Below are 57,671 nucleotides of genomic sequence, written 5' to 3'. Positions count from 1 at the left end.
GGGCCTGAGGGATGGGGGATGGAGTGCGTCGCCAAGCCGCGGGGCGTCACATAGAGCGGCACCTGCCACCAGTGGTTGAGCATCGGGGCGTGCGCCATGCGGACCTTGCCGACGATCTGGGTCCACAGCTGCACGGTGTCCCGGGTCCCCTGCCAGTCCTCGACACGCAGTTGCGGCCAGGAACCTTTTCCCGTCTGGTCCTGAACAGTCATCTGGCCTGCTCTGGCCGTGAGCGCAATCCGGCAAGGGCGCCGCGTCGGCGCCATGATCGGCCTGTCCATGCCGATCGTCCCATTCTGCCTCCGCGGGGCGCGAAAGCGCGAGTGCTTCAACGAAGGCCCGTGAATCGACGGCCGAGCGGGCACTTAACGGGGGTGTTGCGCCGAAACATCCACGTTAAGTGCCGGTTCGCGCGGGGGTGGGGGGCGTGCGCGCAGGGGGTGGGGGCGTTGGCGCTGGCGTGCCTGGCTGCCCGCCAACGGGCCGGAGCCCGGGGCTATGCTCAAAAGGGAAAGAGGAGGAATCCATGCCCAACTTTGGGGCACCGTCACACATAGACCTGTCCGTCAACGATGCCGAGTCCAGCGCGCAGTGGTACTGCGAGGTGCTGGGGCTGCGCCGGGTGCGCCGTGCAGACCTGGAGAACCGCATCATGATCGTGCTGCTGCACCAGGCCACAGGGCTGGTCATCGGCCTCAACCAGCACGCCTCCGTGCCTGTCACCACCTTTGACGACCGCAATGTCGGTTTGGACCACATCGGTTTCAGCGTGGGCGAGCGGGCTGACCTCGACGCCTGGGAAGCACAGCTGACGTCCCTGAATGTGGTGCACTCCGCCCCCCAGGACACGGCCAATGGCGCTGCCTTGGTGTTCCGCGACCCGGACAACATCCAGCTGGAGTTTTGGTGGACCCGCCGGCCCTGACCCCGCCCAGCCCGCCGGGCCGCCGTCGTGCCTGAAACCGGATGCCGCAAGGCAAAAGGGAGGTGCCGGCGTGAACCGGCCCCTCCCTTTTAGTTTTGTGATGCCAGCCTGTCGTTACGGTGCCGGGGTGAGCCAGCCCGCCCGGGCGCTGCCCCAGCCGGTCTCGCTGTCCCAGCCGGTGCCGACCTTCAGCGTGGTGTTCGTGGTGTTGAAGGAGCGAACCGAGTAGACGTAGCCGTTGCTGGAGTCCAGCCCGTTGACGAAGTCGACGCGGATGTTGCCCGCATCAATCCCGGCACCCGTCACGTCGTGGAAACCCGACGGGTCGGCGTAGATCGCCGGGTTGAGCAGTCCCAGCCCGTGGCCGCTGGCCTGGATTTTCAGGGCCGTCATGCCGGCAAACAGTGGCGAGGCGAGGCTGGTTCCGCCGATCCGGTAGGTGTCGTAGGACGCGGAGCCCGGGAAGGTTTGCGTCTGCCCCACCAGCATGCCGGTGGTTGGGTCGGCGTCCATGGACACGTCCGGCAGCGCACGGCCGCCATTGGGGCTGTGGATGCCCGCCGCAACCTGGTAGGCCGGTTCGGGGATGTTGGAGGAGAACCCGCCGCCTCCGCCGTACTGGAACGGCACGGTGGGAGCCCATGCCCCGTTGGCGAGCGTGTACTTGGTGGTTTGCCAGCCGGTTTCCCCGGTCACGCCGGCCGGGGTGATGGCGGTGGAGGTGCCGCCGACGCCCGTTACAAACGGGTCGGAGGCCGGGTAGTCGGTCTGGGGCGAGCCAACGTTGGCGGCCTCGTCGCCGGAGTCGCCCGTGGAGAACGCGTAGCTGATGCCCTGGACAGCGCCCTGGAGGAAGGCGGTTTCGTAGGCCTGGAACAATGCCGGCTTGACGACGTCGCCCACCCCGCCCCACGAATTCGTCACGATGGTCGCGATGCCTTCGTCGTTGATGCGGGTGAAGGTGTCAAGGAGGTCGGAGTCCTGGCAGCTGGCGCCGGCGTAGTAGCGGATGTTGGCCGCGGGTGCCATGGCGTGCACTGCTTCAACGTCAAGCGTTTCCTCGCCGTACCAGCCCGATGCATCACACTGCCTTGGCGAGTTGTTGCTGTTCACCTGGGTGAAGGCCTTCGGCAGGCTCTGGCTGAACTGACCGGCGGCAAACGGCTGGTCACCAGTCTGGACGGCGTACTTGTTGGCGTCCGCCTCAATGGTGGCGGAGGCGTAGGCGTCGGTGATCGCCACCGTTACGCCGCGGCCGTCAAGCCCCGCTGCCGCCCCTGCCTCGTAGGCGTTGCGCAGTTGCGGCCCGGTGTATCCGCAGGGGGCATAGGGCAGTGAGGCGCCGTTCAACTGCGGAAGGACGGTGCCGTCCGGTGTGGGCAGCGTGGCCGGGGTTTGGTCCCCGTACCAGTGGGAGCAGACGGGCGCATTGCGGAAGCCGGCGCTGGGAGGCGAGGGCTTTTGCGTCCGGGGTTCGACGACGGACACCGTGGTGTCGAGCCCCTGTATGGCAATGACGGCCGAAGCGACGGAAGCCGGTGCGCTGGCGCTGCCTGTCGGCGCCTGCACGTTAAGCCCGTCATGGCTGAAGTTGGCGATGGTCACCCCGAATGCCTTGTCCGCCGCGCGCACATTGCCTGTGACGTCAACGTAGCGGTGGTTGGCGTCCACCTTGACCTTCAGGCCTGCGCCGCTCAGCCAGCTGCTGACGGCACTGACAGTTGCCCCGGTGGCGTCAAACTGTGCGTGGTACTGCGCGGGTGTGAGGAAGTGGTGGGAGCTTGAGGCTGCCTCGGCGGCGGACTGCAAGGCGGTGAGCCCGCCGTTCGGGGCAAGGTACACGCGTGCGCTGACCTGCCCGTTCGGGGAGGCGGCGCCGAGGTTCTTCCCGTGCGTCAGCCACCCCGGCGACGAGTTCGGAATTGGTTTGGGTGTGGGGGCGGCGTCGGCGACGCCCGCTCCGGTGACCGCGGCGATGACGGTCACAACGACCGCCATTGACACTCCAAGGAAGTGTTTGCGCATTCCAGGATCTCCAGACTTTTTAAGGGGCTGTGTGACGGCTGTCGGAAGCCCGCTGGGTCAAGGCTAAGACCAGCGGGCCGATGCGGCAATGGTTTTTGCCATGGAAAAGGTTGCCTAATGCAAGAATCGCCGCCAGGCGGATTGAGGGGCGCGGCTGCTGTTGCTTGGACCCGGCGGGTCCGCGAAAACCCCTTGCGCTGTGAGCGGCTCCTGGATATGATAAGCGCACTTACTATTTATCGAAGGAGACTCGCCATGTGGACAACACAACACCAGGGTACGACGGCGGCAGAATCGGGAGCGGTCTGGAACGCGCTTGCGGCACTGCATTCTGGGACCAGCCTGGGCCCGGACTCGGACCTGTTTGAGCTCCACGGCCCGTTCGCGGCCGGTACCCGGCTGACCGTTACCCCACAGGGCCAGGACCCGATGGAATCGGTCATCACGGAGCTGGAACCCGGTCAGGTTTACGCCGACCAGACAGTCTTTGGAGGCCTCACCCTGACGTTCCGCCACCGCCTGGAGGCGGTGGCCGCGGGTGGGACCACCGTCACGCATGAACTGGAAATCACGGGGGAGCAGGCCGATGAGCTGGGCCCGGAGCTTGGTCCCCAAATCAGCGGCGACTTCCCCGTGGCCATGGGGGAGCTGCTGGCAGCTGCCGAACGCGGCGTCCGTGCCTGACGGCTCCGTGCCTGACGCTTCACTTGGCAGCCGCTATTCATCCTCGGCGCAGAGCCCGGGCCTGGCCCTCTGGCACGTCACGAACCGATGGCAGGCCGTGATGCGGGCCGCGCTGGCACCACACGGGCTCACCCATGTGCAGTATGTGTTGTTGGCAAGCCTTGTCTGGCTCCACTCGGTTGAACCGGACCGGCAAATGACGCAGGCGGCGCTCGCCGAACACACGGCCACTGACGTGATGATGACATCCCAGGTGCTCCGCGCCCTCGAAGCCAAGGGCATGGTGGAACGGGCGCGGCACCCGGGAGACGGCCGCGCCCGCATCCTGCGCCCCACGCCCCGTGGAATCCTGGCGGCCAGGGCGGCCACCGGGGACGTGGAAGCCGCGGATGCATCGTTCTTCGGACGGCTGCCCGAGCTCGGCGCCTTCACTGACGCCCTTAATTTGCTCAGCTAGGCAGTCCCGCCCTCATGCCGCCAACAGGCAGCAGGTGGTTGGGGAGCCTGTTTCCCGGGGCCCGGCCGCGAATCTCGAGCAGTTCGCGGGCGTGGGCGTGCAGGCGCCTGTCCTCGTCCGAGACGGGCAGCCACGGCGGGACGGGGACGGAGTTTCCGGAATGGTCCCGGGCCACCATGACGGTCAGGCAGTAGGTGGTCAGGTTCATGTCGCGGCCCTTGGGGTCTCCCGAACGGACATGGACGGCGATGTGCATGCCCTTGGTCCCCGTGTAAACCAGCCGGGCCTCAACTTCCACCACGTGGCCAATCAGCAGCGGCCTGTAGAAGCGCACGCCGCCGGAGAACACGGCCACGGCGTCCGTCCCGCAATACCGGGTGGCGCACACGTACGCGGCTTCATCGATCCACTTCATGACGATCCCGCCGTGGACCTTCCCGCCCCAGTTGACGTCGGTGGGGGCGGCCATGAAGCGCAGCACCACGCGCTCGGCGGTACCTTCATCCGTGTACGCCTGGGCCTTCATGGCGGCCACGATCTCCTCGCGGACCTTGATTCGGGCCAGCGCGTCATCGCGCTGCCCAATTTCCTCCGGAGAGGCCGGGGCAAACTGCTGAACGGGAGTTGGCCTGCCATCGGCTCCGACGGCTACGAAGATCACCAGGCACTGGCTGCGCATGGTGGGGGTGCCGCCCTTGGGATCGCCCGAGGACACCACTGTGTGGATGTGCATGGAGGACCGCCCCGTGTAGACAATGGTAGCCTCCACCTCCACCATGTCCCCGCTGTTGACCGGGTCGGCAAAGTGGATGTTGCCCACATAGGCCGTCACACAATAGGACTTGGCCCACCCCACCGCCGCGGCGTAGGCGGCCTTGTCGACCCATTCGAGGACGGTGCCGGCGTCGACGGATCCGCTGTGGCCCACATCGGTGGGGGCCGCGAGGAACCGGAGGGTTACGGAATTGGCTGCAGTTTCAGTCATGGGAAAAGTTTATTGAAGACGCACCAATATGGGGCATGGGCGTCCTCATGGCCAATTCGGGGCGTCACAATGCACGTGTTGCTGCCGCAGAAATTTCCATCAATTCGTGCGTCACGAAACGGGGAATCCGCCTCACAGCTGCCGTGCGGGGGCTGGGGTAATATCCAAGGATATGTGCATTTTGATCAATCGCGACTATGGGGAGTAGTCGTGGGATCACTGGAAAACGGAAATGACAACGTCGACGCGCCCAGCGACGAGGACTTGATTCGACAAGTCCGCAACGGTTCCACGGAAGCCTACGGGCTGCTTTATGAACGGCACCGTGACAGCGCGGAGGCCACCGCCCGCAGGCATGCCGGCAATTTCAGCGACGTTTCCGATCTGGTGGCAGAGTCGTTTGCCAAGGTGCTCGCGGCCATCCAGGGCGGCAAAGGGCCCAAAGTCTTCTTCCGGGCCTACCTCCTGACCACCTTGCGGCGGCTGGCCAGCGCCCTGCGGGCCATCGACGGCAAGCGGATGGTCACCGACGACATGGAATCGGTCATGGAGGTTGACGAATGGCCCGATCCCTTGGTCTCCGCCTTTGAAGACGAGGTGGTGGCGCGCTCCTTCAGGGACCTCCCCGAGCGCTGGCAGGCCGTGCTGTGGTACCAGGAAGTTGACGGGATGGCACCTGCTGACATTGCTCCATTGCTGGGCCTGGCCCCCAACGCTGTGTCGGCCCTAGCAGTCCGCGCCAGGGAAGGCCTGCGCCTGGCATACCTGCAACACCATGTCGGTGCGGTGGAAGCCGGTTGCGAAGCGTATGCCAAGCATCTCGGGGCCTACGCCCGGGGATCCCTGGCGCCCCGGCGGGTGGACAGGCTGGAGCGGCACCTGGAAAGCTGCACGGAATGCGGCGCAATCCTGCTCCACGTCAAGGACGTAGGCACTGGCATGCGCGGCATCATTTTTCCGGCACTGGCGGGACTGGCCTACTCCGGTAGGGAAATGGCGAAGGGCGCGGCCCTGGATGTGGGCAGTCTGCTGGGCGCCGGCCAGCACGGTGCCGGCATGGGCATGCGCGCCCTGCTGACCTACTCGGCGGCCGGGCTTGCCACGGCCGGCGCCCTGACCGCGGGCCTGTCCGGTGGCGGGCTGTTTGTACCGGACCAGGGCCCGGCGATCGCCGACTCCCTGCCTGCAATCTCCCTTCCGGCCCCGCCACCGGCCGGGGACACGCCGCCGGACGGGCCCCCGGCGGTGCCGGGCCACCTGGCAGCGGACCGGCCCGGCAGCATCCTGGTGGTCAACCAGCAGCCCGCCTCCCCGGGCCCGGCAACGAAGCCGGCGGCCAAAGCCGCGAAGCCGGCCGCGCGGCCGGTCGCAGCCCGGGAGACGGAAAAGGGGGAGGCCCAGGACGGTGATGCGCAGGGGGAGGACTCCCACGGACCAAGAACGACGGCGGCGCCCACCGCCGTCGTGCCCGTCAAGCCGCCGCTGTTGCCAGGCAAGGGGCAGACAGTCCAGACTGCGCCGGTGCGCATTCTGGTGACCGGATGCATTGTGTCGCAGGGCCTGCTGGAGACGGCCCTTGAGCTCAATGTCTCCATGAGCGGTGCCCTCGGGCTGCAAGCGCCCACTGTTTCAGCCGAGGTGCCCTAGCTGGTGCCGCGGGGCACACGGGCGTGGCGCAATTCGGCCTCCAGCACACCAGCCGTGCCGCCGGGGCCGGGACTTCTTGCAATTAGTCCGTCATGAATGCCCGGCAGGGCACTCTCTTGTGGTGGACGGGGTTGGCGGAAACGTGAAGGGGAATGTGTGCTCAGGGTTGAGAACGGGGCTGGCAAGGGGACACCGGGCAGCGCCGGCTGCGCAGCTGCCGGACGGCACGATGACAGGGAATTGACAGTCATCCCCCGCGAGTGGACCGTCCCGTTGCGGGGTTGCCTGGACGATGTCCCGGCGGCCGGTGCGATTCGCATACTTTCAACCACTTTTACCGTCAGCACGGCCTGCGAAGGCGAGGCGCCTGAAGTGCTGCGGATGGACATCCCCGTGGCACTGACCCTGGACACCCAAGGTTTGGCGGCGGGAAACCTCTGGGACTCCGTGGAGATCGCCTCGACCAGCGAGGGCATCAGTTATGAACGGCTGCCGGCCAGCGAGGGGTATTTCACCCCGGACAACGTGGTGTGGGCCGTCCACAGGTTTCGCCTTGCCTGCCCGCTGCCCACGGGACGGCCGCTCACTGTTGAATGGATCCTGTCCGCGGCGGACCACGGCCTGGCGGGGCCAAGGCTTCATCCACACAGCTGACGGGCGGGCGGCCCTGGAACCGCGGCGCCCTGTAAGTGGTCGGCGCCCCGGCCATGCACGGCGAGTATTTCCTTGACGGAGCACCGCCTCCGCGCGCATCATTGCCACCACCAGCAAGGTCCAAACGAGTGGTTGGGAATACGACAATGCCAATGATCGACGTGTATGCAACAGCGGGCACCTTTGCGGACAAACACCAACTGGCCAAGGACCTTGCCGAGACGCTCAAAATTATCGAGGGCGTCCCGGACATACCGATGTTCCGGCAAAACACTGCCGGATTTGTGCACGAATTGCCCGAGGGTGATCTCTCAAACGTCGACGGGGACAGCAACTACATCCGAGTGCAGGTGCTGACGAACGCCGGCGCACTGGATCGGGACAAGCAACTCGCCGTCGTTTGGCAATTTACCGAGCTGGTGGCGAAGGCGGCCGGAGACCCAACACTGGCCGGACGCACCTGGGTGTTGCTGACCGAGGCCGTTCCGGGCGGTTGGGGACTTGGCGGACACGCCAACACCAATGACGAACTTGTTGCTGCCGCGCGCCGGCAGATTGGCCAGCTCCAGGCCAAGAAGGCGGAGTCCCAGGGGGACTGACCTCCCGGATGGCCGCCACGCGCAGCTGTCCATGATTCTGCCGTTTCATCACGGCCCAGCTTCGCCATGCCCACAGTCCGGCCGTGAGCCCGGTGGGGCGATAACGCATGCGCCCCGCCGCTACCCCTGCGCCGCGGAAGTCATGTTCACTAATGTCAAGGTTTGTTTATTTTAGGGCGGAGTGTTGCCAATCACAACGCCAACCCTTTACAGTGTGTACTGTATACAGAATTTTGACTCTCACAAGGAACCCTCATGCCCAAAGCAATGAAGCTTGCCGCGCCGCTGCTTGCCCTGGCCCTGCTCTCCGGCTGCGCCACCGGCGGTGTGCCGTCCGCCGCCGGGACCAAGCTCAGCAGCGACGCCGCCGTGTCCGGACAAATTACCGTGTGGAGCTGGGATGTGGCCGCCACGGCCCTCAAGCGGCTGTCCAAGGAGTACACGAAGGAACATCCCGGCACCACCATCAACGTCGTGGACATCGGCTATGACAACGCTTACGACAAAATGTCAGTGGGACTGCAGGCCAATAGCGGGCTGCCGGACGTCATTACGGTCGAAACGGACCACATGCCGGCGTACATCCACCAGTTTCCCAAGGCGTTCACGGACCTCAAGCCGCTCATCGGCGCGGATGAGGCCCAGTTCGACCCCTCCAAGATTTCGGCGTCGTCCAGTGCCGACGGCAAGCTCCTCTCCATGCCCTGGGATTCAGGCACGGTGGCGCTCTACGTGCGCACCGACTACTTCAAGGCCGCAGGTGTTGACCCCAGCAAGCTCGCCACCTGGGATGACTTGATCACCGCGGGGGAGGAGGTCAAGGCAGCCACCGGCCACGCCCTCATCTCCACCGACCTCTCGACCGGCAGCCTGTTTCAGATGCTGCTCCAGCAGCAGGGCCAGGGCATCTTCACCCCCGACGGCGCCATCAACCTGACCTCAGCTGCCGCCGTCAAGGCACTGGCGCTGATCAAGACCATGAACGACAAGGGCCTGTTAGACAACGTCAAGGGCTGGGACGGGCGCGTGACGGCCACCAAGAACGGCAAGTCCGCAGTCATGCCCGAGGCCGTGTGGTGGATCGGCACGCTCACAGGCGAAATGCCGGAGCTCGCCAACAAGATCACGGTGGTGCCGCTGCCTGCCTTCACGGCCGGAGGCACGCAGACCTCCAACGACGGCGGCTCCACCCTCGCCATCCCCACCCAGGCCAAGAACCCGCAGCTGGCCGGCTCCTTCGTGAAGTTCATGCTGGCCAACAAGGACAACCAGGTGTCCATGATGAAGGACGAGGGCCTGTTCCCGTCCTATCTTCCGGCCCTGGATGCGCCCCTGTTCCACGCACCCCAGGCGTACTTCGGCGGTGAAAAGGTCTATGAGCTCTTCGCGGCCCAAACACCCAAGATCCCGTCAATCACCTACACCAGTGACAATGCCAAGGCGGGGGACACGGTCTCCAGCGCCGTCGTGGCTGCCGTGCTCAACCATCAGGACCCGGCCGCGGCATTGAAGTCCGCGGCGGAGCAGATCGCCACCGCCACCGGGCGAAAGATCGCCCAGCAACCATGACCAGCACACTCCTGCGGCCCTCCCGCCGGCCGTCCGCAAACGCGGGCGGGCGGGCGGGGGCACGCTCCACCGCCGGCCGCAGCCGGCCCGGCTATTGGTTTGTCCTGCCGGCGGTCGCGCTCTTCGCCATCTTCTTCCTCTACCCCCTGCTGTCTTCCCTGTGGCAGAGCTTCTTCTCGACCACGGGCGGTGAGTCCACGTGGGTGGGCGGTGCACAGTACCTGCGCCTGTTCCACGATCCGCTGGTGGCCAAGAGCCTGTTCAACGTTGGCCTCATCCTGGTCATCCAGGTCCCTCTCATGGTCTGTACGGCGCTGGGACTGGCCTACCTGCTCAACCAGTCATGGCTGCGTTTCCGCACCGGATTCCGTGCCATGCACTTCCTGCCCGCGGTAACCACCCTGGTGGCGTATTCCCTGGTTTTCCGGGTCATGCTCGCCACGGACGGCGGCGCCGTCAACCAGTTGCTCGCCATGGTGGGAATGTCACCGGTGGACTGGCTCAACAGCGAAGCGTGGTCCCGCGTGGCCCTGATCGCCTCGATTACGTGGCGGTGGACCGGCTACAACATGGTCATCATCCTGGCCGGACTCCAGGGAATCCCCGCCGAGCTCTACGAGGCCGCCCGCATTGACGGCGCCGGCCGGTGGGCCATTTTCACCAAAATCGTCATCCCGCAGCTGCGCCCTGTCATCCTTTTCAGCTCCATCACCTCCACCATCGGCGCCCTCCAGCTGTTTGATGAAAACTTCATCCTGACCGGCGGCGGGCCCAACAACGCCACGCTGACCCCCGTGCTGTACCTCTACAAGGTGGGCTTTCAGCAGTTTGACTTTGGCTATGCCTCCGCCATCGCCTGGCTGCTGGTGGCCATCATCGCGGTGGTTTCCGTGGTGCAGTTCGCGATCATGAAGGAAAAGAAATGACACAGACGCTCAAACGGCTTCCGGTGTACCTGGTACTGCTGGTCGGGGCAGCGCTGAGCATCATCCCGTTCCTGTGGATGGTCATCGCTTCAACGCATACGACGGCGGCCCTGTTCGCCACGCCGCTGCCCCTTCTGCCGGGCGGGGAGCTGTGGAAAAACCTGGCCCGGCTCCAGCAAGAGACCAACTTTTCCCAGGTGATGGTCAACTCCCTGGTTGTCGCCGTCATCTATACCGCTTTTTCCTGCGTGGTCAGTGCCATGTGCGGATACGGGCTGGCCAAGTTCCGCTTCCGTGGCCGCGGCCTGGTGCTTGGCGCGGTGCTGCTGACCATGATGATCCCCATGCAGGTGCTGCTGGTTCCCCTGTTTCAGATGATGGCAAGCCTGGGCTGGGTCAACAGCTACCAGGCGCTGATCCTGCCGTTCCTGGCCAACGCCTTCGGGATCTTCCTCATGCGCCAGGCATTCCTCGACTTCCCCGACAGCCTGATAGAGTCGGCCCGCATTGACGGCGCCGGGGAATTGAAGACGTTTTACCGCATTGTGATGCCGGTGGCCCGCCCGCAGCTGGCCGCGCTGATGATCTACACCTTCATCAGCCAGTGGAACTCCTTCATCTGGCCGCTGCTGATGCTCAACACCGAGGACAAGTACACGCTGCCCGTGGCCCTGAACACCATGATCGGGCTGTCCCGGGTGGACTATTCAGGCCTCATGCTCGGCTCCCTCCTGGCCACCCTGCCACTGCTGCTGGTCTTCATCATTTTTCAAAAACAATTCGTATCAGGACTTATGGGAGGGGCGGTCAAGGGATGACCCGGACGCTTGAACTCGATGGAATCGCCTTCGGCGGAGACTACAACCCGGAGCAGTGGCCGCGGGAGGTGTGGGAGGAGGACATTCGGCTGATGCGCCAGGCCGGGGTCAATTTCATCACCGTCTCCGTCTTTTCCTGGCCCCTGCTGGAGCCTGTGGAAGGCTGCTTTGACTTTGGCTGGCTGGACGACGTCATTGAACTGCTGCACGGCGCCGGCATCGCCGTCGACCTGGCCACCGCCACGGCAACGCCGCCGGCCTGGCTCATCCGCAAATACCCGCAGATCCTGCCCGTCACGGCGGACGGGACACACCTGGAATTCGGCTCGCGGCAGGCCTATTGCTTCAGTTCGCCCATCTTCCGCCGCTACGCACTCCGGCTCACCCGCGCCATGGCCGAACGCTACGGAAAACACCCCGCCGTGCGCCTCTGGCACGTGTCCAATGAATACGGCGACCATGTGCCCCGCTGCTGGTGCGACGCCTCCGCCGTTCATTTCCGCACCTGGCTGCGCACCAAGTACCGGAGCATTGACGCCCTCAACGAGGCCTGGGGGACCAGCTGCTGGGGACAGCACTACCTTGACTTCGAGTCCATCGAACCGCCACGCGAGTCCACCGGCCCCATCAATTCCACCCAGCACCTGGACTTCGAGCGGTTCTCCTCGGCCGCCATGCTGGAACTGTTCACCTCCGAGGTGGAAGTGCTCCGAGAGGTGACGCCGGAGCTGCCCGTGACCACCAACTTCATGTCCATCCTGCGAGAGCTGGACTACTTTGCCTTTGCCGACGCCGAGGACATTGTCACCGACGACGCCTACCCCGATCCCGCGGACCCCGGCGCCCACATTGACGCATCCTTGAACTACGCACTCATGCGCGGTGCCAAGGGCGGCGCGCCCTGGCTCCTCCTGGAACAATCAGCCAGCGCCGTCAGCTGGCGCGACGTCAACGTGCCCAAGGCGCCGGGCGTGATGCGCCTCGACAGCTACCAGGCGCTGGCCCACGGCGCCGACGGCATCATGTACTTCCAGTGGCGGGCGGCAAAATTCGGTCCGGAGAAGTTCCACGCCGCCATCCTGGGCCACCGCGGCGAGGCGAGCCGGACCTTCCAGGAATGCAGCCTGCTCGGTGCCGAACTCCGGCAGCTCGGCGCCCTGAAGGGCAGCCGCGTCGAGGCCCACGTTGCCATGCTCTGCGACTGGGACAACATGTGGGCCCTGGCCGCGCCGGATTCCCTGCCCACCAACCGGCTCAGCTGGATCGGCCAGGCACGGGACTGGCACCGGGCCTCGTTCACCCTCGGCGCCACCGTGGACCTGGTCCGGGCCGGGGCGGACTGGTCCGCTTACCGGGTGCTGCTGGTGCCCAATATCTACCTCGCCACGCCCGGCCTGGCCGCCCAGCTGGACGATTATGCGGCCGCCGGCGGGACCGTCGTCGTCGGGGCGTTTTCCGGCGTTGTTGACGAAAACGACCACGTCCACCCGGGCGGGGCGCCCGGCCCGCTGCGCGGGCTGCTGGGCGTGGAAGTGGACGAGGTCTGGCCGCTGCCCGACGGCGAAAGCGGGCAGCTGCGCCTGGACGGTGCCCTGCACGCCGTGCACACGGTCAGCGAATGGCTTGACGCGCCGGGGGCGCGCACCGTGGCCAGCTACTCCGGCGGCGAGCTGGACGGCCGCCCGGCAGTCACTGTCCGGGACCATGGCCGCGGTGCGGCCTGGTACGTGAGCGCCTGCCTGGCCGACGCCGGGCTGCGGGAACTGGTGCGCCGGATCTTCGTCGAAGCGGGCGTGCCCCTGCGCGACGGTGCCGGGCCTGATGTTGAGGTGGTGGTGCGCCGCAGCGGTGACACATCGTTTACCTTCGTGCTTAACCGCTCGACGGCGGCCCTGGACGTATCGGTGCCGGCCCGGGCCAGCATCCTGGTGGGCGGGGACGGCCCGGCGCCTGGCGCCGGGGGACTGCAGCCGCTCCCGGCCCGCGGAGTCCTGGTGGTCCGGCATGACCGCGCCGACACGGTTCGTGTCGTGTCCGAAAGTGACCGCCTCCAGGCTGTCTAGGCCCCACCATTTGCCCGTTATCGGGCACCCCAGCCCGCCCCGGCAGTCTTCGCCGGGGCGGGCTGAAACATTTCCGGCGGAAAATGTTGACCACATCACACAATGGGCATAATGTATTCTGTATACAGAATGCAAAACGAAGTATCGCTCCATGAGGCGGCCCGGCCGCCACAACACCTGAGGTGAATCCATGAACAACCCCGTAACCCACCCCTACATCCCCAACACGGTCCCGGCCGTGCGGGAAGAGATACTGGCCGCCGTCGGCGCGGCCGACATCGAGGAGTTCTACGCGGACATTCCGTCCAGCCTGCGCGTGCAGGGCAGCCTGAACCTGCCGGCACCGCTGCTGTCCGAGGCTGAACTGGAACGCCATGTCAGCGGGCTGCTGAACAAGAACACCAGCACCCGCGAGGCCCTGAGCTTCCTGGGCGCGGGCACGTACAACCACTACGTGCCGTCCGTGGTGGACGAGGTGATTGGCCGCAGCGAATTCCTGACTGCCTACGCGGGGGAGCCCTATGAGGACCACGGCCGCTTCCAGGCACTCTTCGAGTACCAGTCCATGATGGGCGAGCTGCTGAACATGGACGTGGTCAACGTCCCCACGTATGACGGCATGCAGGCCACGGCCACTGCGCTGGCCATGGCGGGGCGCATCACCGGCCGCCGCGGAATCGTCCTGGTCAGCGACGCCAACCCGGACCTGGTCTCCAAGGTCACCGACTACGTGCGTTCCTTCATGGACCTGACCATCATCCCCTCCAGCAACGGCACGGCCGATCTCGCCGCCGCGGAGCAGGCCATCGGCGCCGACACCGCCGCCGTCTGGATCCAGACCCCCAGCTTCCACGGCGCGCTGGAGGAGCAGGGGGCCCGGCTGGCCCAACTGGCGCACGACGCCGGTGCACTCGCCGTGGTGGGCACCGACCCCATCGCCTACGGTGCCCTGACACCCCCTGCGGACTGGGGTGCTGACATTGTCTGCGGCGACATCCAGTCCCTGGGCATCCACCAGTGGTTTGGCGGCGGCCGCGGCGGCTTCATCGCCGTCCACGACGACCCCACGTTCGTGCTGGAAATGCCATCCCGCCTCTTTGGCCTGGAATCCACCGACGTACCGGGAGAGTACGGCTTTGGCGACGTCGCCTGGGACCGCACCTCATTCGCCCTGCGCGAGGAAGGGAAGGAGTGGGTGGGGACCGCCGCCGCGCTGTGGGGGATCGCAGCCGGGGTCTACCTGGCCTCCATGGGCCCCACCGGCATGGCCGAATTGGGGGAGACCCTGCTGGCCCGCACGGCCTACGCCGCGCAGCAGCTGGCCTCCGTGGACGGGCTTGAACTGTCCGACTCCGCGCTCCACCTGCGGGAAATCGCCGTCGACTTTTCCAACGCCTCCCTGACCAGCACCGCCGCCGTCGCGGCCCTGCGTGCCCGGGGCATCGAGCCCGGTGTGGTCCTGCCCGGCAACCGCCTCCTGGTCTGCGTGACGGAACAGGTCACCGCCGCCGACATTGACACACTAGCCGCCACCCTCACGGCCGTTTTGAAGGAGAACTAACTATGGCACTTCCCGTTGCACCCAAGCCCGCCCTGCGCCGCTTTCACCAGGCACGCTGGGACGAGCCGATCATTTTCGAACTGAGCACCCCCGGCGAACGCGGCATCCTAGTCCAGCAGCCCGAACCGGCCGCCGTGGACGCACTCGCCCTGCGCGAGGACCGCCTGGCCCCGCTGCGGCGTTCGGACGCCCCGGCCCTGCCCGAACTCGCCCAGATGCGCGTGGTCCGCCACTACCTGCGCATCAGCCAGGAAAATCTCGGCGCCGACTTCAACATCGACATTGGCCAGGGCACCTGCACCATGAAGTACAGCCCCAAGGTCAACGAGACCATCATCCGCACGCCGAAGCTGATGGACGTCCACCCGCACCAGGACGAGGCCAGCATCCAGGGCGTGCTGGAAATCTTCTGGCGCACGGAGCGGCTGCTGGCCGAGATCTCCGGCATGGCCCGGGTCAGCCTGCAGACCCAGGGCGGTTCGGCCGCCATCTGGGCCAACATCGCCATGATCCGCGCCTACCACGAGGCCAACGGCGACGGCGGGGTGCGTGACGAGGTCATCACCACCATCTTCTCCCACCCCTCCAACGCCGCCTGCGCCAAGGCTGCCGGCTACAAGGTCATCACGCTGATGCCCGACGCCAACGGCTACCCAGACATCGACGCCCTGCGTGCCGCCGTCTCCCCGCGCACCGCGGCCCTCATGATCACCAACCCCGAAGACACCGGCATCTACAACGCCAAGATCCGCGAGTTTGTCGACATTGTCCACGAGGTGGGCGGGCTGGCTGCCTACGACCAGGCCAACGCGAACGGCATCCTGGGCATCACCAGGGCCTCCGACGCCGGCTTTGACCTGTGCCACTTCAACCTGCACAAGACGTTCAGCACCCCGCACGCCAGCGGCGGGCCCGGAGCCGGCGCCAGTTGCGTCTCGGAGAAACTGGTCCCCTTCCTGCCCGGTCCGACCATCGAAAAGGTGGGGGAGACTTTCACCGTCAACCACAACCACCCGCAGTCCGTCGGGACGGTGGCCCCGTTCTTCGGTGTCGCCCCCAACGTGGTCCGCGCCTACGCCTGGATCATGGCCCTCGGCGCCGACGGCCTGCGCCAGGTTGCCGAAACCGCGGTGCTCAACAACAACTACCTGCTGGCCAAGGTCCTGGAGATCCCCGGAGCCTCCGCACCCTACGCGGAAGGCAAGCGGCGCATCGAACAGGTCAGGTATTCCTGGCAGGAACTCTTTGAGGAAACCGGCGTCAGCAGCGAGGAGATCGGCATCCGCATGTCCGACTTCGGCATGCACTACTGGACCAGCCACCACCCCTACCTGGTGCCGCAGCCGTTCACGCTGGAACCCACGGAGTCCTACTCCAAGTCGGAGATCGACGAATACGTGGCGGTCCTGGCCCATGTTGCCGGGGAGGCCCGCACCAACCCGGAGATTGTCCGCACCGCCCCGCACAACCAAACGGTGCACCACATCCACCACGACGACCTGAATGATCCGGCCCGCTGGGCCATCACGTGGCGCGCATACCAAAAGAAGCACCTGAGCAACTAAGGTCCCACCCCACCATGCACCAACGACCAAGGAGTACCCCCGTGAACAGCAACACCTTCAGCCGCCGGAATTTCTTCGCAGGGGCCTTGGGCGTCGGCGCCCTGCTGGCCACCACAGCCTGCGGCCAGTCCGGCGGCGCCGCAGGATCCTCAGCCAAAATCACCTGGTCCACCTGGGGCACCCCGGAGGAAGGACAGCGCTTCAAGAAGTTCAACGCGCAGTTCAAGACGGACCACCCCACCATCACGGCCACCCTGCAGATGGTGCCGTCCTACTCGGACTACCACTCCAAGCTGCTGACCCAGCTTACCTCCGGCACCGCACCGGACGTGTTCTACGTGGGCGATGACTACATCGGCAAGTTCGTCTCCTCCGGCGTGCTCATGGACCTGACCCCCGTGGTGGACGGCGCGGACGCCAAGGTCAAGCTTGCTGACTTCAACCCGGCCCTGTTTGGCGCCGGCAAGACGGACAAGGGCCTCTTTGCCCTGCCCAACGACTGCAACCCGGACGTGTTCTGGTTCGACAAAAAGGCCCTGGCCGCGGCCGGCATCACCGAAAATCCCGCCGACCTGGCTGCTGCCGGCATCTGGACCATTGAGACCTTCCTGGGCATGTGCGCCAAGCTCGCGGCCAAGGGCCTGCACGGGGCCATGTTCTGGAACTACTGGTCCACGCACTGGAGCTGGGTGGCGGCCAACGGCGGCCAGGTCTTCGACGCGGCCGGAAAGTTCGTCCTGCCGGAGGACCCCAAGAGCGTAGCCGCCATCAAGTCGCTGGCCGACGGCTTCACCAGCAAGTCCTTCACCGTGGCGGACACCCTGCCGGACGGTTCCGGGGCGGACAGCCTGTTTGTATCCCACAAGGCGGGCTTCTACGTCCAGGGGCGCTACGGCATTGCCACCGCCCAGCAATCGGGCAGCAAGGACGACTACGACATCGCGCCGTGGCCCACCGTTTCCGGCAAGCCCGGCAGCAGCGGCGTGGCAGCGTCGTACCTGGTCATCAACGCCAAAACTAAGGCTGCCGATGCGGCCAAGACGTTTGTGGGGGACTTCCTCAGCGCCAAGGGCCAGACCCTTCGCCTGGCCGACGGCGGCAATGCCGTCCCTTCGGTCAAAGGCGCCGATTCGGTGGTCCTGGACGGCAACTATCCGGCCCACGCCAAGTCCTTCCTGGACATGACCAGTGCAGGCTTCGAGGACTTTGCCGTCGAGGCCAAGGTGCCCGGGCTCTCCTCCGACGTCAGCACGGCCATGCTCGGCATGTACCAGGGCAAGACCAGCCCGGCCGACACCATCACGGCCGTGTCCAAGCTGATGCAAAAGGCGGTTTGACCGGGTGACCGCTGTCCTGGCCAAAACCCGCACGCCGGATGCGCCCCCGGTGGAGCGCGGGGAGGCGAGCTGGCGCAAGCGCGACCGCTGGTGGGGCCTGGTCTTCGTCAGCCCCCAGCTGATAGGCATGTGCGGCTTCGTGCTGCTGCCGTTCGCCGTCGGGCTGGTCCTGGCATTCGCCCAGTGGGACGGGCTGACCCAGCTGACCTGGGTGGGGTTCGCAAACTTCCAGGCGGAACTTGCCGACCCCGTGTTCCTGCGCTCCATCATCAACACGCTGGTGCTGGCGCTCATCACCGTCCCCGTGGGGCTGGCGCTGTCACTGCTGATCGCCGTCGCACTGGACAAGCTGCGCGGGCGCACTGGCTACCTGCTGCTCTACTTTGCCCCGGTCATGACCAGCTCCATCGCCATCTCACTGGTGTGGCAGCAGATCCTGCGTGCCGACGGGCCCCTGAACCAGGCGTTCTCGAAGGTGTTTGGCATTCCCGGGCCGGATTGGCTGGGGGACCCGCACTTTGTGCTGGCGGCCGTCTCCATCGTGACCATCTGGTCATCCCTGGGCCTGAACGTGATCATTTTCCTGGCCGGCCTGCAGGGAATCAATCCACACGTCCTTGAAGCGGCACGCGTGGACGGGGCGGGGGCCTTTCGCACCATGATGGCGATCCGGCTGCCGCTCCTGTCGCCCGTTGTCTTCTTCTCCACCGTGGTGGCCGTGATCAGTTCCTTCCAAACCTTTGACGTGGTCTTTGTCCTCACGAAGAACGGCGGTCCGGACAATTCTGCCCGGACCATCGTCTACCAGATCTACGACGAGGGCTTCCGCCACTTCCAGTTCGGAATGGCCAGCGCGGCGTCCATCATCCTGCTCGTCCTGACCCTGGTGGTCACCGCCGTGCAGCTTGGCCTGCAGCGCCGGTTCGTGCACTACGAAAGCTGAAACACGTGACAACCACACTGCAAAAAACACCGCAGCGCACACTCCCGGCCATGGGCCGCCGCAACCGCACGGAAGGCAGCATCAAGCTGTCCGGCCTGGCGCTGCACCTCCTCCTGGCGGTGGGCGGCTTCCTGATGGTGGCACCCTTCCTGTGGATGATGCTGACGTCCTTCAAGTCGCTGCCGCAGATCCTCAGCAACCCGCTGGGGCTGTTGCCCAACCCGTGGAACTTCAGCAACTATGCCGATGCCTGGAACGCGGCCCCGTTCGGGCTGGCGTACTGGAACAGCATCTACATCTGCGTGCTGACGGTGGCGGGCACCATTGTGACGGCCTCCATGGCGGCCTACGCCTTCGCGCGGATTGAGTTCAAGGGCAGCAAATTCCTGTTCGTGCTGTTTCTTGCCACCCAAATGGTCCCGCAGCAGGTGACGATTGTGCCCCTGTACATGATCTTCTCCAAGCTGGGCTGGGTGGACACACACCTGGCGCTCATCATCCCGGCCGTGCTGTGCAACCCCTTCGCCGTGTTCCTGGTCCGCCAGTTCATCCGCTCGCTGCCCGTGGAGCTGGAAGAGGCCGCCCGGCTGGACGGCGCCGGCCGCTGGCGGATCCTGTTCAGCATTGTCATGCCGAACATCAAGCCCGGCCTTGCCGCCCTGTCCATCGTGGTGGCGCTGGGTGCCTGGAACAACTTCTTCCTGCCCTTGATTGTGCTCAACAGTGAAAACCAGTTCACGGTGCCGCTGCTGCTCTCCCAGTTCACCGGCCAATATGGGGGCATCAACTACTCCGTAATCATGGCGGCGTCGGCCATCTCCATCGTGCCCATGCTGATCGCATTCCTGATCGGCAACCGCCGGATCCTGAACTCCATGGCCATGTCCGGCATGGGCGGCTCCTGATGCGTTCCTGGCCCGGAGCCGGCGCCTTCATCGACCTGGACTCCGTGCCGCTGACGGACAGGGGCTCGCGGCTGCTCATTTTTGCCCGCCCCGACGGCGGGCTCCGGGTCGCCGGTGCCGTCTATGAGCGCCACGCGGACCGGTGCAACCACCTGCGGCGGCTGGCCGTGCACGACTCCACCGGCAGGCTGCTGGAGGTAACCGCCGTCGGGCCCGAAGGCATCACCTTTGCCCACGGGGCGGCCTCGCTGACCTTCGCAGACGCGGACACGCTGAGCATCGGAGCGGCAGCCGACGGCGACCCGGTAACCGTGGCGCTTGAGGCGTTTGGCACCGGCCGCGACGGCGCGCCGGCCTCCGAGGTGGACGGCGCGCCGATCCGCTGGTGCAGCACGGAGGGCAGCGACACCTTCGGCGCCCCCCGCATCGTGCTGCCGGCAGGCGGCAGCGTGAGCGTCCGCATTGGCGGCCCAGTCCGCACCACGCCCGTGCGTGGCAGCCATGGGCAGTGCCTTGCGGCCGCGTCCGCCCGCTGGCAGGAATGGTTCGCCAGGCTTCCCGCCGTCCGGGACGCGGACCTGGAAATGGTCCGCTACGCCTGGTGGCTGCTGGCCAGCAACATTGTCCGCCTGGACACCCATCCGGACATTGAGGCGGTGATCCCGTCCAAGCAGGGCTACGTTGCCGCGTGGCAGTGGGATTCCTACTTCATCAGCTTCGGGCTGCGCCACGGCGACCCGCAGCTTGCCGCGGACCAGCTCCGCCTGTTTTTCGGCGAGCAGGCGCCCGACGGCGGCCTGCCGGATGTGGTGCACGACGGCGGCACGCTGGCCTGCGTGGCCGACATGCCGCCGGGGGACCTGGCCACCCTGGCCCGGATCCACGGCCCGGATTCACCCATGGTGGTCCAGGCGGACATGCCCATCACGAAGCCGCCGCTGGCCGCCTGGGCTGCCCGCGCCGTCGATGAGGTTGGCGGCGGCTCGGTGCAGGCGGAACTGCGGGAGGGGCTGGACAGGCTGCACCGCTGGTGGTTCGCCCGGCCCTCCCCGGACGGCCTGCCCGGCTACGAGCATGTCTATTCCTCAGGGCTGGATGACTCGCCGCTCTTTGACGACGGCGGCCCGGTGTTTGCGCCCGACCTCCCCAGCTACCTGGTCAGGGCGCTGGACGCCATGGCGGAGCTGGCGGACGAACGCGGCGACGCTGCGGAAGCTGCCGCGCAGCGTACCCTGGCTGATGCCACTGCCGAACGGCTGGTGGCCCGTCGCTACGATGCGGGGCGCCGCCAGTTTGTGGCGCTGACACCGTCCGGCACGCGGACCACGCTCACGCCGTTTGCGTTGATGCCGCTGCTGACAGGCAGGCTGCCCGAACCCGTGCTGGAGTCCTTGCGGCAGTCGCTGGCCGATCCGGCCGGGCTGGGGGCGCCCTGGCCACTGCCCACAGTCGCCCAGGCCGAGCCTGAGTTCAATGCCGACAGGATGTGGCGCGGACCCGTTTGGCTGAACGTGAACTGGCTGGTGGTCCAGGGGCTGCTGCGCAGCGGACTGGAAGCCGAAGCCGTGGCTCTGGCCGCGCGGACCGTCGACATGGTCCGCGAGAGCGGCGGCATCCACGAATACTGGAATCCGCAGACGGGCGCCCGCGCAGCCGGCGCCACCACCGGGTTCGGCTGGTCAGCGGCATTGTTCCTGGACCTGGCGGTGTGGCTGGCAGACAGGGACGGCTGACAGCCTGGCACGTGCGCCAAGCACTTGCGCCAAACACTTGCGCCCAGCACTCACCCGAGGCACTTACGCCAAAAAGGGGTCCGCCCCGGATCACTCCGGGGCGGGCCCCTTTTGCCTGTGTGCGGACTTTAGGCGATGCCGCCGCCGTCGACCACCAGGGCGGAGCCGGTGACGTAGGAGCTGGCGTCGCTGGCCAGCCAGACCACGGCCTCGGCGATTTCCTCCGGCGTGCCCATGCGCTTGAGGGGGCGGTCGTTGGACTCGGCCAGGAAGCTCTGCTCCTCCTGCGAGAGCTGGCGGGCCTCCTCGCGCAGCATGGGCGTGTTGGTGTCGCCCGGGTTGACCGAGTTGACGCGGATGTTGTCCGGGCCGTGGTCGATTGCGAGGGCGCGGGTCATGTTGACGACGGCAGCCTTGGAGGTGCAGTAGGACAGGGCGTCGCCGCCGCCCTTCAGGCCCCAGCCGGAGCCGGTGTTGACGATCGAACCTCCGCCGGCCGCCTGCATGAGGGGAACCACGTGCTTGCACAGCAGGAACGGCCCGCGCACGTTCACGCCCATGACGCGGTCCCAGTCCTCGACGGAAGTTTCCAGGACGTTGGCGCGGCGGATGATGCCGGCGTTGTTGAACAGCACGTTCACGCCGCCAAAGGCCTCCACCACCTGGGCCACGCCGGCCTGGACCTGGTCATTGTCGGCAACGTTGACGGCCACACCAATGGCCTTCACGCCCAAGGCGGCTGCCTCTTGCGCGACAGCCTTGGCAGCGGCCTCGTTGATGTCGAAGACGGCCACGTTGGCGCCTTCGGCCGCCATGGCCAGGACAGTGGCGCGGCCGATTCCCGAGCCGCCGCCGGTGATGATGGCATTCTTGTCCTGCAAACGCATTTAGTACTCCTTGGTTGTGGTGTTGCCTGAGGTTTCTTCCAACACCCGGCGGACCGGGTAGACCGTGTGGGTGCCAGCACCCGTGAAAACTTTCGCGTAACCGCTGAGCCGGGCATCGACGTCGTCGTTCCCGGAGTCAACCCACAGCGGACGACCGGCCAGCGAGGCGAGCTTGCCGTCCGTGGCGACAATCTGGAGGGGTAGCCGGGAGAGCATGCGTGCGGTGACCTGCTGGTTGCCGCGGCCCACCACGAAGCCCTGGCCGCCCAGGGGGGTGAGGACCACCACCGCGGGAGAGCCGTCAAACCCGGCGTCCAGCATGGCCTCCAAGGTGTGCGAGTCGGCGTCGGCGGCAAGCAGCCCGTCCCGCCGAACCACGTCGACGCCTAGCCGGGTGGTTGCCAGGCCAAGTTCGGCGCCGATGGCCTGGGTGGTTCCGCCCGGGCCCAGGATGTAGGTGCTGCGGGGGTCCATGCCACGGACAAAGGCCCGGGCCAGGGCTGCGACCGCGTTTGCGTCCGACGCCGGCGTTGCGGCCTTGCGTGCCTGGAGCCGGCTGGGGTCCACGGGCACGCTGAGGGTTCCGTACAGCGCGGGGGAGGCCAGGCCGGCCCGCAGCAGCTCCTCGTCGATGTCCACCACGTCGCGGTCGGCCACCTCCCTGGACCCTGCCGCAAGCCAGGCGGCCGCCAGCGATCCGGCGGCTGTGGGCGTGAGGGCGAATACCGCCGAGTAGATCTTGACGCCGGCCGGAATGCCCAGCACAGGGACGCTCCCGCCAACCGCGTCGAGCACGTCCCGGGCCGTCCCGTCACCGCCGGCAAAGAGGATCAGGTCCACGCCGGCCCCTGCCATCAGCCGGGCCAGCTGGCGGGTGTCGCCCGCACTGCTGGTGCCGCTGACGCCGCTGGCGGGGGTGTCGCCGTCGTTTGCTGCGCCGTCATTGGCTGAGACGTCGGTGGCTGGGCTGCCGGCTGCGTCGCCGGCCAGCACGGTGGTGGTGCACAGTCCGCGGGCTGCGTCCTCACCCAGCGCCCCCGGCCCCGTCAACAGGCGGAGGCGGCGGCCCGTGCGTTCCAGCTGTGCGGATAGCTGGGCAACGGCGCGGCGCGCCCGGGCGGGAGACGTGCATGAGTAGCCGGAACGGCGCGCAATTTCACGGATATCTGCGGCGTCGCTGCCTTTTTGCCCCGACGGGCCGCCGAGTCCGGCGATCGGATTGACGATGAGCCCTACACTAACAATGTCCATACAAGTACCCCTTCACTTCTGTATACAGTATACTGAATTGTGAGTGGAGTGGTAGATCTACCGCGTGATCACTTCGCTTCATGACTCGAGACTGCGGTGCAAGGAGGAACAAGTGTCCATTCAGCGCCAAACCCTGCGTGAACAAATTGAAACAGAAATCATGGACCGTGTTGGGGCCGGTGAGTTCCGCATGGGGGACAACATCAATGAGGTCTCCCTGTCCGAGGAGTTGGGTGTCAGCCGGACCCCGCTGCGGGAAGCCCTTATTTCCCTTTCGCAGCAGGGCGTCATCACGCGTGTTTCGGGCAAGGGGTTCCGGTGGGCGCCCATTGGGGCAAACGACTTTACCGAAGCTGTGCAGATCATTGCCGCACTGGAGGGGTTGGCCCTGCGGCTGACACCGGCGTCGGAGCTGGCCCGCATCGGTCGGGAACTGGCCGCGCAGGCGCACGAATTTACCGCGTCCGTCAGCTCCGCCGCGGACATCCATGATCATGACGATGCCTTCCATGCGCTGCTCGCCTCCGGCAGCCCGAACAAGCGCCTGGCGGAGACTGTGGCGTCGTACAAGCTGGCCCTGCGGCGTTACGAGCGCCTGTATGTGGGGAACGCCGACTTGATGGAGCGGGCGGCGGCCGAGCACGAAGCCATCGCGGAAGCGTTGCTGGCGAACGACCTGCCGGCCGCCATTGCTGCGCTTGAGGCCAACTGGCTCAACAGCGTCCCGCGCATCATCAATGCGCTGAAGGCCAAAGTCCCCGCCGTGTAGACCCGGCTGGCGACAGCAAACGGCCAGCATTCCGCTGCGGGCAGCCCGCTGCCTGACTTAGGGGCGACGTCGTTCAGCCGCGCCTGCTTCAGCCGCACCATTGCGGCCTCCGACCAGACCCAGCGTGCTCCGAGGACTTGCGGAAACGCTCGGGTGACTGTCATGTGCTTCTCGTTGGAGCCACGTCCGTGGCAACAGGGCCACAAGTCCGTCGGAAGGTCAGGCGCGAAGAACCCTTGGCGACAGCGTGGCGCGGACACTAGTCTGGGGATGATCCGGTGAAAACGCACTTGCGCATCAAGGGAGGGCATCGGGATGCGGCCACTTCGATACTCGATCAACGTCACGCTCGACGGCTGCTGCCATCACGAGGCAGGTCTCCCACCAGACGAGGAGTCGATGCGCTATTGGACCGCTGAGATGCAAAGGGCAGATGCCCTGCTGTTCGGCCGGGTGACCTACGGGATGATGGAGGGGGCGTGGCGGCAGCCGGCCACTGGCACGTGGCCTGCCTGGATGGAGGAGTGGGAGGTTCCCTTCGCCGAGGCCATCGACCGGGCAAAGAAGTACGTCGTGTCAAGCACGCTGGGCGGGGTCGATTGGAATGCCGAGCTGGTGCAGGGCGCCGTGGGCCAAGCGGTTCAGCGGCTCAAGCAGGAACCCGGCGAGGGGCTGTGGGTGGGCGGCGTGAGGCTCCCACTGACATTGGCAGGCCTGGGGCTGATTGACGAGTACGAGTTCCTCGTGCAGCCCGTCCTTGCCGGGCACGGGCCGACGTTGCTCGCAGGGCTCAGCGAACGAATCCAACTCGAGCTCGTGGATCGCCACGAGTTTAGGTCAGGAGTCGTCGCCATGCGGTACCGTCCCACGCAGGCAGCGGCGAATGTTGGGCGCGCCGCCGATGGATCCACCGTCCGCCCAGTGACCGGCAAACACCAATCGCTTTCCCAAAAACGTTCTTAGATATTCGACGGCCATAAAGCCAGTTCAATGGACACCCCTGCAACCCAATCAGCTTCTTACTGTCGCCGGGCGGGCCAGCAGCATTCCTGGAAGGACATCGCAGAGCCACGCCATGATCTGGTCGTGGCTCCAGCCGCGCTCCGTGGCGAGCAGGTTGTAGGTACTGTCGCCGTAGACAGTCATGAATGCGTCGGTCAGCTCATCGAAGGACCGGTCATCCCTGAGCGGCCCCTTGCCCGCGAGTATTTCCAAAACTTGGCCGAATCCGTCCCGGCGAAGGGCCTCATGGTGCTTGTGCGTTCGGCGAACTTCGTCGTCCGTCAGCGCAGCCGCTCTGAGTACTTCGGCGATGGCCGCCGCGCGCGCAAAAACGTCCCCGGCGCCGTGGATGAAAATCCGCAGGGCCTCCGCCGCATCGGGTTCCGCCACCATTTCCGCCCACCAGGGCTGGGCCCGCGGCGGGCGGGGATCCTCTTCACCCAGGACTGCCGCATCGATGACGGCACTGATCAGTTCGGGTTTGGTGTGGAAGACGAAGTACACGGTCTGCGAGGCCACTCCCGCGCGGGCGGCGATGCCCGCCATGGTGGCCCCGTGGAATCCCCGGGCGATGAATTCCTTGTGCGCAGCCTGGATGATCTTGCGCCTGGTGGCGTCTGCTTTCTTCCTGCGAATGCTATTGACTGGCGGTGTGTTCGGGGTCATATTTAGAGTATCTCACTAAAGCGTCACTACAGTGAAATACATAGACGGGAGCTTGTCATGAAAACTCGGAGCGAATACCCTTCCTTGGCTGGCTCCCGACGCAAAGAGCACCCTGTGACCACGCACTCAATTGGCGCCCGAAGTGCCGCGTTCATAGCGATCGGGACAACCGGTGGTATCGCCTGGGCCGCGGGGTTCCGTGGCTACATGGTGGAACTCGCAGGCCCGGAATCCACAATCAGCTGGTGGGGGACGTTCGGAGCGATCCTCGTCCCCGGAGCCATTGCGGGCGGACTGCTGGGCTGGGCGGAAGCCATCCGGCGCGCCGGCGGCCGGCGGGGATGGCGCTGGCTCACACTCGCGCCACTCGCATTTGCCATCGCGCCAATGCTGAGCCCCGGCGCCATTGGCATCCTTCTGACCCAAGGTCTCGGCGGAGGGGCGATCGCCGTCCCCCTGATGGGGATCGGCGGCGGCTACGCCCTCTCCCGACGGGGGCCGCTCTGGGCCAGGCTCGTCTGCGGCATCGTCAGCGCGGCCCTCGTCGTGGTACTCGCCCTGTCGGGATCCGGCATCGCTGGATCCAGGCTCGCTCTTACTGAACCACGCGGCGCCTGGGTTGCCGTGTTGGCGACGTCGTTCGTCGTCGTGCTTGCGCTCGCATCGTCGATCCCGCACCGGCCCACCGTCACAGCTGCGGGCCGGGCCCCATCCGGCCGGACCATCCGCCCCGAATCCGGAGCGGTCCGGTAGTCGACCCGGCCACGGGTGGTACCTTCGGCAGGGTCCGCCCTTCGATGGCGAACATCTGCACAAACAGCTTCACCGGTCCCGAATGCGGTCGGCTTCTCGACAACCCAGATGGTGCAGCGTGAGACGCGGGCAAGCCTCTGATGAAATCTGGGATGTGCACCTCCCAGATTTGGGCTCCTCCGCAGCGATGGGCGGGAAAAGCCGCCCCCATCGCTCATCCACCCGCCACCGGCCGGCGGCCGCCGTCGTGCTATGACCGCGCGACGCCGGCAATGTGGGTGTTGAACGGGAGGAACGGTGTGTGGACCCTGTAGCGGTCGATCACGACGCTCTCGAATCCGGCAGCGCGCATGGAATGCTCCAGGTCCCGTTCGCGGGAACAGCCTTCGAAGGTCCAGGCCCACGGGCGGCGAAGGATCCGCTGTGCAGCGCGGGTGGGAGTGCCTTTCCGGGCAGCGACGTGTTCGATGAAACGGAAGGTGCCACCGAGGCGCAGGATGCGCCGGACCTCTGCGAGTACGGTCGCTGGATCCTGCAGCGTGCAGAGCACGAGGGAGGAGATTACGGTGTCAACGCTGTGGTCGGGGAGACCAATCTTCTCGGCCATGCGCTCGCGCAAGTCGAGCCCGACGCCGGCCTGGCGGGCTGCTGCGCGAAGCCGCCCATGCATGTATCGGTTCGGCTCGATGGCAACGAGGGTGCCGCCGGCCGGGAGGTAGCGGAGGTTGGCCCCGACGCCGGGCCCGATCTCGACAACGGCGTGCGGAAGGCTTGCGAACACTTCTCGTTTGTGGCGCCGGAGGGTCCACTCCAGGTACGGGTCCATCAACCGAAAGAATGAAGCGTTGAACCGGCCCCGGCCGGCGTGCAGCTCAAAGTCGGTCGGTGATGGGGCGGAATCAGTTGCTTGGATGTCCATCTGACCATTGTGGACGATTACGTGAGAACTTTCAGGCGTGAAAATACCCCAGTTCACAGTTCGGTCTGGTTCCGGTGGGCAGCGTACCATGCGGCAATCTGGGCCCGCGAATGAAGGTCCAGGCGCAGGCGGATCCGTTCAACGTGGCCCTCGTCGGACCGTCGTGACGAGCGCACGGGTGTCGCCCGCGTATGGCAAATGCGAGCTTCCGGGCAGAACAACGAACTGCGCCCCCGAGATGCCGTCAGCAAGTTTGGCTGCCTGCCCGACAGGAGCGGCCCGGTCGTGGGCCCGATGCACCACCAGGGTGGGGGAGCGCACATGGGGGAGAAGGTCACTGACGTTGAGCTCATAGCTCATCGCCAAAAGTGCCCTCGCCGTGGCAGCCGTCGAGCAGGCCCGTTGGTAGCGACCGAATTGCTTTCGCATCGATGCATCTGCGTCGGGCGCGAAGATGTTGGTGAGAACGTCCGAGCCGAGCCCCCAATGCGACTCGACCAGCCCGAGGATGTGTTCCTTCGCAGTGGGCGGGGACATGTCCGCGCCCGACACCCAGCCGCCGTAGAGCACCAGCCTCCGGACGGTTTCGGGGTGCGCCGCGGCCCACGCCACCGCGACCAGTGCACCATTGACGTGCCGAGCAAGTCGAAGGGCTCCGGACCGAGATGCCCGACGACGGCGGCAAGCTGATCGAGTTCGAAGGCCATGGACGGTGGCCGGGTTGACGGTGCTGACAACCCACATCCGGCACGATCGTAGCGCACAAGTTGGCAGCCCAGCGCCAAGCTCTCGTAGAACGCCCGCTCCTCAGGCAGCTCCCAGCCCAGCTGCAGATGGCTGAGCCAGCCCGCGACGAACACCAATGGCCGGCCGACGCCGATCGAGGCGTATGCCACGCCGGTGCCGTCGGCCGTCGTCACCCGGGCGATGTCCTGCTGCACGCCTCAATTCTGCTCGCAAAACCTGGCTGTAACAAACCCCGGGGTTGCAACACCTAGGGAGCCTGCCTCAATTAATGGTTCGTCCTAAAAGTGGATGCCCGGTCAAACTTGCCGCATGATCTGCCGGCGGGACCGAAAATAGGCGCCACGTTGCTACTGGCGTCAAATATCCATTCTTCACAAGCCACCCATTGTGGCTGTTGGTGGACCAGTGGCCCAAAAACTGGGCGAGCCGGCGGTGCCCAGCCGAATCCATGGAGCGGCCTTCGGCCGAGTGGCGGGGAACTGGCCGGGTCAGGAGATCTTGGTTGCGGTGCCGCTGACGACGATGCCTCCCGTTGGTGGTATCTCAACCTTGAGCAGGCTGGGCCGGCCGATGTGCGAACCCTGGTGCACCTCCACCTCGCAGGGCGCCGTTACTGATTCGATGGCCCGCAGGTAGCCGCCGAGCGACGCGGCAGCAGACCCGGTTGCCGGGTCCACGGTCAGGGTTCCTACGGGAAACAGCTTGCGTGCCTCGAAACTCGTGGGCCAGTCCCAACAGCTTCAACAGCTCATGTTCGGCTCCGCCATCAAGCGGCGCCACCTCGGGTTTGACGCTCGTGAAGGAAGCGGTGATCCCGGTGTTGCCTGTACTGGTTTCCACCATGACCGGGCCCGCCGGGGTCTCAAATTCGAAGGCACCGGTTCCCTCACGCTCGGCGAGCACCACCGCCGTGGCGATCGTCGCATGCCCGCAGAACGGAACTTCGGCCACCGGTGAGAAGGAGCGGATGTGCAGATGGCGCGGATTCCCGGCGAGGTCCCGTTCGGTGACGAAGGCAGTTTCGGCGTAGCCGACGTCGGCCGCGATGCGTTGCATGTCCGAGTCCGCGAGCCCGGTGGCGTCCAGGACGATTCCGGTGGGATTGCCACTTGCAGGCGTGGCAGCGAAGGCGGCATAGCGCAGGACAGTTGGCGTCTTGGCACCCTGACGTTGCATGGAAAGGCCTCTCCCGTGGGGAATTGCATTATTTTTCAGACTACCGCCCTGCCCGGTGCCGACATGGAAATCTTCTGCCGTTGGAGAATCCAGGCACCACGGACAGATGGTTGGCGGGGAGTAAAGTGGCTCCATGATTCTTCCCGCAGTCCGTGACCCGCGGCTGGTGAGCGTTCAACGGGGCGGGACGCTCAGCGAACCCGACCACCGGCTTTTGGCCGTGTGGGCGGCTGATTGCGCCGAACATGTGCTGCAGTTCTTTGAGGCGGAACACGGCGAAGACGTCCGTCCGCGCGAGGCAATCGAGGCGGCGCGGGCGTGGTCCCGCGGGCAGGCGGCGATGATGGCGACCCGGGCAATGGGCGGCCATGCCATGGGCGCCGCCCGGCCCCTGCGTGGCGCTGCACGTTTTGCCGCATATGCAGCGGGCCAGGCAGCCTGCGTTGCCCACGTCCCCGAACACGACCTCGGTGCCGCCGCCTACGCCATCAAGGCGGTTCAGGCCGCGGCACCGGCGGGCCAGGAAAAGGTGCGGGGCCTTGCCGAGCGTGACTGGCAGCGCCGGCAGATCCCCGCCAGCCTTTACGTCCTGGTCCTCGAGGACCAGGCCCGCCGCAACGACATATGCTGGCTGGTGTTTAGCGACTGACACCGGGGCTTGCTCGCGGCAGCCAACAGATGTTCACTGCTGTCATTCCCGGTGGCTGAAGACCAGCTTCGTCAACTCGCAGCGGCCCCATCGTAGGATGGCACAGATCAGGCATGGGCCAGACACGGGAGGCGACGGTGAGGAATCCAGGATGGCAGCGGCAACAACGATCGTGAACGCCAGGGTATTTGACGGCACCAGGCTGCAGCGTTGGACGTCGGTCCGGATCGTTGACGGGTGGATTACCGAGTGTGCTGTTGCTTCGGCTGCCCAGGACGGCGACGAGGTGGTCGATGCCGCGGGCGGAACACTGTTCCCCGGGCTGATCGACGCCCATGTGCACATCGTTCCCGGTGCCCTGGAACAATCCCTGACCTTCGGCGTCACTACGGTCCTGGACATGTTCAGCAAACCCGGTGAGGTGGCCCGGGCGAAGGAACAGGCACGTTCACAACGCGGCGCGGCCGATGTGCTCTCCTCGGGCATCGGTGCCACCGCGCCCGGCGGGCATCCGTCCGCAATGTATGCCCCGTTCCGTACCGTGGCGGGCCCCCACCAGGCCGAGCAGTTTGTCGTCGACCGGATTGCGGAGGGCTCGGACTACCTGAAGATCATCTCCGGCGCCGGAGGCCTGTGGCCTTCGCTGGATGCGGCAACGATTGGGGCCTTGGTGGCCGCCGCGCATGCCCGCGGCCTGCTCGTCGTCGCCCACGTCAGCTCTGGCGCAGGCGTCGAGGAGGTGGTGTCTGGCGGTGTCGACGTCATCGCCCACGTCCCTGCCGATGCCGAACTGGACCAGGCCCTCGTCGCACGCCTTGCCGGCGCTGGAATCGCAGTCGGGCCGACACTGGCCACTGTTGAGAACACTCTTGGCGGATCGGGCGGCGCTGCCGTGGCTGCGGATCCGCGGCTGGCAGGCGGGCTTGGAGAGGAATGGGTCCGCCGGCTCACCGCGGAGGCCCCGAGGCTGGGCGGGCGCAGATTGCCGCCCTACTCGCGGGCCGAAGCCAATGTGCGGCTGCTGGCAGCAGCCGGTGTCACGCTGTTGGCGGGCACCGACGCACCAAACCCCGGGACAGTGTTTGGCGCCAGTCTGCACAGGGAACTGGAACTTCTGGTGCGGTCCGGCCTGGACCCGGCACAGGCCCTGGCCGCCGCCACTTCGGCACCGGCACGGGTCTTCGGCCTCAGCGACCGGGGATGTGTGGGAACCGGACTGCGTGCAGACCTGGTCCTTGTTTCCGGCGACCCTTTGCAGGACATCACGGAAACGCGTTCGATCGAGCGGATATGGCGCGGTGGCACGGCCTGTGATCGGCACTCTTTTGTTGCCAGTGCTGCCGAAACTGAGCAGCTTGAAGCCTTTGACGCCCAGATCGCCAAGGTTGTGGAGGCCGTGCGCCAGCGCAGGACGGCCGCCCAGAGGCGCCCGGAGCGGGCCTAGTCTTCGACGGTGCCGGGCGTCGCCTGCCAAGCCCGGAAGCCGCCGTCGTGCCTGGCCATGGATGCGCCGAAGGCGCCTGGGCCCAACATAAGGCACCGGGTGCGACGGCGTCCGGTGCCTCAGCGGGGATCCTGCGGGGCTGCGCCAAGCTCGGAAAATCCCTGCTCGAAGGCGGAGCGCAGCATCCAATCCGTCCAGGGAAGGGCTGCGGCGTGCACCGCCTCGTCCACGGTGCGCCCCGCGGCATGGGAGCTGCGAATGGAATCGGCCACTCGTTGCAGGGTGGACGCCTGTTGGACAACAAAGTCCCGACCCACGATCCGGCCGTGGCCAGGGACAATGACGTCACGGGGCTGGATCTGCATCAGGAGCTCGACGACGGCGCCCGGCCAGCCAAGCGGCCGGCTTCCGGACCCAAACATGGGCGGTCCGGATTCCTCCACCACGTCACCGAGCATCCACACCCGCGAATCCGGCACGACGACGGCAAGGTCCGTGTCGGTGTGTCCCGGTGAAACCGGGATGCAGACGATGTCGCGGCCGCTGTGGGTGAGCGTCGTCGGCCGGTGGATGGAAGCGGTGGGCGGCGCCAGCACGACGTCGTCCCAGTGTTTGTCGGGTTCGCGGGCCGGATCCGCCTGCCACGCTGCCAGGCGCGGGGCCTCGAAGGCGTCGTAGTGGGCGGGAATCTTGTGGTGTCCGTAGATGGGGACTCCGAGCCCGGCGAAGACTGAATTGCCGAAGCTGTGGTCGTAGTGCGCATGCGTGTTGATGGCCGCAACGATGGGCTTCCTGAACTGATGCGCGACGTCGTCGACGATTTCCTGCGCCTCCGCACCCGAACCGCGGGTGTCGACTATGGTCACCCCCTGCGGCCCGACGACGGCCCCAACGTTGATGTCGCCAGCCTCATACCGCTTCACAAAGACGCCGGTTCCCAGTTCTGTCCACGTCATATTCTTGATACTACTTGCGCCTGGTTGGCCTGGCTTCCCTCGGCGTCTGATGCAAGCTGACTGTTTTCAACTCCGTCCAACGGTATCGGAGTCGATCGCGGACGCGCGGAACTCATTGCCAGACACGGGTGACTGGAACTGCCCGCTGACGGATCGGCTAATGTCGTTGAGCGGAATGGGCGGCGGAAGTACCATCGCGGTATGAACTTTCCCGGGGGCGTCCTGCGTCTGACTGTACGAATGTTTCCGGACCATGCAGGCACCGCATTGTGGTTTCGTGGCCCTGTCAACTACAACCTCACCGGCCTGACATCCGGGCTGGTTCTCGATCTGGTTTGCTGGGAACAGTCATACTATGACGCCCTGACCCCGGACTTCGACTGGAAATCAAAGGATCTAGCCCGCCGGTTCCGTGGAAGGTAACCGCCTGCAACATTCAGGAAGCTTCAGCGTTCGATGCCCTGGCCGCAGCCGGAAAAGCAGGGGAGCAAGAAATTTCTCGTGCCTGGCGCGAGTGTGGATGCTCGGCGACGTGGTGGAGGAATCCGGACCGCCTATGGATCAAGGGCGGCATGTCCTGCGGTCGTTTTAAAGGGTCGTTCTGAAGGGCCAGTCTGCGGAGTCAAAAAGGGTTGGCCGGGATGCGCATCAGTTTGTGTCGAGAACCGTGCCGTTTGGTGCCTGCTCATTGAACGTGTCAGTGGACGGGTCAAGCCTGCCGGCGATCCGCGAGCTGCCAAGACATAAGTGCAGGCCAGCACTTGGTTCGTCCAGTGGTGGACCGCGTTACGGGGCGGAGCGTCTTACGGGCGGGCCGGTGCGAATGGCGGATAGACTCGCTGTCGTGAATCGACACCCGTGGAGTCGTCTGGCAGCCTGGCTCGTTGACTGGTTGCTCGTTCTGGGGTGGGTGGCGGTTACTGCCGCTGCGGGGCTGCCTTTGTTCCTTGGCGGTTATGTTGGCTGGCTGTCGGATTTGGCGCTGAATGTCATTGCAACTCTCGTCGTCGTGGTCCCAGTGACCGTTGGAATGGCTGTTCTGGAATCGAGTGCTCGGGAAGCGTCCATTGGGAAGCGCGCTCGTCGGCTCGTCGTCGTCACCGTAGGGACCTCCCGCCGTATTTCCAGGTCACGTGCGCTCGTTCGCAACGTCCTGAAGATAGCCTTGCCGTGGACGGTTGGCCATGCGGCGGTGTTTGAGATCACCGCAACGAGCACGACTGGCGCTGTCCCTGTCTCTACATGGATTGTGACTGCATGTGCGTACATCCTGCCGATCGTTTATGTGGTTTCACTTTTCATCGGCTCGGGTCGGACGCCTTATGACCGGATCTCAGGCACTACAGTTGTTGTCCGAACATCCGTTACATGAATTGAAGAAGCCGTTCATCTGCGGTTCCCTTCCCCTTCCGCGGTGGCCACCGCCGGAAGTCTTACACTGCCGGACCGCGATTCAGTATTCCATTCAGGGACCGAACCGCCCGGCAGACGTTCCCCATTCGGGCCGCCTTCAGCTTCTGGACGAAGGGTGTTCAGTGGGCCCGGTCATCTGTTCAGCTGACCTGGCAAGCTTGCAGCACCCGCGCCGTTAGGTTCAACACGCGTGTTCCGTACCTCGCAACGAAGATAGCGTGTTGCGGAGATCCCGGTACCTGACAAGCGTGCATGCGTCTCGGCTGGGTCCATTCTTCGAGGCTCCACTCACTGGTGCAACGCCCAGGGCACGCAGGGCTCGCACGACCGTGGAAGGTGGGCAAGCCTTAGCCTCGGATTGCTGCCGCCACCGCAGATGGCAGTGCCCGCAGCTGTTCGGCCGTAAAGTCTCGGGCGGGGATGTTCGGCCGCTTCCTGAAGTCGGTCTGCCGGACCAGGCCGACGGGGATCGGGATTCCGGGGATCGCCTCCACCCCTTGCGCGAGGGCTTCCTGCACTTCGGGCTGCCCGCGAAAATCGGGGAACCTCACCTCGACCTTCGCCTCCTTCGAGGAAGCGGATGTATAGAGGGCCACGGGCCACTTCACGCCGCGAGGCGAGCCGATCGAGCAGTTCAGGGATGGGGTTTGTGCTTTGCCGCCGACTATCTGGAACCCGGTGGCGCGCAGGGCGCCTAAAAACTCGAGGATCAGCGGGGTCGCCGTCGGGTCGTTGGCTTCGCACCAGGCCAGGAAGTCTTCCTCCCGCCAGGCCGGCTCGTTCGCGGCGTGCACTGCGGCCTTCGCCTCGACGAGATCGGAACCGTATGCGGTGGGGATGAGGATCTCGACGTCCCCATCCTGGGCATGTGTGAATTCGACGACGATTACCCCGGTTGCGGGGACGGTTACGGCGTTGAGGAACTCAACGATCCGCTTGACGTCGTCGTTCAGATCGTCGACGGCGAGGACAAGATTGAACCGGCCGGATGCGAGGTTCTCTTTCACCGCAGTCCTAATTCGGCCGTCCTGATCGTCCAGTTCCTCGAACGGGGAGCCCCGGCCTCCGTCCGTGCGCCGCCACACCCGCTCGAACTCGTTCACGTCCATGCGCCACAATCTGGATGCGTAGTCGAGGATTTGCCCGATCACCTCGCGGCGAACCTGCGGGTTCGCGGCCAGCTTGCACTCCACAAGGGTCAGCTTCCCTTGGACGTCCAGGATGACGATGTCAGCCCGATCGGGACCGGACTGGAATTCGCGGCAGGCCACTGCCTGCTCGGAGACGCCGGGCACCAAATTTGGGTGGGCGTGCAGGATCTGCTGTAGGGTGCTTTCGTTTTCGTAGCCCATGCCGGCGGGCTCACGCCATCCGCTCTCCGCGTCTCGGATCAGAATGCCCATATCATGGCCTCGATTCCCTTGAGGGAAGAATACCAATGATCGTCGGCGCCATGTGGCGGACTTCTATGAGCGATTTCCTTCGGTCGCAGTCTTTCGGTGTCCGGTGATGGTTCCTTCATTGGAGATGAGTTGGGAGTCTGGCAAGCGGGATGGCGATCGCGGGAGCTGGAGGATCGCGTCTGCCGTGCCGGGACGCTGGCAGTCTCGATGGAAGTTCCGGGGAAACCGATGGTCTCAGTGACGAAGTCCGTGGCATGCCGTGCATTGCCGAAGTTCTTGGTTCAAAAGGGGAGTTCCCTGTGTGGCCACCATGACGGCGTCGTGGATTCGACGGTGACGATGGCAATATCAGGTCCACCGATGCACCGGCCCTGGTTGTCGTGGCGGCCCATGTCCTGTCGCGATTCAGTCACTCTATTGATTCGACGTACCGTGGTGCCTCATGTCAAGATGCTCGCCAAATGGTTCCTGCGTGCCTCATCTATTGTGCTCGCGTAAGTCTCATGCTGCGTGGGGTGATTGGGAGTTGGTCTTGGCGGCGGCCACGTGGATGAGGTGTTGCTGGATCTCGTTGATCCTGTTCGTCAGCCCGGCCAGGTTGAGTATTTCGTAGAGCTCGTCCATGTGCAGGCGTTGGGGTTCGAGCAGGATCCCGGTGTCCTTGATTTGCCGTTGGCCACCCATCCGAGACGCCGAGCAGCGGTGCGCGGTGAAGTACGTGGTGTTAGTCGGGTTCTTTTTGGATGGGGGCCAGAAAGAGCTGTTCGTCATTGAAGGTCACCGCGTCATCCTGCCTCACCCTTGCACATTTTGGGGATCCATGCCGGGTTCGCATGATCCTGTTCTGGCGCCGGCAAACCGTTATTTGAGCATGTCGGTCATGGTGGGCGCGTTTTTGTCGTTGTTGGTTAGTGGTGCCAGTCCCCACAGGTTTTCGATGGTGTGCAGCAGGGAGTAGTGGTTGTAGGCCTGGGATGATTTGTAGCGGGGGCGGGCTGCGGGGCCGGCGAAGATTGTTGAGATGGTGTTGTTGTCGCCTTCGCCTTCGTCCCAGGTGATCACGAGGAGGGAGTTCTGTGTGGTGAAGGCGGGTGAGGCCAGGATTTCGGGCACAAGGTGGGAGAGCCAGGCGTCGCCTGTCGCCACTGGGCAGTCGTGCATGTCGTTGCAGATGTTGGGACTGATGAAGACATAGTTGGGCAGGGTTGTAGGGGTTTTCAGGTCTTGGCTGAGCTGTGCCAGGGGAACGTCGTGGGCTGCGCATGAGGTGTGGTTGTTGGTGATGGCGGGGTAGTACATGAACGGGTTGTGTCTGACGGCGTAAGGGGCGGAGTCCTCCGGCGTGCAGGGGGCGGGCATGCTCTCGGCATACATTTTCCAGGTTCGTCCGGATTTCTCGATTGAGTCGGCGATGTTCGCTACGTGTGCCGTGCAGGCGCCGCCGGGGGAACAGTCGTCGGTGATGCCGGCGGTGGTGCCGCTGGTCAGGGCGATGTAGTTGGGCAGGCTCGGGTGGGTGATGGCCTGGTAGTTGGTGGCCAGGGCGTTTTCGGTGGCGAGCTTGTTGATGTACGGGGCGGCAGGATTGCTCAGGATGGTTGAGGCGGGCTTGTTCTCCTCGACGATGATGACGACATGGTCGATCCCCGGACGTGTTCGTCCGGCGGCGGACGGACTGCCCGCCGGACTGCCCGCAGGGCTGTCGGCCGGACTGCCGGCCGGGCTGCTTGAGGCGGGGGACGGGGACGGTGGCGGGTGGGTGGCAACCGGGTCCGGGGATGCGCATCCTGCCATGATCAGCGCGAGCACGGCGATTCCGATGACGAACGCTGCAAGAGATCTGGACATCCGGCTCATTATTTGATGGTAGTCGGAGCGGCCCCTCCCGGCCATGGCGGTGTCTTCGCTGCAAGTGTCCAGGAGCGGTAGCATGCCGAGCTGGAGGATATTGAACTGGTCGACGCAGATTTGCAACACCAGTATTTGACGCAGTTGCTCGCCCCTGTCGACCCCTCAAAGTCGGTGCTTCAACGCATCGCGGGGGCCTTGAAGGTCGACATGTCGGCCGATTTCCTTGTGGCGGTCTGCAGTCGAGACGACAGTTTGCCGGTAAAGCGACGTTTTGCCTTGAAATCGCGAAAGAACGACAAGGTTTTCACATACGACCAGGGGCACCACACGCGGGTCATCAAGTGGCGTCGACAGGGGGTGGCGCCCGAGCTGGAATTTGATGACGTGTCGCTGTTTGAGGGAGCGGCAGCGGCCGTGGCACTCCTGTCGGCAGGCTCTGCCAACGTCCGCCCCGCAGTTCTCGCCGCACGGGAGATCATGAGTGATCTCCCGATGGGGTGCACGGGGATCTTCACTCTCGGCGACCGGTGGCAGTCCATTGTCCGCCACCGGATGGCACAGCTCGGGTGTGACCCGGGCCAGTTGGTCCATCCGCTTCTGCGACGGTGCACGGACGCCGAGAGGGAACGGTTGCTGGAGATGGCCGTCGTATACCTGCGCACGGGAAGTCTGGTCAATGCCGCCGTCGAACTGCATTGCCACAGGAACACCATTGTCAATCGCCTGGAGTCTTTTCAGCGACACACTGGGTTGGACTTGCGGCCGCCCGCCGATGCATCAGTCGTGCTCCTCGCGCTCCGGTAATGCCAGGTACGGCACTGGTGCCATCCTGCGCGCAGGTGGGTTTTCTGGGAAACAGGTGTTTTCACTGCGTCCTCCCATCCGTCCATGAGGGGACTATTCCTGCGCCTTGCCGGCAGGGGGGCCAGTGGCCCCGGGAGGCTCGACGGCAGCAGCGGGCGTGTCAGGCGGCGTTGTCGCGAGGGCGTCCCGCCCGGTCCAGACTTTGATGATCGACCAGCCGACGGCGGTGAGCGGTACGGCCAGCAGTGCTCCGACCAGCCCCGCCAGGGTGGTTCCGGCGGCGAGGGCGAGGAGGATGGCAAGGCCGTGGATGCGCAGGACCTTGCCCATGAGCAGGGGCTGGAGGACGTGGTGTTCGAGCTGGTTGGCGCCGACAAGGACGATGAGCACCACCAGGGCCGGGACCGGGCCGTTGAAGATCAGTGCGACGACCACGGCCAGGGTACCGGCGGTGGTGGCGCCTATGATCGGAATGAATCCGCCGATGAATACGAACACGGCCAGCGGCAGCGCCAGGGGCACGCGCATGATGGCCAGGGCCAGGCCGATGATGAGCGCGTCTGTCAATGCCACCAAGGCGGTGCCGCGTACGTATCCGCCCAGCACGACGGCGCCGTGATCGGCCGCGACGTGGGCCTTCGTGCGTTGGGTTGCGGGGAGGAAATCGAACAGGAAGTTGCGGATCCTATCCCCGTCCTTGAGGAGGAAGAACAAGATGACGGCCATCAAGATCGCCCCGACGGCTACCTCGGAGGCCACGCGGAGCCCGGTCAGGGCTTCGTTTCCGAAGGTGGCGCTGAGGATGAATTTTTGTATGGCGTCTCGGGTGGAACTGATTTGGGCGTCGGTGATGGGGTAGGGGCCTTGGACGAGCAGCCCGTGGAGTCGGTCGATGCCGATGTCGGCCTGGGCGGCCAGGTCTTTTGACTGGGAACGGATGAGAAAGACAATGCCGGTGATCACGCCGCCGAAGACCGCCAGGATCGCCACGAATGATGTCAGCACCGCCACGGCCCGGGGCCAGCGGTGTCTGCTCAGCCAATGGACCAAGGGGCTGATCGCCGCGGCAAGGATCATTGAAAGCAGGATTGGGGTGAGGACAAGGGGGACCCGTGTGAGGGCCCAGATGACGCCCGCGACAAGGGCAAGGACCAACAACGCCTGGGCTGATCGGATCGCGGACCGGCCCAGTGCGTCGCCCCAGATCGCGGGCAGTCCTTGTGCGTATCTCCCGCCACGGGCAGCCACCGGGGTTACCGGGGGCAGGGGTTCTGCGGACTCGCCGGATTGAGTTTGCGCCATGGAGGCAATTCTCGCACCGTCGAGGGTCGGATAGTTGCTCCGTTGCCCTGTTGCGCGGCGGGAAGGTCCGTGTACGAGGCCCCGTCCAGCTCGACACCGACGGCGCCGGGGTTTTCCTCCAGGTGCGTGAGCGAACCTGTGCCGGGAACGCACACCATGACCGGTGCGCGGCGCGGCAGCCACGCCAGGGCAAGATGCGGCGTCGTTGCTCCGGGCGCCGGGGCGCTCCATGAAGGATTCCGCCATGGCGGCCGGGCTCGACGGCGGGCACGGGTGCCAGGGGATAAGTCCAATTCCCGTCCGGCGGCACATTCGGGTACATCCCCGGACGAGGAATCCGCGACGTTGCGGCGGCTCTGCCCGGTCGAGATGGTAGCGAATTTCCCGGCCGCCTTGCTGCCCTCCACGCTGACCAGTTAATGTTCCCGTTGGGGCAAGAGCAGGGAGCCGGGCTGACCGGAAGAAGGCCGGGCTGGAATGGGCATGCCGTCGCCGTTCGGTTTGCCGGTGGTTCACGGCAAGATGGCCGAATTACGAGGGCTCAAGGTTCGAAGCAGCATCGCTGGGTTTCTGTCCTGCGGGCACGTTCTTGCCCATCGAAGTATCTATTACCGGCGTGATTAGGACGATCCAAGGGTCAATTTATGCCAGTTACGCCTCCGGGCAGCCCGAGCTCCAGGAAACCTCGGAATCTGGCCACTTTTTGGGCCCAGCTGTCCAGAAAGATGAGGTGGCGGTCTTCAAATAGATGAGCGCAAGTCTGAGAAAAATTTACTGAATAAGATGAGTAAAAGATGGGTTGCGGCAATTTTAAGCCCTTGCCGTCGCTGGCCTTGGGAACTTAACCGCAGGTCAAGGCCACATTGGTGCCCCGGGCCGGACTCGAACCGGCGGCCAAGAGAATCTCACGATCTGGATTTTGAAGGGTGCGGTTGACTGTCAAAGTCCGCGTGTTTCAGGCATTTTTGTCTGCTTCGTCAGCCTTTGGCATGCCGTGGCATGCGGGGCTTTTTGTTTGAATGAGGTGAGTAAAAGATGAGTGGCCCCTCTGGAGCCTATGACGCTATCGGGGGTTGACCGCGAAATCTGTGGAAACTAGGTCCTGGGCGGTCCGATTTCGGGCAGTGCTGGCTGCTGTCCACGCCTATTATTTTACGACTGATACCTGGGCACTGGCTTGCCGTTAGCTGTTTGTGGTGATAGCGCAGATCAAGCCACGGCGGGCTGACTGTGAACGCTGAAAGACAGGGGTTTTCGCTGTCAGGAAAGATGCAGTTGGTTTGAGTGACGTTGGACGAAAGGCTCTCCAACTCTTCGGGGTGGAACCCACAACTCATTCGCGGCTGTGGGCCCGCGTTCGGTCTGCGGGCCCACAGTGCGGTTCGTGATTAGACGGCTGACCTTTCCAGGTCGCGTTCCCCGGCGAAGGAGGCGCCCTTACTGCGGTTAACCATGAGGCCCAGCAGGTCGAAAACGACTGTTGCCGCGGCGATGGAGGTTATGTCTGCGTGGTCGTAGGCGGGGGCAACTTCGACGACATCGGCGCCGACGATATTGATGCCGTTCAGTCCTCGCAGTAGGGCGAGCAGTTCGCGTGAATGCAGGCCGCCCATTTCGGGTGTACCGGTTCCGGGTGCATAGGACGGGTCGAGGACGTCGATGTCGATGGAGACGTAGACGGGCGTGTTGCCGAGTCGTTCCGTGACCTGCTGGATGGCGGCGGGCACGCCGGTCACGTCCAGGTCGGAGCAGCGGATGATCTGGAACCCGAATTCGTGGTCCCGCAGGAAGTCGGCCCGGTCGTAGACGGGGCCGCGGATCCCGATGTGCATCGAGCTGTCCTCCACGAGGAGCCCTTCCTCGAATGCTCGGCGGAAGATGGTTCCGTGGGTGACGGGCTGGTCGAAGTACGTGTCCCACGTATCCAGGTGTGCGTCGAAATGCAGCAAGGCGACTGGCCCGTGGACCGCGGTGAGTGCCCGAAGCATGGGAAGGGCAATCGTGTGGTCACCGCCGATCGCGATGACCCGCTTGTCCGTTGCCATGAGGGGCAGGGCCTGCTCTTCAATTTCCTTCACTGCTTGGGCAATATCGTATGGCGTGCATGCAAGGTCGCCGGCATCTACAACTTGTGCTTCGTTGACGGGCTCGACGTCGAGCTCCACATGGTAGCCGGGACGCAGCAGCCTGGACGCTTCACGGACGGCGGCCGGACCGAAACGGGCGCCGGGGCGGTAGGAGGTGCCGCCGTCGAACGGGACGCCTACGATGGCGATGTCGTAATCGGGGACCTGGTCGATCTGCGGAAGCTTGGCAAAAGTGGCCAGTCCGGCGTAGCGGGGGACTTTGGTTGTGTCGACGGGGCCGACGGGCTTGTGCGAGGTCATGGGAGGGATCCTTCGGTTACTTTGATTTCTGTCGGTGAGGCAGTGTTGTTTTTGGTGGTGAGTTCGTGAAGTGTCTTGTTGGCTGTCTCCGGTGCGAGGATGAGTGTTGCCACCAGGCCGACCAGGGTAATGCCGGCACCTATGAGCAGGGAACCTGCGGCGCCAAAGCTGATGATGGCGGCCGGCATGAGGTAGGTGCTGGCAGCTGATCCCACCCGGCTGATGGCGGTGCCAAAACCAACGGCTGTGGCACGGATTTCGGTGGGGAACAGCTCATTGGGATAGACGACTTCGAGGAAGCTGGAGGCTCCCGATGCCAGGGCGAAAATGGCCAAGGCAATGAACAGGGGCGTGGCCTGCACATCGTGGATAAAGGCCGGGATCGCCAGAGCTACAACGATGACGGCGAAGCTCCACAGCAGCAGTTTGCGTCGGCCGATCCTTTCGACCAGCCACAGGCCGGGGATGCCTCCGATGACAAACAGCATTGAGATCAGCAGCGACCCGCCGTAGAGGTTCGCGTCTCCCGATAGGCCGAAGGAGGAGAGCAGATCCGGGGCGAAAGTGTAGACGGCGAACAGCGGAATGACTTGGGCGGTCCAAAAGATGGAGACGAACAGTGTCCGCTTCCAAAGGCGGCCCTTGAAGATGTCGGTAAATTTTGCCCGGCTGGTGTTGGCATCGACATCGGAAGAGATGTCACTTAGGTCGTATTGGTGCCCGTAGACCTGCTTGATCACGGCCCGGGCTTCATCTTTGCGGCCTCGGGACAGCAGCCACCGGGGTGATTCCGGTGTACCGAGCCGGCACAACAGCGTGATGATTGCGAATACTGCTGGACTTGCAACCATGACTCGCCAGGCATCGGGCCCGAAGCTGCGTAGCAGATAGCCAACGGCGAACGCGCTGGCGGCACCTACCGCCCAGACCACGAAGGTGGCACCGAGCAGTCGCCCGCGGTATTTCTTGGGCAGGAATTCGGCCAGCAGTGATGTGGCGATCGGGTAGTCGGCGCCGATGGCCATGCCGAGCAGGAACCGGCACAGGACCACCTGCCACACTTCGTTCGCGAAGCCGTTCAGGAGGGAGAAGACGGCAAGCGCTATGAGGTCCGCGATATACATTTTGTGGCGGCCGATCTTATCGGTGAGCCACCCGAAGATGGCACCGCCAAAGAAGATGCCCACCAAGCTTGCTGCGCCAATCATCCCGATTTCACCCGTGGACAGCTTCAATCCCGGCGTCATGGTGATCAGCGCGATGCCAATGATTGACAGTGCGTAGCCGTCGATGAATGGCCCGCCCGAGGAGAAAACGGTCAACTTCTTGTGAAACCAGGTTAACGGGGCGTCATCAATGAGATTGCTCGTTGCACTCATTGCAAACCCTCTTTCGTGAATGCTCATCACTGAGCGGGATAATTGTTCCTCCATCATTCGTGATTGGCGTCACGAAACATATCTGCACATTGACTACAATAGCCAGAGTCGCTTATACATTTGTCTAAGTCCTGCTCGGGGAACTACCGGGCGACTATTTAGGAAGGCCTCCGTGGGAGTTACTGTCGCCGAACTGCTGGGCGAGCCTCAACTTGGGCTCTCCTTGTTGGCCGGTTCTGCCGGTTTGGGGAACCAAATTACTTGGGCTCACACTTCCGACCTTCCACGACTGTGGGAATGGGTTACCGGCGGCGAGCTGATGATGACCAATGGGCTCTCGCTGCCCAGCGACTCTGCGGGCCAGGTGGCTTTTGCGGAGGCATTGGTTCAGGCGGGGGCAAGTGCGCTGGCCATTGGTGAGAAGATGCATGCGCCCGAGTTCCAGCCAGAATTCGTCGCTGCCTGCAACAGCCTCCCCTTGCCGCTTCTCAGCGTTCCGTACCCTTTGCCATTCATTGCCATAGCCCGCTCTGTGGCCGAAGCATCCCTGCTGGAGGAGTCACGCAGATTGCGCCAGACGGCCCGCATCTACGACTTGGTCCGGCAGGTGGGGACTACCGGAAATGGGTGGAATGCGCTCCGGACCAGAATGGCAGGCGAATTGGACGCGCAGCTCTTTGTGCTCGATAAACGCTGTTTGCATCCGTGGCATCCACACGGTGAGGCGATCCCGCATGAGCTGGCCGAGGCGCTGATCCCGCTGCTCGGGCAGGCCGCCGAGGTCGTCAAACATTTCCAGTGGCACCACTTGGGCGGGGACCGGCATTTGCTGATGATGGACATCCCCACGCATGCAAATGCGCTCCTGGTTGTTTTGCCTAATTCGGCGCTGCACCCCGACGCCGTGGTGCTCCTGCACGCCGCAACGGTGCTGGGGCTTGAACTGTCGGGGACCGTCCTGGAACTGGAGAACCAATACAGGCTGGGATCAGAATTCTTCTTGCGGGCCATCGACGGGCACCACGGTACCGCGGACATGGAAAGCCGGTTGTCGGGTTTTGGTTTGCCGGCGAACGACTTTATCATCGCAACGATGTCCAGCCCGGATGAGCAAGGCCTTGACAACATCCATGCGAATTTGTGGCGGCACGGCTATGCATCCGCATGCTTGCGCCGTGCCAATAGGCTTCATGTCGCTATTTCCGCCGGGTGCCCGCAGGATCTGCTGCGCCACGCCGTCGGACCGGGGGTCAGGATAGGGCTCAGCCGGCCTGCGACGGCGTCCGGATTTCAAAGTGCCTTGCAGGAGTCGATGTGGGCTCTGGGCACGGCAGCCAGCTCGGGGGAGTCGCTGGTGCGCTATGCCCAGGGGCCGTCCTGGCTGGGATTGACCAGTTTCGTCGAAGGCCAGGCACTGGTTCAGCACGTGCTCGGGCCCGTTATTGAATATGAGAGGGGACGCAAACCAGACCTTATTCTCACATTGGGAACATACCTCGACAACCAGCGCTCCTGGCAAAAGACCGCCGCTGCCCTCTTCGTCCATCGACAAACCATCATTTACCGCATCCGAAAAATTAGTGAGCTGACTGGTCTTGATCTGACCGAAACCTCGGGGCTGGCCCAAGCCTGGATCGCCCTGCAGATCCACCAAGCAATGGATGCCGGGTAGTGAGATGATGACTGACAAATATACGCAAACCTCGGCCCTGGCAAAAACGTCCGGGAGGACTCCGCCACAGCCACTGATACGTCACCAGCGCGGAGACTGGGGCCCTGGATAGTGACTGGTGGCTTCATGAAGGCCCTGCAGCACTGGAGCTTCCTGCCGATGTGCGGGCATACCTGGGGTCCAAGCCGCGCTGGCCAGTCACGTCCAGGATGCTCAGTGATCCGGTACGCGCGGTGGCTTGGTCCGAGATCGCTTCGACCATCCTCCTCGGTTCCGCTGACACGCTTATTGGTCCGGAGGAACGCGCATGGGGGCGGGAGGCCGTTGCAGATGTCCGGGACATAGACAGAGATCACTTCATTTTGTATAGCCTCCACGAGGAACTTGCGGCCGTAACCCTTGAAGGGACTTCGTTACTCGAACCTTATTTGCCGTGCCCAGCGCGCCGCTGCGTGGCGGTGTCGCGCACCTGTGGAGCGTGGCTGCTTCTGCCCGTCCGTCGATGGGCCTGGCGGGGCGGGTGTATGGGATAGTGGTGCCGTGTTAATCGCCGATTTTGTCGAGCAGTTGTTGCAGGGCGTGGGAAGCGCTGGCTTTTCCAATTGCTGTGGTTAGGGTGACTGGTTTCGGCGGCGACGATCGCCACTGAAATGGGGTCGGATCTGTTTTTGACACAGTTTTGTTTCCTCTTTATGGACGATGATAGGTACGTCTCGGGATGGTCCAATTTGGCGTCACGGAGGTCTTTGGTGGTCTTTGGTGGTCGGTGCGGCCTGGCTCCGCAGGGGAGAGGCATGGGGGCCAGGCGGATGCGGCCTTATAGTTAGTCTCATCATTCGACTTAAGGAGCGTCGCCCGTGGGCCGTGGGTCAAATCTTGGGAAGGTGGGGGATTTCAACCAGGCCGTTGTCTTGGATGCGATTCGGCGCTCACAGGATGGCATCAGCAGGACGGAGCTGGTGCAAACCAGTGGCTTGTCGACCCAGACCGTGTCAAATATTGTCCGTCGGCTGCTGAAGCAGGGAATCGTCTCTGAGGGAGAAAAAACGGTCACGGGAATTGGAAAACCGCGCACGCCACTGGTGGTGGTTCCGAACAGCAGGTTTGCGATCGGCGTCCATTTGGACCCGTCGGTGATAACGGTTGTTGCACTGGACCTCACAGGGAGCGTCGCATTCCGATCAAGGGAACAGACTGGCCTTGGTGTCGATGCAGCCACTATGGTTGCGCGGATTGCCGAGATTATTGAACAATGGGTCGCCTCGGTGCGTATTCCCCCGGAACGACTATTGGGGATCGGCATCGCAGTTCCAGGGCCCATAGATGAGGCAATGGGAACCATCGTCTCTCCGCCTCTCCTTCAGGGATGGGACGCGATTCGGGTGCGGGAAGCCCTTCGGGATGCCGTGGGGCTGCCCGTCCTGATGGAGAAGGACGTCATAGCCGCGGCCCATGGAGAACAGTGGTCCAGGGACAACGACGATGAGAATTTCGCCTTCATCTACTTGGGCACGGGAATAGGTGCGGGGCTGGTTGTCGACGGTCAAGTCCTCAGGGGCGCGTCCAACAATGTGGGTGGAATCGGTCATTTTGCCACTGGTTCAACTACGCCACTTTGTTCTTGTGGGCGGTCTGGCTGCGTCGGGGCGGCAACCCAGCCGGCCAACCTCGTCGCATGGGCCATCGAACGTGGCGTATTGCCCCCCTTGATTAATGGGGCAGACTCGGGAGAAGTTATCGAGGCCTTTGTGGAACTCGGCCGTCTTGCGGACAAGGGTGACCCTGGTGCACGCGACATCGTCGACACTTCAGCGCGGCAACTGGCAGTGGCAGTGGAAAACGTCGCCAGCCTGATTGACGTTGACACCGTAATTCTCGGCGGACCCATGTGGCATCCCGTGAGTCGGCGCTACTTGGGGATCCTTGGCCCGGAACTAGCGGCACGATACGAAGTGCGCGCGATTCACGGAATTGACGTCACGAGTTCAGTCCTGGGGGAGGACATCGCGGCAATCGGGGCTGGATGCGCGATTTTGGACCACATGTTGGCGCCCAAACAGACCGGACTGTTGCTCCAGGACTAATTTCGCGGCTTCATCCGGCTCGGGACTCGGGCCTGCCTTGCCTATCGGCGTCCCTTGCCATGGCCGGCCATGCGGGCTGCTCCGAGACGAAACGTGGCATTCAAAAAAGTCCTTGACTTTACTTACTCAATTAGATTTAGATAATGAGGAGCCATGTGTTGTACATCACGCAGGGGTGTCGGTTTCAAATTTGACCGCTATGCGGCAGGTGACTGGCACTCGCCGGGTGATGCAGGATTAGTTCCCGCGGGGCGGGAGGCGAAGCAACACTTCATGGATAACTGGGGATCGATGCAAGGGAGCAACGTGAAAAAGTTACAACTGGCAGCCATCGGGCTATCGGCACTGACGGCGATGTCGATGTCCGGCTGTGGAAGCACCAACGCGGGGCCGGCAAACACCACCATCAAGGTCGCCTACCAGCAATTTGGTAACTACCAGCCGCTGGAAAAGCTTCTGAACACCGCGAAGTCGGAAGTGGAAAAAGCCAACCCGGGCACGACGGTCACGTTGGTGCCGATCAAGGCGGCGGAAAACGATTACTATACGAAGCTCTCACTCATGAACAAGTCGGCATCCACGGCGCCCGACATCGCCTACGAGGACACGTTCTTGATCAAGTCCGACGCCGCTGCCGGGTACTTGCTCCCCTTGGACGACTACCTGAGCAAGTGGCCGGAATGGAACCAATTTGTCACCAGTGCCCAGGATGCAGGCAAGGGCGACGACGGCAAGATTTATGGCGTGTCCATGGGCACCGACACGCGTGCACTTTGGTACAACAAGGAATTGTTCCAGAAGGCCGGCATCACAGTGCCGTGGCAGCCCAAGACCTGGCAAGACATCATCACGGCCGCCCAGACGATCAAAGACAAAGTTCCCGGCGTCATGCCCCTGAACGTCTATTCGGGCAAGGCCGCCGGTGAGGCCTCTTCAATGCAGGGATTTGAGATGCTGAACTATGGCACGCCCACACCGCTCTTCGACAGCGCCAGCCAGAAGTGGGTGCTGGGTTCTCAAGGGTTTAAGGACTCCCTGGCCTTTATCCACAAGGTTTACTCTGAGGGGTTGACACCCACACCCCAACAAGCCCTTGACGCGCAAATAAACAGCATTGTTGGTGGCCAGTGGCTGCCCCAGTCCAAGCTCGCAATAGCGTTGGACGGGTCGTGGCTCCCAAGTAACTGGGGCCCTACGGGCGCTACTCCGTGGCCGGGGTGGGAGAAAACGATGGCCACCGCCGCCATGCCCACTCAGAATGGGCAAGCTCCTGGTTCTGTGAGCATGTCCGGCGGCTGGACGCTTTCTGTTGGTGCCAAAACGAAAAGCCCCGATCTTGCGGTGAAGTTCTTGGAAACGGCGTTGAATCAGAAGAACTCATTGAGTTACGACATCGACGGAGCTCAAATTGCCGTACGCAAGGACGTCATGTCTGATCCTGCGTACAAGTCCTCGAGCTCGGCTTTTGGCGTCCTGTCGGATGTCGTGGCGGTTACAAAGTTCCGCCCTGCCAATACTGATTACCCCAAGGTGTCCAACAACATCCAAGTAGCCATGGAAGCAGTCATGACCGGTCAACAAACGGTTGACCAAGCAGCGCAGGCGTACGACCAGGCGGTTTCGTCGGCCGTTGGCCCTGCCAAGACGACTGGCGGCAAGTAAGAATGGGCGGGACCGGGGTGCTGCCCGTGGGAACGGTCACTTCTCCGAGTGCTGGGGAACCCCGGTTCCCGTCCAGGAAGAAAAGGCCACGGCCGGCACGGCTGGTCCCCTTGCTGCCGGCCACCGTCTTGCTCGCGGTCTTCTTGTTGGGGCCCGTGGTGTGGTCGTTCTATGGATCGTTCACCAATTCGGCGCTAACAGGGGCAGCAGCCAACCACACTTCATTTGTTGGCTTGGATAACTACAGCAGCTTGTTTACATCCTCAGCCTTTCCGATGTCGTTGCTACTGACCCTCATTTTCGTCTTCGCTTCCGCGGTCATCGGGCAAAACCTGATTGGGCTTGCGCTGGCCGTGTTGATGCGAAAGTCCAACAAGGTGGTTCGCGCCGCCGTCGGTGCGTCTGTCGTCGCAGCATGGGTGCTGCCTGAGATCGTTGCGGCGTTTGGCGCGTACGCATTCTTTAGCAACACAGGAACCCTGAACGTCATCCTGCACGCCGTTGGCTTGCCCACCATCAATTGGTTGTACGACACACCGATGCTTGCGGTCACCTTAGCCAATGTATGGCGGGGAACCGCATTTTCCATGATGGTTTATTCGGCCGCGCTCATGAACATTCCCCCTGAAATAACGGAGGCGGCCACCGTTGATGGGGCGGGAGGATGGAAGCGGATGTGGAACATTACCTTGCCCATGATCCGGCGTAGCATTTCGACGAACCTCATGCTGATTACACTCCAGACCCTGTCGGTTTTCACCTTGATCTGGGTGATGACGGCTGGCGGGCCAGGCAGCAAGAGCTCCACCCTGCCTGTTTTGGCCTACCAGGAAGCATTCCAGTTCTCGAACCTTGGCTACGGGACGGCAATCGCCACCATTCTTCTGGTGGTGGGGGCAATCTTTTCAATAATTTACCTTCGAGTCCTGAAGCCCGAGGTGGACTAAGTGAGTGTTGCTGCACTTCCCAAGATTTCGATGTCTTCCCCACGGCACCTCGGTGTCAAATCGCTAACGAACGGGCTCCTGTTGTTTCTGGCGCTGTGCTTCTTGCTGCCGATGGTGTGGCTGCTACTGGCGTCGTTCGACACGGAGGCCACCCTGGCGGTCAATTGGCCGGCACAGTGGTCGTTGGCCAATTTTGCCAAGGTCATGACGCCCGAGCAGACCCTTATCCCGTTATGGAACAGCTTCCTGCTGTCGGCCGGGTGTGCGCTGGTCACCGTGACCTGTGCCGTATTGGCCGCCTACCCACTCTCACGCTATCCACTCCGGATTAAAAAGCCGTTCCTCTACGGCGTCCTGTTTGGCACAGGACTGCCTATCACAGCCATGATGGTGCCCGTCTACAGTCTCTTCGTAACACTGAACCTGATGGATTCCTTGACCGGCACGATGTTCTTCATGGCGGCAACATCCCTGCCGATGGCCATTTGGATGACCAAGAACTTCATGGACGAAGTCCCCATCTCCCTAGAAGAGGCTGCCTGGGTGGATGGCGCCTCGTCAATGCAAACCCTGCGCGCAATAGTCGTTCCGCTCATGCGTCCGGGGATCGCCGTGGTCTTTATCTTTGTCTTCATACAAGGCTGGGGGAATTTTTTCGTCCCCTTCGTGTTGCTGCTCTCGCCAGACAAGCAGCCAGCGGCAGTTTCGATCTTCAGCTTCTTTGGCCAATACGGCGCGGTGGCCTATGGCCAGCTGGCTGCTTTTTCCCTCGTCTATTCCGTGCCCGTCATCGTGCTGTACGTCATCGTGCAGAAGGTCCTGGGCGGGTCATTCGCCATGGCCGGCGCAGTCAAGGGCTAACAAATATTCTGACCTTCCAAGGAGGACTCATGCATGACTTCCGGCTCATTACCGAAGGACGGCTCGACCGGTTCCTGACCGAGCGAATCGAGCCATCGATCTACACGCGGTCCGAGGCTCTGTCCGTTTCGATGTGGGAGGCGCCTGATGAACCGGTCCCTGCTGCCCAAGCCCTGAGCGAACAATACAAACCATTTGAAGTAGGACAACCGTGGGGGAAACCCTGGGGAACAGTATGGTTCCACATCACGGGAACTGTACCGGCGGACTTTGGCAAGACCCCGGGGCATACCGTCGAACTGCTGGTGGACTTGGGCTTCAATATCAACTCTCCGGGATTCCAGTGTGAAGGAATTGTCTGGAACTCGGACGGAACCATCGTCAAGGCACTCTCACCACGAAACAACTGGATACCAGTCGCTGGCCCCACCATTGATCTGTATGTTGAGGCCGCAGCAAATCCGAATGTTGCTGAAGCTTTCATATTTGCCCCGACGGTGTTGGGCGACAAGGCGACGGCAGGATCCGACCCGATCTACCGGCTTCAACAGGTGGAAGTTGCCGAACGCAATGACGAGGTCTGGGCCCTCCGGCAAGACATTTGGACCCTCCGGGGGCTAATGCGCGAGTTGAGCACTGAGGTTCCGCGGAGGGCTGACTTGCTGACAGCTTTTGAGAGCATGCTCAACGCAATGGACCCGGAAGATGTGCCGGGCACCGCGTCGGCGGGCCGTGCCGAACTCGCCGAGGTGATGGGCCGTCCTGCTTATGCTTCGGCACACCGAATTGTTGCCACCGGCCACGCCCACATCGATTCTGCCTGGCTGTGGCCAGTCCGAGAGACTATTCGCAAATGCGCGAGAACTTTCTCCAATGTCGTTGCCTTGATGGATGCCTACCCGGAATTTGTCTTTTCATGTTCCTCGGCCCAGCAACTGGCCTGGATGAAGGAGTTCTATCCCGACCTCTTTCTCCGCATCAAGGAAAAGGTGAAAGCTGGCCAATTTGTTCCTGTCGGGGGCATGTGGGTCGAATCGGACACCAACATGCCTGGCGGTGAGGCGCTGGCCCGCCAGTTTGTGGTCGGAAAAACGTTCTTCCTTGAAGAATTCGGGGTGGACACGCAGGAAGTCTGGCTTCCGGATTCCTTCGGCTATTCGGGCGCACTTCCCCAGATAGTCAAGGCGGCGGGGTCTAAGTGGTTCTTGACGCAAAAGATCTCCTGGAACCAGACCAACAAGTTCCCCCACCACACTTTCGAGTGGGAAGGCATTGACGGCACGCGAGTGTTCACGCATTTCCCGCCCGTTGACACGTACAACTCTGAGCTGTCCGGGGCTGAACTTGCCCACGCCCAGCGCAACTATCGGGAGAAAGGCAGAGGGAACGTCTCCCTGGTTCCTTTTGGCTGGGGAGACGGCGGGGGAGGCCCAACCCGGGAAATGTTGGCAGCCGCGGCGCGCACCAACGACTTGGAAGGCTCGCCAAGGGTAAGAATCGGTTCGGCATCCAGCTTCTTCCAGGAGGCCCAGGACGAAAACAAGCGGATCCCGGTTTGGGTCGGGGAAATGTATTTGGAACTCCATCGAGGCACATACACGTCCCAGTCCAACACGAAACGTGGCAATCGTCGCAGCGAACATCTGCTTCGGGAAGCCGAACTTTGGGCGACGACGGCCACGATTCGCAATGGCGCCCAATATCCATACGAGGAGCTCTCGAGGATATGGCAGCTCGTGTTGTTGCAACAATTTCACGACATTCTTCCTGGCTCTTCCATCTCCTGGGTGCACCAGGACGCGGAGCGCAACTACGCTGCGATCAGCCGCGACCTGGAATCCGTCATCACGAAATCTGCTGAGCAAGCGGCGGGTATTGGAGATATTCGGCTGCTCCTGAATGCAACGCCCCACAGCAGGGACGGGGTTTCAGCATTGGGCGCGGCTCCCATCAAGGAATCTGGGGCGCCGGTGGCGACTTCAGTCAAGGACGGCGTCCATGTCTTGGACAATGGCCTCATCAAGGCAGCCGTCGATTCGGCGGGCCGCCTAGTCTCACTCGTGGATTACGCGAGCGGACGCGAATCCATAGCGCCAAATACGTTCGGCAACCACCTCGAGCTCCACCGGGACATCCCCAACCAATGGGACGCATGGGACATCGACGAGCACTACCGCCAAAACGTGACAAGTCTTGAAGAAACGACCCGGCCGGTCATGTTCGAAGAAGGCATGGCATGCGTCGTGGTCGCCCGAAACACGGGGAAGTCTGAAATTATCCAAAGGATCAGTCTGACGCCGGGAGCGAAATCGATCTCGATTACTACCGAGATCGACTGGCAGGAAAATGACAAGCTGCTCAAGCTTGGGTTTCCCTTCGATGTCCGGGCCGACCGGTCAGCAGCTGAAACCCAATTCGGCCACGTCTTCCGGCCCACCCACGAAAACACGTCATGGGAGGCAGCCAAATTTGAAATCTGCGCACACAGATGGATCCACGTCGGCGAACCAGGCTATGGCGTGGCCGTCACCAATGATGCAAGCTACGGACACGACGTATCCCGCTCAATACGTGACGACGGCGGGACCACGACGCGGGTACGGTTGTCGCTGTTGCGGGCCCCAAAATATCCTGACCCCAACAGTGACAGGGGTCCGCACTCCTTTACCGTTACTGTCCGCCCGGGCGCAGAGATCGCCGACGCAGTCGAGGAAGGCTACCGGACCAACCTCACCGCGCGCATGTTCAGTGGGGCGCACACAGTGGAACCGTTGTTTGTACTTTCAAATCCCGGCATCGTCATCGAGGCAGTCAAGCTCGCCGAAGACCATTCCGGCGACGTAATTGTCCGCCTCTACGAATCACTGGGCCAACGCAGCACCGGAACAATACAAGCGGGCTTTGCGACCCGCTCGGTCAACACCACGGACCTACTCGAAAGGGACCATCCAGGCGAGGCCGGCGTGGCCACCGGGACGGACCATGCCAAGTTGACCCTGCGCCCCTTCCAGTTGGTAACGCTGAGATTTACCCGCTAATCATTGTTACGTGTTGCAGTGGATGACCGCGATTGGTCGCTTGGCTGAGGACGTGGCGCGGTGGGTTGGATTTCCTTGTGGGCTTCCGTGGTGCCTAATGTCAAGATGAAAGCCAAATGGTTCGCGCGTGCCTCTGCAGTGTCACGCAGTGAGGTCTATGGCGGCTGGGTGCTGTTCCCCTGGGCGGGAAACCATTCGCCCCGAAGGAATCGTATGCGAGTACGGCGATCGGAGGGCCAATTTATGGCAATCTGGCCTTCGTGCTTTCCAGGCTCGGAGAAACCGCGGATTTTGGCCACTTTTTGGGCTCCCCTGTCCAAAAAGATGACTTGGCGGTCTTCAAATAGATGAGTGCCAGTCCAAGAGAATTTTGCTGAAATAGATGAGTAAAAGGTGAGTTGTGATAATTTTGGGCCCTTGCCGTTGCTGGCCTGGGGGACATAACCGCAGGTCAGCGCCACATTGGTGCCCCGGGTCGGACTCGAACCGACGGCCAAGAGAAACCCAGGAACCTCATGCCAACAGCCTTCAACCGGCGCCAAAATCCGCCAAATTCCGGGGGAGTGCGGAACAACGGGGCCCCATTGGCATGCCAATATTTGGCATGGGTTTTCGTTCAAAAACGTGAGTAAAACGTGACGAAGCCCCGCAGCGCAGCCCCGGAACTGCTATTTACTGGCCGTTTGCAGGTTCGTGGGCATGGCTGGTGGCATGCCACTGGTTGTGAAAAGAAGGCTGTTGTGCCTCAACCATTCGCGTTGTTCAGGCTGCGGTTTCGGTCCGGCCTGCCAGGTGGTTAGTTGCCATTGCGAAACAAGCAATTTGGTGATGTTTTGTTGGGGGAGCGGAGCACCAACTTCCATGATGAAAGGGCAATTTGCTGCTAATCTGGCGTCCTCCGCGGCATGAATCGGGACCGTTTCGTGAGTCAAATTGCGAACCGAAAAATGACTGCCGGATTCGATGAAATGCGAATCCGGTTTCCCAGGATTCTGGGCGGGCACGAGCTTGTGTTGTGAATACTTTTTTGCAAGGTGTTTTCAGTTTCGGGTATTCCAGATGGCGTGGGTCTGCCAGTTGCCGGGTGCGCCGATGTCGTTGAGGGTGGGTCCGGGAACATTGGGGAAGGAGGCCAGGAGGGCGTGTGCGTTGTTCATCCAGTCGCTGTTGTCACCAAGGCCGTCAAGGAGGAACGCGCAGAGGTACAGGACTGAGTAGATGCGTGTCTTCGGTGTTCCGGTCAGCGTATTTAGTGGGTCCAGAAGGGGTGACATTCCGGTGGGTATTCGCTGGAGCCGGAAGGTCACTGGCTGGTTCCAGACACGCGCGTGGTGGGCGCACATGTTGCGGACGTGATTGAGGACTTTGATCCAGTTGACCAGAAAGCTGCCCTGGGAGATTCCGAAAGTCCGTGAGATTTCACTGTGCTGGGCTTTGGTTAGAAACTGCCTGAAGAAGGTTGAGAGCATGCCGAAGTCGAGCAGTTCAACGGCAATCCATACGGGGGGTTTGAGATCCCAGCGGGACCTGTACAACCGCAGGATGTCATCGTGGGTGCTTGCCAGCTTTTCCTCGTAACGGGCCACCCACCATTGATGGGCCATCATTGGCCCTTGCGGCGTCTGAACCGGTGCCACGCAGCGGGCCGTGTCCAGGTGGGAGGCATTCAAGTGCGCGAAGGGATCCTGGGCGCCGATGCAGTGGGCCGTCCTGACACGCAGGGCGACCTCGATCTGTTCCAGCGCCTCCAGCAGTATGAGGCGGAGCCGTTGGTCAAACGTCCACAACGCGTGGGCGTCATCGAATGTCGTTCCTGCATGGAGCAGGTCCGAGCGGACTACGGTCCCGTCCACGTCAACATGGTCAATTTCACGGAACGGGTACCAGTAGGCGGCCAGCCGGTAGTAGCCGACGTTCCGCAGGTCTCGCAGCGCATCGTCGCGGCTGGGGATGAGCATCCCTCGTGAGAGGAGGATTTCCAGCTGTTGCTCGTAGCTGCGATGCGGTTTCGGTTCCAGGACGGCCCCTTCCGGTTAAAGAAAGCCAGCCCTTGCCGGTGGCAGAGGGGCTGGGGCTTAATGCATCCAGTCTATCGCAGACGGTGTGCAACCGCGGTATCTGACACCGGCAGTCTCGATCCTGCCGCGCCACGATTCGGCGTCCGGCCCAAAACCCTAACCAGTCAATTACTTCCATAGACTCTCGTGTCGCCATATTGCTCGGTCCAAATCCCGGGGTTCAACAGTGAGCTTCGTGGCCGCGAGCTGGAGGAGCTGCCGTGTTCGTGCGGGAGTAAGCCTGTTGTCATCGCCGAGAGCGCGGGCGAGGGAGCGCCGCACCAGCGTCCCTTGACGGTCCCCACTATGTCGACGGACGGGCTGTGGCGCGCATACTGAGACGACAGCCGCCCGGATTAGCGTCAGGTGCGCGGGGTTATCCAGTACATTCAAAACTATTGGCTGACAGTCCCATATGCGACTGCTGGTCCACTTTGTTGGTGAAAAAGGGTAGCAATTCTCACCCGGTAAGGTGACGTACAAGCCGCCAGGCGGGGTCGTGTGCGGAGTTAATTCCGAGGCGCCGGGAGCGGGCCCAGCTGGCCAGACTGGCCGCGACGTTCTGGTCCTCGCCATCGGTATAGACGTGAAATGTGCGTTGTCCGGATTGGGTCTCGTGACCGACAAGCAATCCCCGGGAACCAAGAAGGGATTCCAGCTCACCTTCGAGGCTGCGAAGATCTTCGAGTACGGAACTGTCGGCAGGAAGGCCATTGTCTTGTGCCGAAAACGTAGCAAGGACGGTGTTATGTACGTCGAGGGTTGGGTAGTCGATCCATCGCAGCGCCTGACGAAATAGGGCCAGTCCCGGCGTGCCGTCTGCGTTCTGCCACTGCGCCATAGTCCACTCATCGGGTTGGTGGTGCCCAGCCATCGTGGCGACAGAGCGCACCAAACCGGCGCCGTCCGTGGGTGCGACCGGGACAGTTTCCAGTGTCTCAACCCGGCCCATCCATCGCTCCACGTCGTCCTCGCCGAGCAGCCAGTCGAGAACGAGAAAGGTCACTTGCCACCGCACAGTCTCCGGAAGGTCGGGGAACATTGGGTGGTGGACCCCGACATGGACCCTGAGATTCTGCTCATCAGGGTCCACGTGGAAAAGCATCTTTGACAGGTCGACCTTCCTGCCTGCGATTTCCAGGACGTCGACGAGGGGACCCTGAACGGCCTCTTGGCTCGATCGGAACTCCCAAGTTGCGTCTGCCTGTGGTGCGGCGCGGAGCCAGCGTTCCGCTATTGGGCGCACCTCAGCGACTCCCGCAGCCGATACAGTCAGCCGGTGCTCTGACATGCTGCCGGCCCCGAAATGCCAGGTCAGCTCGGGGTGGATCGCCGCCACCAGCTGGCCTAGCTGATCAACAGCGGCCGACTGTCGGTGCGGATCAATCGTGTGCCCCTGCCTGCCCCACCAGTCCCAAAAAGCAGAAATGGGATGTAAGAGGGTAGCGGGGTCATTCCGACGGAATAGATGCATGGCGTCAAGGCTACGGTATTGGCTCCCCCCGTCCACTGCTATTTCGACACTTCCATCCCGCAGAGTTTCACCCGCGTGACTGGCATCGATGTGCACTCGGTATTGGGAAATGGTTCCATGATGCAAGTCTTGCTATGGAAGAGTAAGGCACCACGCTTCACCTTCTGCAGAAGCCCGTAGCCGAAGCTCGCCCCACCCATCATTGGCAGATGCCATCTCGGCGGTGAGGAGGTCCCTTTCGATCCCGTCCAGGGCGGCTTGGACAACCGGCTGGTGTTCGATGAACTTGTCCGTTCCTGGCGGGACTGCCCCCAGGATAGGAAACAGGGTCCATGCTCCACAGTCCGCAGCGTCATAGACCTGCCTGGCCGCCAGTTCAGCATCGACAGGATCATCTGATTGCCAAAGGCTGGCAGCATAGGCAACGCATGCGGTGGCACTTTGCGCATAGGCAGGGTCACCCAGTCGTTCATCGTCAATGGGCACCAGGCTCTCAGCCACGTCATCCAGGCCGTCCAGCGTGACATCTTTCCCCTTGGCAGCGTCCCAAATCTGGTTCAAGATTCCGTCCAATGTGTCTATTTTGGCAGATTCACCGTCGCCAAAGTAGCGGCGATACAGTGGCGACAGCCGCTGGGCGCATGCTGCCGCGAAGGCTGTCTTTGAGGGTCTATTCAGCTTCGTCAGCCGTTCGATCAACGTTGATCCGTCATACGTTTTCA

At 63.5% G+C, this 57,671-nt stretch carries 48 protein-coding genes and 2 pseudogenes (1 of these 50 running past the window's edge); 29 read left to right on the top strand and 21 right to left on the bottom strand.

Features of this window, described 5'->3' with window-relative positions; all coding sequences use genetic code 11:
- On the bottom strand, positions 1–212 hold the 5' end (the start) of the coding sequence (locus G6N77_RS14150; protein WP_165182814.1) for a DUF5996 family protein. Its footprint begins 445 nt before the window's first position; only the first 212 of its 657 coding nucleotides appear in the window; the start codon lies at positions 210–212; the stop codon falls past the left edge of the window.
- A gap of 314 nt (positions 213–526) precedes the next feature.
- On the opposite strand from G6N77_RS14150, the gene G6N77_RS14145 reads away from it, so the two are divergent.
- Complete coding sequence (locus G6N77_RS14145) at positions 527–925, top strand: VOC family protein (protein ID WP_165182813.1); 399 nt, start codon at positions 527–529, stop codon at positions 923–925.
- 114 nt (positions 926–1,039) lie between these two features.
- Here G6N77_RS14145 and G6N77_RS14140 read toward each other — a convergent pair whose 3' ends face one another.
- Positions 1,040–2,923, bottom strand: a complete 1,884-nt coding sequence (locus G6N77_RS14140; RefSeq protein ID WP_165182812.1) for a S53 family peptidase — start codon at positions 2,921–2,923, stop codon at positions 1,040–1,042.
- Between the two features lie 282 nt (positions 2,924–3,205).
- Between G6N77_RS14140 and G6N77_RS14135 the strand changes: the two genes are divergently transcribed.
- Entirely contained in the window at positions 3,206–3,634 is a 429-nt protein-coding gene (locus G6N77_RS14135) for an SRPBCC family protein (protein ID WP_165182811.1), read from the top strand.
- Positions 3,635–3,641: 7 nt separating this feature from the next.
- A complete protein-coding gene (locus tag G6N77_RS14130) occupies positions 3,642–4,091 on the top strand; it encodes a MarR family winged helix-turn-helix transcriptional regulator (RefSeq protein ID WP_165182810.1) in 450 nt (149 codons plus the stop codon).
- Here G6N77_RS14130 and G6N77_RS14125 read toward each other — a convergent pair.
- Positions 4,084–5,076: an acyl-CoA thioesterase gene (locus tag G6N77_RS14125; RefSeq protein WP_165182809.1), complete on the bottom strand. Its 993-nt coding sequence runs from the start codon at positions 5,074–5,076 to the stop codon at positions 4,084–4,086. The genes G6N77_RS14130 and G6N77_RS14125 overlap by 8 nt on opposite strands.
- Before the next feature lie 210 nt (positions 5,077–5,286).
- Here G6N77_RS14125 and G6N77_RS14120 point away from each other — a divergent pair, with 210 nt between their 5' ends.
- The 13 genes from G6N77_RS14120 to G6N77_RS14060 all read left to right on the top strand — a co-directional run bounded on the left by G6N77_RS14120 (position 5,287) and on the right by G6N77_RS14060 (position 21,396).
- Positions 5,287–6,723, top strand: coding sequence for a sigma factor (locus G6N77_RS14120; protein ID WP_165182808.1), 1,437 nt, complete (start codon positions 5,287–5,289; stop codon positions 6,721–6,723).
- 156 nt (positions 6,724–6,879) lie between these two features.
- Positions 6,880–7,377: a hypothetical protein gene (locus tag G6N77_RS14115; RefSeq protein ID WP_165182807.1), complete on the top strand. Its 498-nt coding sequence runs from the start codon at positions 6,880–6,882 to the stop codon at positions 7,375–7,377.
- Positions 7,378–7,523: 146 nt separating this feature from the next.
- Positions 7,524–7,976, top strand: coding sequence for a tautomerase family protein (locus G6N77_RS14110; protein WP_165182806.1), 453 nt, complete (start codon positions 7,524–7,526; stop codon positions 7,974–7,976).
- 255 nt (positions 7,977–8,231) lie between these two features.
- Positions 8,232–9,545, top strand: coding sequence for an ABC transporter substrate-binding protein (locus G6N77_RS14105; RefSeq protein ID WP_165182805.1), 1,314 nt, complete (start codon positions 8,232–8,234; stop codon positions 9,543–9,545).
- Positions 9,542–10,471 (top strand): carbohydrate ABC transporter permease, encoded by a 930-nt coding sequence (locus G6N77_RS14100; protein WP_165182804.1) that lies wholly within the window; start codon positions 9,542–9,544, stop codon positions 10,469–10,471. Before G6N77_RS14105 ends, G6N77_RS14100 begins: the two co-directional genes overlap by 4 nt.
- Positions 10,468–11,289, top strand: coding sequence for a carbohydrate ABC transporter permease (locus tag G6N77_RS14095; RefSeq protein WP_165182803.1), 822 nt, complete (start codon positions 10,468–10,470; stop codon positions 11,287–11,289). Before G6N77_RS14100 ends, G6N77_RS14095 begins: the two co-directional genes overlap by 4 nt.
- Positions 11,286–13,352: a beta-galactosidase gene (locus G6N77_RS14090; RefSeq protein WP_165182802.1), complete on the top strand. Its 2,067-nt coding sequence runs from the start codon at positions 11,286–11,288 to the stop codon at positions 13,350–13,352. Before G6N77_RS14095 ends, G6N77_RS14090 begins: the two co-directional genes overlap by 4 nt.
- Positions 13,353–13,542: 190 nt before the next feature.
- On the top strand, positions 13,543–14,913 hold the full coding sequence (gene gcvPA / locus G6N77_RS14085) for an aminomethyl-transferring glycine dehydrogenase subunit GcvPA (protein WP_165182801.1): 1,371 nt from the start codon (positions 13,543–13,545) through the stop codon (positions 14,911–14,913).
- Between the two features lie 2 nt (positions 14,914–14,915).
- Positions 14,916–16,478, top strand: coding sequence for an aminomethyl-transferring glycine dehydrogenase subunit GcvPB (gene gcvPB, locus G6N77_RS14080; RefSeq protein ID WP_165182800.1), 1,563 nt, complete (start codon positions 14,916–14,918; stop codon positions 16,476–16,478).
- Between the two features lie 41 nt (positions 16,479–16,519).
- Complete coding sequence (locus tag G6N77_RS14075; protein WP_205678296.1) at positions 16,520–17,815, top strand: ABC transporter substrate-binding protein; 1,296 nt, start codon at positions 16,520–16,522, stop codon at positions 17,813–17,815.
- 4 nt (positions 17,816–17,819) lie between these two features.
- Complete coding sequence (locus G6N77_RS14070; protein ID WP_262454607.1) at positions 17,820–18,758, top strand: carbohydrate ABC transporter permease; 939 nt, start codon at positions 17,820–17,822, stop codon at positions 18,756–18,758.
- Between the two features lie 5 nt (positions 18,759–18,763).
- Positions 18,764–19,663 carry a carbohydrate ABC transporter permease gene (locus G6N77_RS14065; RefSeq protein ID WP_262454606.1) on the top strand — a complete coding sequence of 300 codons (900 nt, stop codon included), beginning with the start codon at positions 18,764–18,766 and terminating at the stop codon, positions 19,661–19,663.
- Complete coding sequence (locus G6N77_RS14060) at positions 19,663–21,396, top strand: amylo-alpha-1,6-glucosidase (protein WP_165182798.1); 1,734 nt, start codon at positions 19,663–19,665, stop codon at positions 21,394–21,396. Before G6N77_RS14065 ends, G6N77_RS14060 begins: the two co-directional genes overlap by 1 nt.
- Before the next feature lie 128 nt (positions 21,397–21,524).
- Here G6N77_RS14060 and G6N77_RS14055 read toward each other — a convergent pair whose 3' ends face one another.
- Both G6N77_RS14055 and G6N77_RS14050 read right to left on the bottom strand, forming a co-directional pair.
- Positions 21,525–22,283 (bottom strand): SDR family NAD(P)-dependent oxidoreductase, encoded by a 759-nt coding sequence (locus G6N77_RS14055; protein ID WP_165182797.1) that lies wholly within the window; start codon positions 22,281–22,283, stop codon positions 21,525–21,527.
- The gene (locus G6N77_RS14050) at positions 22,284–23,534 is read right to left on the bottom strand and encodes an ATP-NAD kinase family protein (protein ID WP_165182796.1); all 1,251 of its coding nucleotides are present in this window, start codon (positions 23,532–23,534) and stop codon (positions 22,284–22,286) included.
- Between the two features lie 112 nt (positions 23,535–23,646).
- On the opposite strand from G6N77_RS14050, the gene G6N77_RS14045 reads away from it, so the two are divergent.
- Complete coding sequence (locus G6N77_RS14045; RefSeq protein WP_165182795.1) at positions 23,647–24,303, top strand: GntR family transcriptional regulator; 657 nt, start codon at positions 23,647–23,649, stop codon at positions 24,301–24,303.
- Between the two features lie 315 nt (positions 24,304–24,618).
- Positions 24,619–25,173 (top strand): annotated as a pseudogene (locus G6N77_RS14040) (dihydrofolate reductase family protein); the annotation flags it as partial.
- 141 nt (positions 25,174–25,314) lie between these two features.
- Here G6N77_RS14040 and G6N77_RS14035 read toward each other — a convergent pair.
- Entirely contained in the window at positions 25,315–25,971 is a 657-nt protein-coding gene (locus G6N77_RS14035; protein ID WP_165182793.1) for a TetR/AcrR family transcriptional regulator, read from the bottom strand.
- Between the two features lie 114 nt (positions 25,972–26,085).
- On the opposite strand from G6N77_RS14035, the gene G6N77_RS14030 reads away from it, so the two are divergent.
- Entirely contained in the window at positions 26,086–26,724 is a 639-nt protein-coding gene (locus G6N77_RS14030; RefSeq protein WP_240902171.1) for a hypothetical protein, read from the top strand.
- A gap of 250 nt (positions 26,725–26,974) precedes the next feature.
- Here the strand turns inward: G6N77_RS14030 and G6N77_RS14025 are convergent, their stop codons facing one another.
- The 4 genes and pseudogenes from G6N77_RS14025 to G6N77_RS20355 all read right to left on the bottom strand — a co-directional run.
- Complete coding sequence (locus G6N77_RS14025; protein ID WP_165182792.1) at positions 26,975–27,643, bottom strand: class I SAM-dependent methyltransferase; 669 nt, start codon at positions 27,641–27,643, stop codon at positions 26,975–26,977.
- 138 nt (positions 27,644–27,781) lie between these two features.
- On the bottom strand, positions 27,782–28,255 hold the full coding sequence (locus tag G6N77_RS19945; protein WP_240902169.1) for an alpha/beta fold hydrolase: 474 nt from the start codon (positions 28,253–28,255) through the stop codon (positions 27,782–27,784).
- 623 nt (positions 28,256–28,878) lie between these two features.
- Positions 28,879–29,067 (bottom strand): PhzF family phenazine biosynthesis protein, encoded by a 189-nt coding sequence (locus G6N77_RS20360; RefSeq protein WP_306986835.1) that lies wholly within the window; start codon positions 29,065–29,067, stop codon positions 28,879–28,881.
- Between the two features lie 100 nt (positions 29,068–29,167).
- Positions 29,168–29,566, bottom strand: a pseudogene (locus G6N77_RS20355) (PhzF family phenazine biosynthesis protein); the annotation flags it as partial.
- Positions 29,567–29,699: 133 nt separating this feature from the next.
- Between G6N77_RS20355 and G6N77_RS14010 the strand changes: the two are divergent.
- On the top strand, positions 29,700–30,215 hold the full coding sequence (locus G6N77_RS14010; RefSeq protein ID WP_165182791.1) for a putative immunity protein: 516 nt from the start codon (positions 29,700–29,702) through the stop codon (positions 30,213–30,215).
- 151 nt (positions 30,216–30,366) lie between these two features.
- Positions 30,367–31,659 carry an amidohydrolase family protein gene (locus tag G6N77_RS14005; protein ID WP_165182790.1) on the top strand — a complete coding sequence of 431 codons (1,293 nt, stop codon included), beginning with the start codon at positions 30,367–30,369 and terminating at the stop codon, positions 31,657–31,659.
- A gap of 119 nt (positions 31,660–31,778) precedes the next feature.
- Here G6N77_RS14005 and G6N77_RS14000 read toward each other — a convergent pair whose 3' ends face one another.
- A complete protein-coding gene (locus G6N77_RS14000) occupies positions 31,779–32,615 on the bottom strand; it encodes an MBL fold metallo-hydrolase (RefSeq protein ID WP_165182789.1) in 837 nt (278 codons plus the stop codon).
- Between the two features lie 844 nt (positions 32,616–33,459).
- On the opposite strand from G6N77_RS14000, the gene G6N77_RS13995 reads away from it, so the two are divergent.
- Entirely contained in the window at positions 33,460–33,987 is a 528-nt protein-coding gene (locus G6N77_RS13995) for an RDD family protein (RefSeq protein WP_165182788.1), read from the top strand.
- A 388-nt stretch (positions 33,988–34,375) separates the two neighbouring features.
- Here G6N77_RS13995 and G6N77_RS13990 read toward each other — a convergent pair whose 3' ends face one another.
- From G6N77_RS13990 to G6N77_RS13980, 3 genes are all read right to left on the bottom strand, one after another.
- On the bottom strand, positions 34,376–35,431 hold the full coding sequence (locus tag G6N77_RS13990; protein ID WP_165182787.1) for a hypothetical protein: 1,056 nt from the start codon (positions 35,429–35,431) through the stop codon (positions 34,376–34,378).
- 501 nt (positions 35,432–35,932) lie between these two features.
- A complete protein-coding gene (locus tag G6N77_RS13985) occupies positions 35,933–36,115 on the bottom strand; it encodes a hypothetical protein (protein WP_165182786.1) in 183 nt (60 codons plus the stop codon).
- 177 nt (positions 36,116–36,292) lie between these two features.
- Complete coding sequence (locus G6N77_RS13980; RefSeq protein ID WP_165182785.1) at positions 36,293–37,279, bottom strand: alkaline phosphatase family protein; 987 nt, start codon at positions 37,277–37,279, stop codon at positions 36,293–36,295.
- A 135-nt stretch (positions 37,280–37,414) separates the two neighbouring features.
- Between G6N77_RS13980 and G6N77_RS13975 the strand changes: the two genes are divergently transcribed.
- Positions 37,415–38,086 (top strand): helix-turn-helix domain-containing protein, encoded by a 672-nt coding sequence (locus G6N77_RS13975; RefSeq protein WP_165182784.1) that lies wholly within the window; start codon positions 37,415–37,417, stop codon positions 38,084–38,086.
- Between the two features lie 93 nt (positions 38,087–38,179).
- Here G6N77_RS13975 and G6N77_RS13970 read toward each other — a convergent pair whose 3' ends face one another.
- The 3 genes from G6N77_RS13970 to G6N77_RS13960 form a co-directional block, all read right to left on the bottom strand.
- The gene (locus G6N77_RS13970) at positions 38,180–39,388 is read right to left on the bottom strand and encodes an AI-2E family transporter (protein WP_165182783.1); all 1,209 of its coding nucleotides are present in this window, start codon (positions 39,386–39,388) and stop codon (positions 38,180–38,182) included.
- Between the two features lie 1,388 nt (positions 39,389–40,776).
- A complete protein-coding gene (speB, locus tag G6N77_RS13965; RefSeq protein WP_165182782.1) occupies positions 40,777–41,775 on the bottom strand; it encodes an agmatinase in 999 nt (332 codons plus the stop codon).
- The gene (locus G6N77_RS13960; RefSeq protein WP_240902167.1) at positions 41,772–43,211 is read right to left on the bottom strand and encodes an MFS transporter; all 1,440 of its coding nucleotides are present in this window, start codon (positions 43,209–43,211) and stop codon (positions 41,772–41,774) included. Before G6N77_RS13960 ends, speB begins: the two co-directional genes overlap by 4 nt.
- Before the next feature lie 115 nt (positions 43,212–43,326).
- On the opposite strand from G6N77_RS13960, the gene G6N77_RS13955 reads away from it, so the two are divergent.
- The 6 genes from G6N77_RS13955 (at position 43,327) to G6N77_RS13930 (ending at position 53,418) form a co-directional block, all read left to right on the top strand.
- On the top strand, positions 43,327–44,826 hold the full coding sequence (locus G6N77_RS13955; protein WP_165182781.1) for a PucR family transcriptional regulator: 1,500 nt from the start codon (positions 43,327–43,329) through the stop codon (positions 44,824–44,826).
- 884 nt (positions 44,827–45,710) lie between these two features.
- Positions 45,711–46,910: an ROK family transcriptional regulator gene (locus G6N77_RS13950; protein WP_165182780.1), complete on the top strand. Its 1,200-nt coding sequence runs from the start codon at positions 45,711–45,713 to the stop codon at positions 46,908–46,910.
- A 273-nt stretch (positions 46,911–47,183) separates the two neighbouring features.
- On the top strand, positions 47,184–48,572 hold the full coding sequence (locus tag G6N77_RS13945) for an extracellular solute-binding protein (protein WP_240902164.1): 1,389 nt from the start codon (positions 47,184–47,186) through the stop codon (positions 48,570–48,572).
- A 2-nt stretch (positions 48,573–48,574) separates the two neighbouring features.
- A complete protein-coding gene (locus G6N77_RS13940) occupies positions 48,575–49,519 on the top strand; it encodes a carbohydrate ABC transporter permease (protein WP_165182779.1) in 945 nt (314 codons plus the stop codon).
- Positions 49,520–49,549: 30 nt separating this feature from the next.
- A complete protein-coding gene (locus G6N77_RS13935) occupies positions 49,550–50,380 on the top strand; it encodes a carbohydrate ABC transporter permease (protein ID WP_205678299.1) in 831 nt (276 codons plus the stop codon).
- A 29-nt stretch (positions 50,381–50,409) separates the two neighbouring features.
- Positions 50,410–53,418, top strand: a complete 3,009-nt coding sequence (locus tag G6N77_RS13930; protein WP_165182778.1) for an alpha-mannosidase — start codon at positions 50,410–50,412, stop codon at positions 53,416–53,418.
- A 668-nt stretch (positions 53,419–54,086) separates the two neighbouring features.
- Here G6N77_RS13930 and G6N77_RS13925 read toward each other — a convergent pair.
- The 4 genes from G6N77_RS13925 to G6N77_RS13910 all read right to left on the bottom strand — a co-directional run.
- Positions 54,087–54,422, bottom strand: coding sequence for a hypothetical protein (locus G6N77_RS13925; protein ID WP_165182777.1), 336 nt, complete (start codon positions 54,420–54,422; stop codon positions 54,087–54,089).
- Positions 54,423–54,458: 36 nt separating this feature from the next.
- A complete protein-coding gene (locus tag G6N77_RS13920; RefSeq protein ID WP_165182776.1) occupies positions 54,459–55,376 on the bottom strand; it encodes an Abi family protein in 918 nt (305 codons plus the stop codon).
- A 559-nt stretch (positions 55,377–55,935) separates the two neighbouring features.
- Complete coding sequence (locus tag G6N77_RS20350) at positions 55,936–56,814, bottom strand: DUF695 domain-containing protein (protein ID WP_165182775.1); 879 nt, start codon at positions 56,812–56,814, stop codon at positions 55,936–55,938.
- A 267-nt stretch (positions 56,815–57,081) separates the two neighbouring features.
- A partial coding sequence (locus G6N77_RS13910; protein WP_205678293.1) for a DUF416 family protein occupies positions 57,082–57,671 on the bottom strand: 590 nt, incomplete at its 5' end.

It is taken from the genome of Arthrobacter silviterrae (genome assembly GCF_011045165.1).
Classification (GTDB): Bacteria; Actinomycetota; Actinomycetes; order Actinomycetales; family Micrococcaceae; genus Specibacter; species Specibacter silviterrae.
The sequence above is the reverse complement of the archived record's forward strand: the minus strand, read 5'-3'. Positions and strand labels throughout refer to the sequence as shown.

Bases quoted from the DNA above. Each gene is read 5' to 3' on its own strand.
- G6N77_RS14125 (WP_165182809.1), bottom strand. From the start codon at position 5,076: ATGACTGAAACTGCAGCCAATTCCGTAACCCTCCGGTTCCTCGCGGCC.
- G6N77_RS13985 (WP_165182786.1), bottom strand. From the start codon at position 36,115: ATGGGTGGCCAACGGCAAATCAAGGACACCGGGATCCTGCTCGAACCC.
- G6N77_RS14090 (WP_165182802.1), top strand. From the start codon at position 11,286: ATGACCCGGACGCTTGAACTCGATGGAATCGCCTTCGGCGGAGACTAC.
- G6N77_RS13990 (WP_165182787.1), bottom strand. From the start codon at position 35,431: ATGGGCATTCTGATCCGAGACGCGGAGAGCGGATGGCGTGAGCCCGCC.
- G6N77_RS13945 (WP_240902164.1), top strand. From the start codon at position 47,184: ATGGATAACTGGGGATCGATGCAAGGGAGCAACGTGAAAAAGTTACAA.
- gcvPB (WP_165182800.1), top strand. From the start codon at position 14,916: ATGGCACTTCCCGTTGCACCCAAGCCCGCCCTGCGCCGCTTTCACCAG.
- speB (WP_165182782.1), bottom strand. From the start codon at position 41,775: ATGACCTCGCACAAGCCCGTCGGCCCCGTCGACACAACCAAAGTCCCC.
- G6N77_RS14035 (WP_165182793.1), bottom strand. From the start codon at position 25,971: ATGACCCCGAACACACCGCCAGTCAATAGCATTCGCAGGAAGAAAGCA.
- G6N77_RS14050 (WP_165182796.1), bottom strand. From the start codon at position 23,534: ATGGACATTGTTAGTGTAGGGCTCATCGTCAATCCGATCGCCGGACTC.
- G6N77_RS14110 (WP_165182806.1), top strand. From the start codon at position 7,524: ATGCCAATGATCGACGTGTATGCAACAGCGGGCACCTTTGCGGACAAA.
- G6N77_RS14060 (WP_165182798.1), top strand. From the start codon at position 19,663: ATGCGTTCCTGGCCCGGAGCCGGCGCCTTCATCGACCTGGACTCCGTG.
- G6N77_RS14105 (WP_165182805.1), top strand. From the start codon at position 8,232: ATGCCCAAAGCAATGAAGCTTGCCGCGCCGCTGCTTGCCCTGGCCCTG.
- G6N77_RS14055 (WP_165182797.1), bottom strand. From the start codon at position 22,283: ATGCGTTTGCAGGACAAGAATGCCATCATCACCGGCGGCGGCTCGGGA.
- G6N77_RS14135 (WP_165182811.1), top strand. From the start codon at position 3,206: ATGTGGACAACACAACACCAGGGTACGACGGCGGCAGAATCGGGAGCG.
- G6N77_RS13930 (WP_165182778.1), top strand. From the start codon at position 50,410: ATGCATGACTTCCGGCTCATTACCGAAGGACGGCTCGACCGGTTCCTG.
- G6N77_RS13970 (WP_165182783.1), bottom strand. From the start codon at position 39,388: ATGGCGCAAACTCAATCCGGCGAGTCCGCAGAACCCCTGCCCCCGGTA.
- G6N77_RS14010 (WP_165182791.1), top strand. From the start codon at position 29,700: ATGATTCTTCCCGCAGTCCGTGACCCGCGGCTGGTGAGCGTTCAACGG.
- G6N77_RS14145 (WP_165182813.1), top strand. From the start codon at position 527: ATGCCCAACTTTGGGGCACCGTCACACATAGACCTGTCCGTCAACGAT.
- G6N77_RS14000 (WP_165182789.1), bottom strand. From the start codon at position 32,615: ATGACGTGGACAGAACTGGGAACCGGCGTCTTTGTGAAGCGGTATGAG.
- G6N77_RS13960 (WP_240902167.1), bottom strand. From the start codon at position 43,211: ATGATGGAGGAACAATTATCCCGCTCAGTGATGAGCATTCACGAAAGA.
- gcvPA (WP_165182801.1), top strand. From the start codon at position 13,543: ATGAACAACCCCGTAACCCACCCCTACATCCCCAACACGGTCCCGGCC.
- G6N77_RS14005 (WP_165182790.1), top strand. From the start codon at position 30,367: ATGGCAGCGGCAACAACGATCGTGAACGCCAGGGTATTTGACGGCACC.
- G6N77_RS13980 (WP_165182785.1), bottom strand. From the start codon at position 37,279: ATGTCCAGATCTCTTGCAGCGTTCGTCATCGGAATCGCCGTGCTCGCG.
- G6N77_RS14095 (WP_165182803.1), top strand. From the start codon at position 10,468: ATGACACAGACGCTCAAACGGCTTCCGGTGTACCTGGTACTGCTGGTC.
- G6N77_RS13935 (WP_205678299.1), top strand. From the start codon at position 49,550: ATGTCTTCCCCACGGCACCTCGGTGTCAAATCGCTAACGAACGGGCTC.
- G6N77_RS13940 (WP_165182779.1), top strand. From the start codon at position 48,575: ATGGGCGGGACCGGGGTGCTGCCCGTGGGAACGGTCACTTCTCCGAGT.
- G6N77_RS14100 (WP_165182804.1), top strand. From the start codon at position 9,542: ATGACCAGCACACTCCTGCGGCCCTCCCGCCGGCCGTCCGCAAACGCG.
- G6N77_RS13920 (WP_165182776.1), bottom strand. From the start codon at position 55,376: ATGCTCATCCCCAGCCGCGACGATGCGCTGCGAGACCTGCGGAACGTC.
- G6N77_RS14140 (WP_165182812.1), bottom strand. From the start codon at position 2,923: ATGGCGGTCGTTGTGACCGTCATCGCCGCGGTCACCGGAGCGGGCGTC.
- G6N77_RS14025 (WP_165182792.1), bottom strand. From the start codon at position 27,643: ATGGACATCCAAGCAACTGATTCCGCCCCATCACCGACCGACTTTGAG.